This window comes from Phaeovulum sp. (assembly GCF_047638075.1).
Classification (GTDB): Bacteria; Pseudomonadota; Alphaproteobacteria; order Rhodobacterales; family Rhodobacteraceae; genus UBA6197.
Genome location: NZ_JBLJBV010000014.1, coordinates 57,672 through 101,745, shown reverse-complemented (window position 1 = coordinate 101,745; position 44,074 = coordinate 57,672). Strand labels below are relative to the sequence as shown.

The following is a 44,074-nucleotide window of genomic DNA, read 5'->3' as shown; positions in this document are numbered from 1 at the left end:
TCGTCAAAGCTGACCGAAATTGGGTGAAAAAAACGGCTTGATCAAGACGGATACTTGAGAGGTAGCGCCACCCCCGATTCCGCCAAAAGCGCCTTGGCCTTTTCGATGTCCAGCGAATAAGGCGTGTCATCCAGCGCCCCTAGATAGCCCGAGGGCAGGAACGCCTGATGCACCTTTTGCTGGCCCTTCAAAAGCGTGCTGGCCATGCCTTCATAATCAATCGCCCACCGCATCGCATCCAGAACCTTTGGGTTCGTCAGCGCCTCGACCTTCTGGTTCATCGAGATGTAGTAGATCTGGCCGCCAACGCTTTCTTCTACCTTCAGATCGGCATTGCCGGTGATACCTTCGATGTCGACTGTGGACATTTCACGCGCAATGTCGATATCGCCCTTTTCCAGCAGCAGACGCTGGGTTGCCGCCTCGGGGATATGGCGCATGAACACGCGCTTCAGGACAGGCGCGCCGCCCCAATAGTCTTCGCGGGCATCCAGAACATAGCTTTCGTTGGGCTTGTAGGACCGCAGCACATACGGGCCGGTGCCTGCGGAATTCTGCTTCATCCATTCATTGCCCAGATCACCGTTGACCTCATTGGCCATGACGGTTTCCTTGTCGACAATCGCACCAACCTGCGCGGTGAGGCAGTTGTAAAGGAAGGTCGGCGCATAGGGTTTATCGGTGATGAGGGTCAGGGTATCACCCTCTGCCGTGATCATCTGATCCACATTTTCCGGGCTAAACCCGAATTGCGTGATGATGAAGGCGGGGTTCTTGTTCAGCTTGACGATCCGCTGCAAGGACCAGGCTGCATCTTCGGCACGCAGCGGATTGCCCGACGCAAAGGTGATGCCCGGTTTCATCTTGAACGTGTAGGTCACGCCGTCATCCGCGACAGACCAGCTTTCAGCCAGACCGGGAAGCAACTCTCCGGGTTTGGTCGGGTCAAGCTCGATCAGGCCGTTATAGATATTGTTGATGACGTCGGTGCCTGAAAACTCGAACGCTTCGTGTGGGTCCAGCGATACGATGTCGTCAATCGCGTCGGCAATGACCAGCGTGTCAGGCGGGGTTTCGGCCAACAGGGCCGCCGGCGCGGTGCCCAGCATCAGCGCCGTCAGCGCAGCTGCGCCTGCGCGGCGAAAGGTCGGATCAAGAAACATCTTCAACTCCCCGTTATATGATTGTTTCATTTGTTATCCCCAGCATTTATTGCCGGTGGTTTCCTGACCGATTGGGCAATTTCGGCTTGCGCTTGTCAAGCGCGATGCGAGGGCGCAAAACCCATGCAGGCGGACGCTTTGACGAAAGGACAATGGCAGCATGACCAAGTTTTCGATTTTTGATGGCCATAACGATTTGTTGCTGAACCTGTGGCAATCGGGCGACCGCGAGGGTGCCGGCTTTTTCGCTGGGCGCGATGGTAATGTGGATCTCGACAAATGTCGTGCCGGTGGTTTTGCGGGCGGATTTTTTGCGATCTGGGTGCCCGGTGACCGCGCTACCGACCCCGACCCGATGGCGGCCGTGCGCGTCTTTGCACCCCTTGATGTGGCGCGTGCCAAGCAGATCACGCTGGAGCAAAGCGCGATTCTGCTGCGCATGGCGCGCGCCCGACCTGACGCTTTGCGCATCTGCACCACAGCCGCGCAGATCAATGCTGCCCGCGCCGAGGGTGCCATAGCCGCGATCATGCATATTGAGGGGTGCGAAGGTATCGGCCCCGATCTGGATGAACTGCACGTTTACCACGCAGCAGGATTGCGCAGCCTTGGTCCGGTCTGGTCGCGTGATAATATCTTTGGCCATGGCGTGCCGTTCAGGTTTCCGGCCTCGCCCGATACCGGGCCGGGCCTGACCGAGCCGGGCCGCCGCCTGGTGGCAGAATGCGATGCGCTGGGTGTGTTGATTGATCTGAGCCATCTGAATGAGGCCGGGTTTTGGGACGTGGCGCGCCTATCGAACCGGCCCTTGGTGGCGACCCATTCCGGCGCCCATGCCGTCACCCCCGCAACCCGCAACCTGACCGACGCCCAACTGGACGCAATAGCCGAGCGCGGCGGGCTGGTTGGCCTGAATTTTGGTGTGCAATTCGTGCGCGAAGACGGGATCAAGAACCCCAATACCGCCCCGGAAGATCTGATCCGCCATCTTGACCATTTGCTCGCGCGGCTGGGAGAGGGTGGGGTGGCGCTAGGGTCGGATTTTGACGGGGCGATGATGCCGGGGTTCATCGGATCGGCCGCGGGCTTGCCAAAGCTGACCGATGCAATGGAGCGTGCAGGTTATGGCGACGCGCTGATTACGCGGATTTGCTGGGATAACTGGTTGGGGGTGATCGGCCGGGTGATCGGATAGGGCCGGGTAACCGGGGGCGTTGCCCCCACCACGCATTTCATGCGCGGCCCCCCAGAGTATTTTTGCCAAAAAAAAGCCGGTCAGTAGTCTTTTTCATAGTACAGGCCGATGCCGCTGTTGCCGTCAGATCCGAGGCTGCCGCGCGCGGTCAGGCTGGGTGTCACGTCAAGGTTGAGGTTGATTGACGAAGTGCCATCGGCCGCGACAGTGACATCCGAGTAGAGGTTCTCGGACAGGTATTTTCCGGCACGCAGTTGCGCGTTGCCGTTCACATCCGTGCCGACGTCAAGGTCATCCAGCCCGAAACCTTTGCGCAATTTGCTGACGATCCCTTCGCCGCCTTTGCCAGCAAGGGTCGCCACAGCCGAGGCGAGTTGCGCCGCCTGAAGCGGTGACAGCGTGGTCAGGCTGCGGTTGAACAGAAGCCTTGCCAGCACCTCTTCTTCTGGCAATTCGGGCGATGAGGTGAAGCTGAGCTTTGGTTCGGTCGCATCGCCCTCGATCGTGATCATCGTGGTCACATCCGTTTGTTTCGTGGTTGCGACAAAGCGGATCCACGGCAGCAACGCGCCTTGCAGGGCCACCTGCCCCTCGTCCAGCGTGAAGCGCTTGCCCAAAATATCGAGCCGCCCGCGGATCAGGTTGAATTCGCCGGTGGGGACGACGTTTGCCGTGGTGCCGCGTAGCCGCAACTGCCCTCCAAGTTCGGCATCGAGCCCGCGTCCGCGCACGAAGAGGGCGCGGGGGGCGGCGATGGTCACATCCAAGGGGAACGCCTTTGTGGGGCGTTTGTCGGCGTCGCCGTTTGCTGCCAAAAGCCCAGCGCGGGCGCGGGTGGTGTGGACCGCAGCGGGTTCGTTGACGTGGGTCATGTCGGGTATGGCGGCAATGCCACCAAGCCCCGTAGACGGCACGCGCAGTTCGGTGTCCAGCAGCACCAGCGCGCCACTGATGCGGGCGCCGCCTGTGAGCGGGCCATTGACCGCAAGACTACCATCAATCTTTGTATCGTAGAGGTCGGGGTCGCGCAGGTGAAGCTGGTTCAGCGCGACTGTCAAATCGCCCGCGAAGGGCGCGGTCAGTTTGACGGGGCCGGTAACGCGCAGGCTTCCGCCGGTGGAAAGGCGGGCCTCGACGGCCAATTGCGCTGCCCCCCCGCTCAGGTCTGCGGCCACGTCGACATCATCGAGCTTAAGCCCCAGTGTCGGGGCGATTACCCGCGCGTTATTGGCAATGATCTTGCCTGAAAGCGCCGATAGCCCCGGTTTGCCGGCCATCCGCAGATCAAAGGTGAGCGGTCCCTGAACTGAACGCGGTGCGATGAACGCATTGGCAAGCGCGGTTTCTGCACCACCGGAAATGGCCAGATTTACCGCGCCAAAGCCCGCGTCGATGCCACCGGTCACTTTGGCACGCGTGCCGCCGGGGCCTTCGCCCGCCAGGTTGATTTCATAACCGTTGGGGCCATTGTCGTTGAGACTACCTTGCACCGTGACCGGCCCCGGAAAACCGGGCGCCAGAAGTGCTGCGTTGGCCAGCCGGGCAGATACGTCAATCCGGCGGGTATTATCGTCGATGATGCCCTTGGCGCTGGCGTCAAGCTGCGGGTTGGACAGCGCCAGCGATTGCAGCCGGATACGGCCGCCGGTTTGTTCTGCCAGGACCGACAGGCGGGTTTCGCCGGCCAAAACGCTGTCCACCTCGGGTTGGTTGATGCCAAGCCCGCGTCCGGTCCCGTCAAGCGAGAGGGTGCGGGTGCTGCCAGACTCGGTCAGGTGCGCCTTGGCGGTAAGGGCGCCACGAAGACCCCGGCCAAGTGCTGCCAGATCGGGGAACTGGCCGCTTGCGGTGATATCGCTTGCGCCGCTGCGCAATATGCCTTGGGCCTGCCCGGTCAGCGCGGCCGTGGCCAGTGAAAGACTGCGTAGCGTGACGCCGGTTTCGTCGCGTTTAGCAGAAACAGAGATCGTTGATTGCCCGGCAAGGATACGGTCCAGATCAGGCTGACTGGTGGTAATATCTGTTCCGGCAATCTTGGCTTCGCCGTCGAATGCCCCGGTCAGCACCGTGTAATTGCCCTCGATCGTCGCATCTGCCCGGCCCGAAAGCGCGCGCGCCGCGAGGCCAGACAGATAGGAAAGGTCCGAGTGGCGGGCGTTCGCGTGCGCCGTGATGGTCAGCGCCGACGCCAACCCGTCGATCGTCAGCCCGCCGGTCAGGCCATAGCCGCGCCCGGTGGCCTTGATCTGCGGCAATTGTAGCGCGCCGCCCTGCTGCCAGTGAAATAGTGTTCGCCCGGAAAGGAACGGCCCAACGGCGGAATTCAGCGCCGGATCAGCCATATTGATGCCGCTGGCGGTATAGTCGACCGTGCCGCCTACCGATGCCGGTTGCCCTGCACGCTGCCCGATCCGCCCCGAACCCGAGAGCCGCAGCGCAAGTATTTCGACACTATCGCGGCGAAATCCCTCCAGTTTGCCGTCCAGCGTCCAGCCATCACCCTTGGTCTTGTCATAACCCAGCTTAAGCCGGCCAGCCTTGACCCAGGTATCGTTGCCCGCCAGCGGCAACAGCACCTCGGCGCCCGTATCCAACCCGATCTTTACCGACAGATCGGCGCGTTCGGGCAAGCCCGAGGGCAAAACCTCGACCGCGCCGGTCAGGTCCAGCGCCTGTGAGTCGATGCTCAGGACCGGTAGGCTCAGCCGTCCCGAGGGTTGCCGCGCCCCCTCAGCCAGAAGCTGAACCTGATCCCCGAAAAAGCTTTGATATTCGGGTGGTAGCAAGGGCGCGATGTCGCCGCCGAGATCCGCTTTGAACGTCTGTGCCCCGTCAACGGTTTTCAGCGTCACCTTGCCCGAAAGTCGGGGTTTCTTGTCTGATGTCAGCCGGATATCGGCGGCGAAATCGTCTATCGGGCCGGTGCCCGCCACAGCAAGAGATACGGCAGGCTTGCCCGGCAGCCCGATCATGTTTGCGGCAATTCCGTCGGGCCCCTCGGATACCAGCAGGTCCATTGACAGGGTTCGCGTGGCATTGGCGTAGCTGCCGGTCAGCGAAAGATCGCCCTGCTTTCCGTCGACCCGTTTGATTGACAGCGTGGTGCTTCCCTCGCCGCTTTCTAGCTGTAATGACCCGGTCAATGACACCTTGGCCGCTGCACCAAAAAGCGCCTCGCCAAGGTCGACCCGCTTGGCGCTGATAGTGCCGATTGAGACCGAAACAGGAAGTTCGGGTAGCGCGAAAGGCTTGGCCTCGGGGGTGGGGGCGCCGCCGGTATCGGTTCCCGGTAGGCGCGGCACCAGAATTTCTTCGGCGGAGAGTTCGTCAATCTCTAAACGGCCAGCCAACAGGGCGCTGCGTGTCCATGAAATTGCACCCTTGTTGATGGTCAGCCATACGCCTTGGTCATCGGCAATGGTCATCTGATCAAAGGTCGCGCGGGACGACAAGGCCCCGGCAAACCCGTCAATGCGGATCGTGCGCCCCGCACCCGAAAGATTGTCCTCAAGCAGACCTGTCAGATAGCTGCGGTCCCGTTCGGTCTGGTCTTCTTGCGCGGTGGCAACCAGCGGCAAAAGGCACAGGATTATAGCAAGAAAATACCGACGCATCAGAATGCCTGCCCGATTCCAAGGTAGATTTGCACCCCGTCACCGGTATTCCCGCCGACCGGCCCCGCCACATCGAAACGAATTGGCCCGATGCCGGTATTGTAGCGCAGCCCCAAACCGGCGCCCGCGTGCCAGTCGCCGGCGCTGTCAAAGAAATCGGCCGGATCAATCCGGCCCAGGTCATAAAACGCGACAATGCCTATTTTTTCGGTCACATCGGTACGCAGCTCTGCCGAAAGGCCCAAGAATTTTGTCCCGCCGGTGCGCAAAGCGCCGCCTTCCAGCACATTCACCCCCAACGCCTGATAGGGTTGGCCCCGCACCGTGCCGCCGCCGCCCGAATAAAACAGATAGTCGCGTGGCGTTTCGGCCAGCTCAGACCCTATTACTGCACCAATCTGCGCGCGCCCTGCCAGCACGAACCGGTCAGACCCCAGTGTGCGATAAGCGCGGAAATCGCCCTTTAGCTGCGCCCCGGTTCCGGTTGCACCAAAGCCCACGAAGGGCGTGGCATCGGCCATCAGGTAATACCCCGTGGTCGCGTCCAGCGGCACATCGCGGTTGTCCCATGTCAGGTTCATCGGCAGCGCCAACTGCCGGAACCGCGTGGTGGCGAAGGCGTCGGTTACCTCGGCCCAGCTGTAGCTCAGGCCAAATTCGCCGGTCAGGCGAGGGTTGAAAATATGCGTCAGCCCGAAGCCAACCAGAAAACCGTCCGAGGTGTAATCTTCCTCGTCCAGTTTCTCGATCTGTGTCACAATAAAGGCCGATGTGTCGGGTGACAGCGTGGCAGGGCGGTCAATCCGCGCGCCAAGGCGGTAGTCTGGGCCGCCCGAAGAGCCGCCGATGCCGCTGACCGACCCATCAATGCGGAACCGCTCGCCACCGCCGAAAAGGTTACGGTGCAGCCAATAGCCCGACACGGTTGCACCGTCGAGGCTGGCCAATTCGCCGCCAAAACCAATCCGGCGGGGCTTGTTTTCCACCACTTCCAAAAGCGCGTCGATGGTGGGGCCGGGGCTTAGGGTGTCAGCTTCGGTCAGGGTCACGCTGCTGAAAATCTCGGTCCGGCGCAGACGGGTCCGCACTTGGTCCAGCTTTTCGGGGTCAAACACTTTGCCGGTTGGAAACCCGGCAATCTTGGCCAGTCGGCGCGGCTTTATCCGCTGATAACCTTTCATGTCCATCTGCCCAAAGCGCACGCGGGGGCCAGGGGCAAGGGCAATGTCGGCGGCCAGCGTTTGCGTGCGGTGGTTGGCGGTAATGCTTTGGCCCGCAACGGCGGCTTTGGCGTGACCCTGATCGCGCCAACCCTCTACGCCTGCGGTTGCGGCCGCCACAACCTCGCCCGAGCGGGCGACCTGACCGATGGCGTAACCAGTGGGCAGTTCGGTTTCCTTTGCCAGCGGTGCGATGGTTGCACGCGAAAACTGAAAACGTGGACCGGGGGTGATGCGCACCTTTACGTTGCGAACTGTGGTGGGCGCGTCCAGCGGCGCAATGTTGGCCGCCTCACGCCCATCCAGCAGAATGGAAATTGTGCCAGAGTAGTATCCCTCGGAATAAAGCGCGCCCAAAAGCCGGGCGTAGTCTGCCCGCGCGGCGGCAAATACGGCCTGTGGATCATCGGCCTTGGCGCGGCCCGCCTCGCGCGTTAAAGAGGCGGCGGCAAGAACGTCGCGCAGATCCTTACCCGCGCCGGGTGTTTCAAAGGTCAGATCCAGCGCCCCGGCAGATTGCGCCAAAAGCGCCGCTAGGGCCGCCCCCGCCATCAACCTCTTTGTGAGTTGCTGTATTTTGCCCTGCACCATTCGCGCCTTTCTGAACACAAAGGACCAACGTCGCAGCATTTGACGCAGGTTTCCAGAGTCTTGCCACCCCAGGGTTCAAGTTTTACGACAAGTCAGCGGAAAAGTGATCACCATTATGGCTGAATTAGCGCTGCATCCCATTCTTCCAGAAAGTCGCGGCGCTTCAGCGCATCCAGATAGACCAGCAACCCAGGGTCTAGCCGAATGGGCCGCAGATGCGGTTTTGCGGCCAATGCGGCCTCGTCAATCGGTGGCAGCCCGGCTTTTTGCGCGATCAATGTGCGTCCTTCGGGGCCAAGCAGATAGTCCAGAAATGCGCCCCCCAACCGGGGTGAGGTCGCCGTGCGCGGTATCAGCCCGGTCCGCAGCAATGTCAGCGTATGGTCCTCAAGCTCGATCAGCATGGTGGTATCGTCATCGGCCAAAAGCGGCGCGGCATAGCTTCCCAAGACGTTATAGGCCATTACCAGTCGGCGTTCTTTCAGATCGTTGATCATCAAAACCGTGCTGTCATACAATACCGGATCCAGCCCGCCCATCACCTCGGCCAGCCGCCAGAACGTTTCAGACAAGCGCGCGTCCTGGGTGGCGAACAGATAGCCCGCCCCTGAACGCGCCGGGTCATATGTGCCAATCCGGCCCTGAAAACGTTCGGGGTTGTCGCGTAGCAAGGCGGTCAGTTCGCGCCGGGTGCGCGGCGGTGAGAGCCCGTCAAAGGCACTGCGCGCGGCGATCAGCACCACGGGCTCTTGCGCAAAGGCGAACAGCGTGTCTTGCCAGCGCGCCCAGCCGGGCAGGGCGGTGGTTTGTGCGGATTGCCACGGCAGCGCAAAGCCGTCATTGGCAAGCTGCATCTGCAAATCCATCGCGGATGAGATCACCAGATCATAAGCCGCACCCTCCGCCATGATTGCGGCTTGCACCTGTTGGCTGTTGGCCACGGTATAGTGAACCGAAACCCCTGGATTGGCGGCCTGAAACCCCGCAATCACCGGCGCCATTATCTGCGTATCTGTTGTGGATAGCACCCGAAGTTGTTCCACCTCGGTGTCGAACGCGGCAAAACCTGCATCTTCCTCAATCGCAAATCCCTGCGCGGACCCCACCCCGCAAAGTGTCAGCCCAAGGGCAAGTATAAGGTTGCGCATGTGCCGCCTCCGTCGCGCTCATTCAAATCCAGCCGCCCTGAATGGGCGGCCGCGACCTCATCAACGATGGTCAACCCAAGACCTGACCCCACAATATCACCAACATTACCGCCGCGGGCAAAACGCTGCGTCAACGCAGCCTGTGCCACGCCTGAAAGCCCCCGCCCCCGATCCGCCACCGAAACCCATGCCATCGTGTCATCTGTGCGCAGTGAAAGGGTGATTTCCTCGTCGGGCGGCGAGTATTTAACCGCGTTGTCCATCAAATTGCGCAGGGCGCTTTCCAGCAGCAGGCGGTCACCTGGGATGGTTACGGTGGTGTCAGGCATAACGGTGCGGATTGTCAAATCCTTCAACTCGGCGGTCGGGGCAAAGCTGCGCACCACCCCGGCGATCAATGCGCCCAGATCTACGGGTTCGCGCGCCGGCCGGTCAGACCGGTAAACGACCGTCGCGTGATCCAAAAGCTGGCTCGCGGACCGCGCGCTCTCCTCTACCGCCCGGATTACAGCGCGCAGGGTGTCGCGCGCCTCTTCGGTTTCGGCGCGACGCAGGGCGATTTCGGCCTTGGCGCGCACGGTGGCCAGGGGGGTGCGAATGTGGTGCGCCGCCTCGGTGATGAAGGTCTCTGTGCGCGAAAGCGCGGCCCGCAACCGTGCGATGAATCCATTCAAAGCGGTGACCAAGGGCATCAACTCTGTTGGGGAAGGGTGGTCAACGCTGCGCAGATCGCGCGGGCCACGCCGGCCCACGACCTCGGCCAGCCGGTCAATCGGGCGCAGCACCGACCCGGCGGTAAGCATCGACAGCATTGCGGCCAGCGCAAATACCCCCAGCCCCAGTCCCGCCGCGCGGTTTGCCACACGTTCAGCGATGGCATCTTGACCACTGCGGGTTTGCGCCACCATAACCGTCACCGTCACCGCCACCGGCGCGTTCCCTGCCAAGACGACCCGTTCCACTGCGGCAATGCGAACCTGTGTTTCCCGGTAGGGCAGGGTGTAAAACACCGGCGCAGGCAACCCGATTCCCGCCTTGCTTTCAGGGGCGGGCAGATCGTCATAGCCGGTGACCGTGGTCGCGCCCACTGCGATACGGTAAAAAATCCGGTCCTGACTGATAGAGCCAAGAATGGAAAACGCCTCATGCGGCAGGTCGATCGAGACCCCGTCATCGCCGCCGCGCAATTCATCCGCAATGGCCAGCGTGGCAGCCCCTAAAACGCCGTCCAGGGTTTCTTCGGCGGCGTCCCCGGCAATGGTGCGGACGGTGACATACAGTAAAACCGCCAGCGCCGCTGCCAGCGCCAAAAGCTGTAACACCAGCCGCTTGCGCAGTGATATGGCGGCTGCGCGCCTCATGTGGTGCTTAGCCTGTAACCCATGCCTCGCACGGTTTCGATACGCGCGCCTGACCCGTCAAGTTTTTTGCGCAGCCGTGCGACGTAAACCTCAATCGCGTTATCGCTGACACTTTCGGCGTAGGAAAACAGCCGGTCGCACAGTTGCGACTTGGAAAAGATCCGGCCCGGCGCGGCCAGCAGAATTTCCAGCAGACGCAGTTCGCGGTTGCGCAGCTCGCGGGTCTCATCCGCCACGACCAACTGCGCGGTCAGCGGGTCGAAGGTAAAGCCCGCGAATCGCTGCACCGTCTGTGTTGCGCCCCCGCGTCGGCGCAAAACGGCACGGCAACGGGCCTCCAGTTCGGCAAAGTCGAAGGGTTTGGTGACGTAATCATCGGCGCCAAGGTCCAGCACATCCACCCGGTCCGCAACGCCCGCGCGCGCCGTCATTACAATGATCGGCACATCGCGGCGCGCCCGCCGCTGCCGGATCAAAAAGTCGCGGCCATCACCGTCTGGCAGCGAAAGATCCAGTAAAATCAGATCATAAGGCGCGGCTGAAAGGCAATCTTCGGCGTCGGCCAGCGAGCCGGCATGGTCAACTGCGTGGCCGTCCAGCCGCAGCCTCTCGGCCACGGATTGCGCCAGATCGGCACTGTCCTCGATCATCAAAAATCGCATAACCGCCCCTTTTATCGCGCGTGACAGGTTGATGTCAGGTTTCCACCGAATCGTTGGAACCTACAAGAGAGGGTTTGTTGTGGGCCGGCCTGCCGCCCCAACAATCAAATGTCTGGGAGGACACAGATGAAGTTTATCCACCTCAAGGCGCTGGGCGCCAGTGCACTGATCAGCCTTGCGGCGTCGCAGGCCATGTCAACAGAATGTATCGCCCCGGCTGACCCCGGTGGCGGATGGGATTTCACCTGCCGTCAGGTCGGCAAGATACTTTATGATCTGAAACTTGTGCCGAAACCGGTTCAGGTTACCAATATGGCGGGTGCCGGTGGCGGGCTGGCCTATGCCCATGTGGTCAATGCCAGAAACACCGATGAAGACCTGATCGTGGCGGCATCATCGGCAACCACTGCCCGGCTGGCGCAAAACGCCTATGGCGGCGCAACCGCCGATCAGGTGCGCTTTTTGGGGGCGATTGCGGGCGATCCGGGCGTGATCGTAGTGGCTAATGACAGCCCCTACCAGACACTTTCCGATCTGATAGACGCGATCAAGGCGGACCCGGCCTCGGTCACGTTTGCCGGTGGATCTGCTGCGGGCGGTTTTGACCATCTCAAGCCGCTTCAGCTATTGAAGGCGGCCGGATTTGAAGACATGCGGTTGATCAAATACGTCGGCATGAACGGCGGCGCCGAGGCGATTACCCAGACTATCGGCGGCCATACGCAAGCGATGACGGGCGACATCTCGGAAATCACGGGTTTCATCAAATCGGGCGACGTGCGCCCCTTGGCCGTGCTGACCCGCGAACGTGTTCCCGGCTTTGAAGATATCCCCACCGCGAAAGAGCAAGGCTTTGACGTCGAAGTCGTGAACTGGCGCGGGTTCTATGTGCCCAAAGGGATTTCTGACGATGCCTTCACGCTTTGGGCGGGGCGGTTGCAAGAGGTTGCCGACAGCGCGGAGTGGCAAGAAGTGATGGTGAAAAACGGGCTTGCGCCGTTCACGCTTGTTGGGGATGATTTCCAGGATTGGGTGGATGGTGTTGTGGCTGAAACCACCGAACTCTCGAAAGAGATCGGGGTCATCCAGTAATGGCTTCTGACCGGATCTTTGGTCTTGTTGTGATTGCGGTGGCGTTGGCGTTTATCGCCAGCGCCCTCGCGATGCAGGTCAGTTTTTTGACAGACCCGGTCGGCTCAAAGACCTTTCCGTTGATAATTGGCGGTGTGGCGTTGCTGGCAGGGTTTGTCATCGTGCTGAAACCTGATGCTGATCCTGACTGGCCGGGGCCGGCAACGTTCTTGCGGCTTGCATTCGCGCTGCTGGTGTTGATTGGTTACGCTTACACCCTGCGGCCGTTTGGATTTTTAATTCCGACTGCATTGGCCGCGGGTGTGCTTTCCTATCAGATCACACCGCAAAAGACGCCCGCGGTTCTGACCGGTGCTGGTCTTTCCGGTGGGTTGTTCCTTTTATTCAAATATGGCTTGGATCTGGGGCTGGTCGCCCTGCCCAAGTCCATTTTCGGCTGAGGAGGGCCAGAGCGAATGGAACTTCTCTCGAATCTCGCGCTCGGCTTTTCCGTGGCGCTAACGCCGATGACGCTGGTTCTGGCGGTTGTGGGCTGCTTCTTGGGCACGATCATCGGCGCGCTGCCGGGGTTGGGGCCCTCAAACGGGGTGGCGATCCTAATTCCGCTGTCGTTTTCGCTGGGGCTGGATGCAACCTCGGCGCTGGTGCTGCTGACCTCGGTCTATTACGGCGCGATGTACGGCGGGCGGATCAGCTCGATCTTGCTGAACATTCCGGGCGATGAGCCGGCATTGATGACCACGTTGGACGGCTATCCAATGGCAAGGGCCGGCCGGGCGGGCGATGCGCTGGTTCTGTCAGGCGTGGCGAGTTTTGTTGGCGGTTTTTTCGCCACCATCGGGATGATGGTGCTGGCGCCGCTGTTGGCGCGCGCGGCCTATTACTTTGGCCCGTCAGAGTATTTCGCGCTTTACCTGCTGGCCTTTACCACCCTGGGCGGGATCACCTCGAAAAATCAGGCCAAGGCATTGATTGCAGCCTGTATCGGGCTGGGTATTGCGATGATCGGCATGGATAACACCACCGGGATGCCGCGGTTTACCTATGGCAATATGCATCTGATGGATGGGGTAGATTTTCTTGTCGCGATCGTCGGGCTTTTCGCCATTGCCGAGGTGTTCTTTTTTATCGAAAACCACGGGCTGAACTCGGCCATCGGGGTCAAGGTTGATAAGGTGACGATCCCGGTAAAAGATATCGTTCGATCAGGTTGGACGATGATCCGTTCGACGATCATCGGGTTTGTGGCGGGGGTGCTGCCGGGGGCGGGGGCGTCTTTGGGGTCTTTCATGGCCTATGGGGCCGAAAAATCCATCGCCGGGGCTTCGGGCAACTTTGGCAATGGCGATCCGCGCGGCGTTGCGGCCCCCGAGGCGGGCAATAACGCAGCCGCAGCGGGTGCGCTGGTGCCGATGCTGACGTTGGGGGTGCCTGGGTCTGGTACAACAGCCGTTCTTTTGGCCCTGTTGATGACGCTGAACATCACCCCCGGCCCAACGCTGTTTGCCGACCGACCCGAGGTGGTCTGGGGCCTGATTGCATCGCTGTTCATTGCCAACTTTGTGCTGTTGATCATGAACGTGCCGATGGTCAAGATCTTTGTCAAAATCCTGTCGGTGCCGGCGTATGTGCTGCTGCCGGGGGTTACGATGATTTCTTTTGTCGGGATATATTCACTGACTGGCAGCTATTTTGACCTGCTGCTGATGATTGCTTTTGGTGCCTTTGGTTATTTCTTGCGCAAACTGGACGTTCCGACAGTGCCTATCATCATGGGCATCCTGCTGGGCAACCACATGGAAGACAGCCTTCGTCGTGCCATGGTGATTTCTGGTGGCGATTGGACGCATTTGTTCAATTCACCCATATCCATCGTGCTTTGGATTGCCGCGATTGGTGGGTTTGTAGCGCCATTGTTCCTGCGCAGGGTGATCAAGCGGCCGGTGCAGCACGCGATGGATGTGGAGGATTAGGATGACACGGGTTTTGATCCCTACCGGGGCGCTTGGCCTTGGCTATGATCGTGCGGCTTTGGCGCGCGGTGTGGCGAATGGGCCGGACATCATCGCAGTTGACGGAGGGTCTACGGACAGTGGACCCTCTTATCTTGGGCGCGGGGTGTCCAAATATTCGCGCGCCTCGACAAAGGCCGAATGGCGCGACCTGATGTTGGCCCGAGCCGAGGCCGGTGTGCCGCTGGTTATCGGCACGGCGGGTACCTGCGGGGCCGATGCGGCCGTCGACTGGTTGTATGAAATCACCGTGGAACTGGCCGCGGAACTGGGGCAGAGTTTGCGCGTTGCAAGGCTCTATTCCGGGCAGAATGCGCCGGAACTGACCAGGGCGCTGGCAGCGGGGCAAATCACAGCGCTGCCTGCGGCCCCGGATATTTCTGCCGATATTCTGGCGTCTTGCACCAATATCGTCGCCCTTGCGGGGGCCGAGCAGATTCAGGCGGCACTTGCCACCGGCGCGGATATCGTGATTGCCGGGCGCACCACCGACACCGCCATCATCGCCGCCTTGCCGCTGCAAAATGGTGATCACGCCGGCGCCGCGTGGCATGGGGCCAAGGTTGGCGAATGCGGCGCGATTGCCACCACCAACCCGGCTTCTGGCACCATCCAGATTGATTTTGATGCCAGCGGTTTTGTGATGGAGCCGCTGGGCAAGACCGCCCGCGCGACGCCCTACACGGTGTCTGCACACATGCTTTATGAAAACTCGGATCCTTTCATCCTTTATGAACCGGGTGGTCATCTTGATGTGACCGGCGCGCAGTATACCGCGCTGGATGATCGGCGGGTGCGGGTTGGGGGCTCGGTCTGGGTGCCTGGACCCTATACCGTCAAACTGGAGGGGGCGCGTATCGCCGGCTATCAGACCGTGGCGCTTGCCCTGCTGCGCGAACGCCGCTACGTCGCTGCCGCGCGTGAGTGGGCCGATATGGTCATTGCCGAAACACGGGCAAAGGTCGGCGCGCGGCTGGGGTTGGCAGAGACCGACTATGACATTGAGATCCGTCTGATCGGGGTAGATGCCACCCTTGGCGCGCTGGAAAACCGCCGCCCGCTACCTGCCGAGGTGGGCGCGCTGGGCATTGTCACCGCCCCGACCGAGGCCCTTTCCGCCGAGATCGGAAAGTTCCTGAACCCCTACCTTTTGCATCACGCCCTGACCGAGGACGAACCGATGCCGACCTTTGCCTTCCCGTTTTCGCCTGCGGAAATGCAGCGCGGCGCACTTTACGAATTTTGCCTGAACCACGTCTTGCATGTGCAAGACCCGATGCAGGCATTCCGCCTGACCGTGACCGAGGTGAAAAATGGTTGAACTGGGTAGTATCGTCGAGAAGGTCCGCTCAAAGAATGCGGGTCCATTCTGGCTGACAATCGACATTTTCTGCGGCAACAGAGCCGCTTTTGACCGTGTGATCCCGCTGTCTACGGCGCGGGTGGCGGCGCTGTTTGATGTGGCTGAGGCGCAGGTGAAACGCTTTGACATCCCTGATCTGAACGTCGTCAAATTCTCGGTGCCGCGCCCGGTTGTGCAAGGCACCCGTGCGGACCGCGATATGCACGGTGCCGGTTGGGGTGCGCTTTTGGCAGAGATGAAAATCTAGCGCCTAGATGCGCAGCGCACCGCCAAAGATCTGGCCCAGATGTTTAGTCAGGTAAATCTCCAGCCAACGGGTGAATCGCTCGGGGTGGCGTTTTACCTCGGCGGCCAGATCGTATAATCCGACCCAGCGCACCTCGCTGACCTCTTCGGGGTCAAGGGTTATGGTTGTGCTGGGCTTGACGTAGGCCAGATAGACATCGACCACTTCATGTTCGGTCAGCCCGCTACCCACATCGGCGCGATATTCGAGGCGGTCGGCATAAGCGGGGTAAAGACCACAGATCCCCAGTTCTTCGCGCATCCGACGCACCGCGCAATCTTCGGGCGCCTCGCCCCACATCGGGTGAGTGCAGCAGGTATTGGCCCATAGCCCGCCCGAATGGTATTTCCCCGCCGCCCGACGCTGGATCAGCACATTCTGCCCATCCATCACGAAAATCGACACCGCCTTATGGCGAAGCCCTTTTTGGTGCACTTCGAGCTTTTCAACCGGGGTCAGACTGCCGCCAACCCAGGCGGGGATCATTTGTGGCATGGCCTCTCAACGTGTTTCAGGTCTCAAATCAGCTTCGTCGTCGTCAGGATCCCCGACGACGGCGAAATGGTCACTTGGTCAGGTTGCCACAGCGGCAGCTTGCCGCGCCCGATCAGGAAACGCGCGGTTCGGCTGTTTTTTGCGCCTCGGCGCGGCGGGCCAGTTCGGCACGGTAGAGTGCAAGAAAGTCGACCGTTTCCAGGTTAAGCGGCGGGAAGCCACCGTCGCGCGACACATCCGAGACAATCCGCCGCACGAAGGGAAACAGCAGCCGCGGACACTCAATCATCAGGAACGGGTGAAGCTGCTCTTCGGGCACGCCCTCGATGTGGAAAACCCCGCCGTAATCCACCTCAAGCAGGTAAAGCGGCGTTTCTGTCGACTTGTTCGTGGCGGTGATGCGGAACTTGGTGATCACCTCATACTGATGCTCTACCTGGCGTTTACGGGCGTCAAGACTGACCTGCACCTGCATTTCGGGTGTGATGTCAGCGGTTTGCAAACCCTTTTGCGCTACGATATTCTCAAACGACATGTCGCGCACATATTGCGCCAGCACACTCATCTTTACCTGAGGCGCTTGTGTTGCGGCGCCGTTGGATTCGTCAGTCATCAATCTCTCCATTCCTGTGGCTTGCGCAAAGGCTTAGCACTGTGCGCGGCCTGCCTCAATGGCGCGTCCAGCCCGACGGCCCCTGTGACGGATGGTTTTCCGGGTCAATTTCATGAAAATCGCCATCGATCACGTTCCTGTCACGCGGCTGGGCAGGGCCCGGCCCCATGGTAAAGCTGGCGACCTGCACCCGCTTGGCCAGCCAGCGCATGACCCGCGCCCGCACCTGCGGGATCAGCAGCAAAATACCCATCGTGTCGGTGAAAAACCCCGGCGTCAGCAGCAGCGCGCCGGCCAGCAGGATCATCGCCCCATGTGCCAATGGCGCCGTCGGATCGCGCAAGTCGTGCATTGCGCGGCGCAGATCGGCCATGGCGCGTGCGCCCTCAGCCCGGACCAGCGCCGTGCCAATCACCGCGGTCAGCAGCACCAGCGCCAGCGTCGGCCAAAGGCCGATCAGCCCGCCAACTTGAATGAACAGCCCGATCTCGATCAGCGGCACCGCGACGAACGCCGCAAAAATCCACATTTTCGGGTCCTTTCCCGTGGTTCAATTGCATTTGGGCCAGCGGTGGACTTGATCCTGCCCCTGCCCTACATAAGTGGAGATGGCGCAGATACAAATCAAAAGACTTCCCGAGGATTTCAACGAATGTCCAATGCCGTGATTCAGCTGCTGGTCCTTGCCGGGATCGCGATCTTTCTGATCCTGCGCCTGAAAAGCGTATTGGGTACCCGTGAGGGCTTTGAAAAGCCCGATGTTCCGGCGGAAACGCCCGATCCCCGTCTTAGCCGCCGCAGCTTTGAGGTGATCGAGGGTGGGCCGGACCGCGATATCACTGATCACGTTCCCGAAGGATCGGATGCCGCAAAGGCGCTGGCTGCGATGAAGCGGGCCGAACCGGCGTTCAACGTCACAGGCTTTCTACAAGGCGCGCGCGGGGCCTATGAGATGATTCTGATGGCCTTTGAGAAGGGTGAAATTGAAAAGGTCCGCGCCTTTCTTGCACCCGAGGTTTACGAGGCATTTGAAGGTGTCGTGAAAGACCGCGAACAGCAGGGCCTGACCGTTCAGGCAGAGTTTCTGGGCCTGCGCGAACTGACCCTTGCCGAAGCCGAGTTTGACAACAACACCCGCGACGCGGAACTTTCCGTGCGCTTCACTGGCGAACTGATTTCCGCGGTCCGCGATGCGAATGGCACCGTGGTCGAGGGCGATGCGAAAGCGGCGAAAAAGCAGCGCGATGTCTGGACCTTTGCCCGCAAGATGGGCAGCGCAGACCCGAACTGGCAACTTGTCGCCACCGGCGGATGACGCGGTGTATGCGGGCGCTGGGTTTTGCAGACCTTCCCGGTTGGGACGCTGACGATCACGCCGCCGCCTGGGCGGCGTTTTCCGTGACATGCCCGCATTGCCCCGATGCCATATCGGATCCGCGCGCCTGGTTCGAGGCGCACTTCACCCCAGATGAGATCGCCCCCGGTGCGGCCCATTACACCGGCTATTATGAGCCGGAATTGTTGGGCGCGATGACCCCGTCGCCGCGCTATTCCCACCCTCTCTACGCCCCACCACCAAGGTTGGCGGCGCAATTGCCTTGGCATGACCGCGCCCGGATCATGGCGGACAACCTCTTGGCCGGGCATGAGCTAGTCTGGCTGCAAAGCGCGATTGAGGCGTTTCTGGTCCAGGTGCAAGGGTCGGTGCGTGTTCGTCTGGCCGAGGGCGGCATCTTACGCCTTGGTTTTGCAGCCGGGAACGGTCAGCCTTACCGCTCGATCGGGGCCGAATTGGTGAACCGTGGCGCCATTTCCGCAGCGGAAATCAGTTCAAACGCGATCTGCGCTTGGTGCGCTGCTAACCCGGCGCAGGTGCAGGACCTACTGAACCATAATCCGTCATTCGTATTTTTTCACCCGCTTGATCTGCCCGAAGATACCGGACCCTTGGGCGCAATGGGTGCCCCCGTAACCGCACAGCGCAGCCTTGCGGTTGATCCTGCGTATGTTCCGCTTGGCATCCCGGTCTGGGTTGACTGCCCCGGAATCGCGCCGCGGTTGATGGTCGCACAAGATACCGGTAGCGCCATCAAGGGGGCCGGACGCGGCGATATTTTCTGCGGCACCGGCGATGTAGCACGCGCACAGGCTAACGGGCTGAATACCACTGGGCGGATGATCGTGCTGCGCCCGCGCAAGGCACTGCCATGAGGCGCCGCAAACTATCCCCCGAAGAGCGTGACCTATGGTCGCGCGTCGCTGCCACCACGCAGGCCATTCATCCTGTCCGCCCCGCGCCGCCTGATGACTTACCTGCACCCCAAAGCACGCCAAAGCAAAAACCACCCCCCCCCAAACCCGACCTGCGTGATTTTCGTATTGGCCAGTCAGCGCCCGGTTTTGTCCTCCGCCAAGACCTCGCGCCGCCACTGTCTGAAAGGCTGGCGGCGGGGCCGGTTCGTATGGACCGAAAAGCGCACCAAAAGATGACCCGCGGCCGGCTAGAGCCCGAAGGCCGAATCGACCTGCATGGCATGACGCTGGCACAGGCCCACCCGGAACTGATCCGCTTTATCCTGAATGCCCAGTCGGCCGGCAAACGGCTGGTGCTGGTCATCACGGGCAAGGGAAAGCGCGGGCTGGATGAGGGGCCAATTCCACAGCGCCAAGGCGCACTGCGCCATCAGGTGCCCCACTGGCTTCATCTGCCGCCGCTGGCGGCTGCGGTGTTGCAGGTGACACCCGCACACCAGAAACATGGCGGCTCAGGTGCCTATTACGTCTATATGCGTCGCAACCGCTAGGTGCCGCGATAGCGGGCCCGGTCAGTTTGCCAAATCACTGGCAATCTGTTGGACTGGTGCCAGCACAATCTGTGTCGCCTGATGAACGGTCAAAACCACCCCCGGTAGCAGACCGGCGCGGGTAGACTGATCGCTATCCAGCGCTGCCGCCAGCGCCCCCGTTTGCCCCATCAACGCAATAAGTGCCGGTGAACGGCCAACGGTAAAATGCCCATCCCCTACAGAATAGGCGCCCACCTCAACCATGGTAACTTGCAGATCTGCAAGTCGGTCAACGTTGTCCAAATTACCCAACCGCTCGGTTTCGCCAGACAGACGCGCCGCCAACCGCAAGGCGCGGTCGCGCTGCGAGGTGAATATAACGAAAGGCTGTGGCAAATGCCCAATGGTACGGGCCTGAGCCCGAAACAGGTCTACATCCAGATCGGGCGAGATCAAGACCACCCCACCCAATCGTGCCGGTACGCGGGTATTTCCAGTCAACGCCATTTGCCTAAGCGTTTCCATTGTCAATGACGCACCCATTGAATGGGCCACGATGATAATCCTTTTGGCGCCCGCCGCGGCCACCTCGTCCAGCAGCGCCACAAACCCGTCGCGTGCAAACAGCGCGGAATCGCGATCATAGGCGTAGCCCAGCGGATGCCCCATAGAGGGCCAGGAATAGTGCACCAAAACGCCGGGCAGATGTAGATCGTGCCCCATCTGCGCAAAACGATAAAGCCCCTCGGCCAACGTGTTGTTGTAGCCGTGCACGAACACCACAGCCTCGTTACCGTTCGCCCGTAGTGTCTGTGTCAGATCCGCCCGAAACGCCGGTGCGTCCGCATAGAACTTCTCTCCCGTAGCCAGAAAATCGCGTTCCGGATCCGGGGCCATTCCCTTCGGCGTAAACCGGATATCACCCGGCTGCCGATCAGGCGGCACGGCCACATCAAACTGCGCAAAGGCAATATGCTCCAGCCGTCCCCGCGACAGCGGCGCGCCGGTTTCCGGGTCTGGGCCCCGCGTCGTGCCCACAAATATCGCCCGCCCCGGGGCCACATGCGCCGTGGCAGGTGCAAAGACGATTTCGCCGCGTGGCGAACAGGCCGCTAGAACCGCAACAAAAACCCAGACGAATCTTCCCATGCCGCCCCCCATTTGCGACACAAGTAAAGCCGCTTCATCTGTGGTTTGAAAGGCGTCCCTGACCTTTTCGTTGGCCAAAATACTCCCGCCGGAGGCTTCTTCACTTACAGCACATACCGGCTAAGATCAGTTGAGCGCGACAGATCGCCCAGATGCCGCTCCACGAATTCGGCGTCGACCACCACTTCATCGCCGCCCCGGTCCGGCGCGCTGAACGACAGTTCCTCAAATACCCTTTCCATCACGGTATAAAGGCGCCGCGCCCCGATGTTTTCAACGCTGCGGTTGACCTCTGCGGCAATATGCGCCAGCGCTGAAATGCCTTCGGGCGTGAAACTGACGGTTACCTCTTCGGTTGCCATCAGCGCGGTGTATTGCAGCGTCAGTGCATTGTCCGTTTCGGTCAGGATGCGGACGAAATCGTCTTCGGTCAGCGGCTGCAACTCTACCCGGATTGGCAGACGACCCTGTAGTTCGGGCAGAAGATCCGAAGGTTTGGCAATATGAAATGCGCCCGAGGCGATGAACAGGATGTGGTCGGTTTTTACGGGTCCATGTTTGGTTGAAACCGTCGTCCCCTCAATCAACGGCAACAGATCGCGCTGAACGCCTTCACGGCTGACATCGGCGCCCCGCGTTTCGGCGCGCGCGCAAACCTTGTCTATCTCGTCAATAAAGACGATGCCGCTTTCCTGCACCGCTTCCAGGGCGGCCGCTTTTACCGCCTCGTCATCCAATAGCTTATCCGCCTCTTCCGAAATCAGCAGATCATAGCTTTCCGCCACGGTCAGCCGTTTACGCGTCTTGCGGCCGCCAAAGGCTTTGCCGAAGATGCTGCCCAGATCCATTCCGGCCATGCCGCCGGGTTGACCGGGCAATTCAAACATCGGCATTGCAGGCGCAGGCTCGGCTATATCCAGCTCGATCAGCGTATCGTCCAATTCACCGCGTTTCAGCTTGCCGCGAAACATCTCGCGCGTGGCGTCGCGGGCATCGGTTCCGGCGATAGCCTCGATCACACGTTCTTCGGCGGCGGCGTAGGCGCGGGCCTTCACCTCGTCACGCATCCGGCTGCGGGTTTCGATCATTGCGGCATCGGTCAGGTCACGGATGATCTGTTCGACATCACGGCCAACATAACCGACCTCGGTAAATTTCGTGGCTTCGATTTTCAAGAACGGTGCGCGGGCCAGCTTGGCCAGGCGGCGGCTGATTTCGGTTTTACCCACACCTGTGGGCCCGATCATCAGGATGTTTTTCGGGTAAACCTCTTCGCGCAGATCGTCGGACAGTTGTTTGCGCCGCCAGCGGTTGCGCAGCGCTACCGCCACCGCCCGCTTGGCCGCATTTTGGCCTATGATGAAACGATCAAGTTCTGAAACAATTTCGCGCGGGGTCAGATCGGTCATTTCAGATTACCTCTACCGTCAGGTTTCCGTTGGTATAAACGCAGATATCGGCGGCAATCGCCATGGCCTTGCGCGCTATGGTCTCAGCGTCCAGATCGGTTTCCATAAGTGCGCGTGCAGCGGCCAGCGCGTAATTCCCGCCAGAGCCGATTGCCGCAACGTCATGTTCAGGTTCCAGCACGTCACCCGCGCCGGTTATCACGAACAGCGCCTTGCCATCGGTCACAATCAACATTGCCTCAAGGTTGCGCAGGTATTTGTCCGTGCGCCAGTCCTTGGCCAGTTCCACGCAGGCGCGCGCCAGTTGACCGGGGGCTGTCTCCAGCTTTTTCTCAAGCCGGTCCAGAAGGGTGAATGCGTCGGCGGTAGAGCCGGCAAAGCCTGCCACTACTTCATGCCCGCCGGGGTTCAGGCGGCGCACCTTTCTGGCGCTGCCCTTGATCACGGTCTGGCCAAGACTGACCTGCCCGTCGCCCGCCACCACCACCCGGCCCCCTTTACGCACCCCGATGATTGTGGTGCCGTGCCAGCCGGGAAATTTGTCATCCGCCATGATCGCCCTCCGTTTGACCCCAGATATGAGGCTGGCTGCCGCGCCATGCAACCCTTGCCCTTCCATAGCCCCTACAGGTAGCGTTGCGCCATGTCATCAAAGCAGACCCTGCACCTTTATCTTGATATCGATGCCCTTTGCCGGATCAGGGCGGGGCAGCACAATTTTTTCAAGCGGCTGATCAGGGCGGTCCGCGCCAAGGGTTGGCGGGTCGCACTACACGAAACTTCGCCGGTGGAACGGTTGCGCGCGCCCTCGCGCAACGGTCGCGCGCTTTTTCGCATGGAGGAGCCCACGCATGATGGTGCCTTGATCTGCCGACGCACCTATATTGGCCCGTTCTGGCATATCGAATCTTCAAATACGCGATGGGAATGGCCCGTCGCCAAAGCCACCTTTCCAGCGGCCGAGGTTGACCGCACGCAGGCAGACACCTTTGTGACTCAGTGGCGAAAAAGGCTCTACCCCGCCGTAAATGGGGTGCCTATGGGCGAAGGGTTCGTGTTTGTGCCGCTGCAAGGGCGCCTGACCGAGCAGCGCAGCTTTCAATCCCTTAGCCCGGTCCGGATGCTGGAGGAAACCCTGGCGCGGATGCCCGCGCGCCAGATCATGGCCACTTTGCACCCAAACGAAACCTACACCCCAGACGAATTGGCCGCGCTTGAAGCGCTGAAAGCTCGTCACACAAACCTGACCCTTCAGCGTGGCGGGTCCGAGGCGCTATTGCAGGCCTGCGACCTCGTGGTCACACAAAATTCGTCTTTGGCATTCTTGGGTTATTTCTTTGCCAAACCCGCACTGCTGTTTGCACAGATTGATTTTCACCACATTGCCGCCTCGGTTCCACATCTGGGGTTGGATGAGGCGTTCTACCGGGTCACACGGCTGCGCGCCGATTATAACGGTTACCTGTATTGGTTCTTGCAGGATCAGGCGATCAATGCCGGTCGCCCCGAATGCGAAGAAAAAATCATCACCAGCATGCGGCGCGGCGGTTGGCCGATATGAAAAAGGCGCCCGAAGGCGCCCTTTCCAGAAACGTGGGCAGCCTTAAACTGCCGAGTCGATCCAGGTTTTCAATGCGGCTTTGGGCGCGGCACCTACCTTGTTCGACACGACCTGACCGTCTTTGAACATGAACAGCGCGGGAATACCGCGCACACCCAAACCTGCCGGGCTGTCGGGGTTTTCGTCCACGTTTACCTTTACGATCTTTACTTTGCCTGCGTATTCAGACGCCAGTTCTTCCAGCGCGGGGCCGATCTGCTTGCAGGGGCCACACCATTCGGCCCAAAAATCGACCACGACGGGAATACTGGATTTGCGCACTTCTGCATCGAAAGTGGCGTCGGTGACGGCGATGGTGGCCATAAGGGTTCTCCTGCTATGTGGTTGGGGCGAACGTAGGTCCGCCCCTACGGTTCGTCAAGATACGGGGGCGGTACGAAGCGCCGCATCCAGACGTGTTGATGAAAGGGGCATCATCACCCCCGTTGCAGTCCAAAATACCGCCACCTCAATCGGGCGGTCCGGGTAAATTTGCACCATAGCCGCATGATAGGCCGCCATTTGCCGCAAGATGCCCGTCGGCACATCCTCGGGGCGGGCGGGCACGACGGCGTTGGATTTATAATCCAGCACGCGCACCAGATCCGGCCGCACCAACAGGCGGTCAATGGTGCCATGGATCAATTGCCCGCCTAGTGCCTCCAACCGCGCAACTACCTCGACCTCGGCCAGCGCGTCGGGGGCCAGAAAAGATTTCATTTCGGGTGCGGTCAGGACGCGGTGCGCTTCGGCCAAAACAGGCTCTATTTCGGTAGATAGCGCCGCGTCTTCGCCAGTCAACAGAAGGCTTTCGGCTATCATGGTCCACTGGTCCTCGGGCCAGCCGGGTAGATGTTCTAGCAATAGGTGCAGCTGCCGTCCGCGCCGCTTGGCGGCGTCTTCGTCAAGCCCGGCCTCGCCCGGCAGCGCCTTTGCCCCGCCGAGGTCTGAGGGCGACAATGCCTTTTCCGGCACTACTGGCATGGGCGGGCGCTGGCCTGCCCAGATGGGTAATTGCGCGGTGCCTTCTGTCGCGCTTTCGGCCGCGACGCCATTCGAGGGCCAATCACCATGCCCAAGCCGCTGCACGGTACCAAATGCGGCGATGGCGGCGGGTGCATTGTCCAGCGCTACCGCCCCCGCTTTTTCCATTCCGGCAGCAATCAGCGTATACCAGCTATCGGGGCCTTCACCCACGTCACCCGCGGCACAGACGATCAGCCATTTTTCGGCCCGCGTCATCGCCACATACAAAAGGCGCATCCGCTCTTGCAGGGCGCGGTCCACCTCATCGGCGCGTAGGGTGGACATGACCTCGGGCATCTCGGCGGCGACTGTGCGCCACAGGGCGGTATCGCCCGCCAGTATGATTTCGTCCCCACTTGGCGCTTTGCGCTTGGCGGTGTCGGGCAAGATGACAATCGGCGCTTCCAGCCCTTTTGCACCATGCACCGTCATCACCCGGATAGCGCGGCCCGCCCCCTCAAGCTGGCGTTTGACCTCTACATCATCCGCGGCCAGCCAGCCGAGAAAGCCGGTAAGGCTGGGCACTTCGGCCCGCTCAAACGCCAGCGCCTGCGACAAAAGTTCATCAATTCCGTCCTCGGCCTCGGGCCCAAGCCGCGCAATCAGGCGCGCCCTGCCACCGTGCCGGGTCAGCAGGCGTTCGATCAGCTCATAGGGGCGCAGAAAATCGGCGCGGTCGCGCAGGTCGTTCAGAATAGCCATCGTATCGGCGGGCGCGGCATCGCGCAGCGCTTCCCACAGATAGCCCTTGCGGGGTTGGGCCAGCGCGTAAAGCTGGGCTTCGGTCCACCCGAGCAACGGCGACCGCAGCGCCCCGGCCAACGCCAGATCATCCTCTGGCGTTGCCAAAAACGCCAGAACAGAGCCGATATCCTTCACCGCCAGCTCTGCCCCCAGCTTCAGCCTGTCCGCCCCCGCAATTGCAAGGCGCGCGGCCTTGCAGGCGCGGATCACCTCGGCGAACAGGTCTGACCGGCGCTGCACGAGGATAAGAAAGTCACCCTCATGCACCGGTCGCGCCCCCCCGTTAACGGGAATTTGCACGCCGCTATCAATCATCCGCCGGATTTCTGCGGCGATGGCGCGGGCCAATACGACAACCTCGTGGCTTTCGCCGCGTTGATCCAGCGCCTGATCCCACGGCGCATCATCCGATTTTTCGGCCTTCGGGATGACTGGCCACAGGTCTACCCGCCCGGGCATATCGGCGTTGAACGCAATGTGCTGCGGTTCGCCGCCCAGCCCCCGGTTCACCCGTTCATCAAACGTCAGGTCCACCAACCGCAAGATCGCATCGGACGAGCGGAACGAATGTGCCAGATCAAGGCTTTGAAGGGGCCGCCCGGCATCATGAAACTTCGCGGCAAAATGGGCCTGCATTTCGCTGAATTTATGCAGGTCCGCCCCTTGGAATGAATAGATTGACTGTTTTCTGTCACCCACCACAAAGATCGTGCGGGTGATGCCGCGCGCGCCCTCGCCGGCGGTAAACTCATCTGCCAGCCGTTCGATCACAGCCCATTGGCCGGGGCTGGTGTCTTGCGCCTCGTCAACCAGAATGTGGTCAATACCGCCGTCCAGCCGGAACAAAACCCATTGCGCAACGGATGGATCGGAAAGCAACGCCCCGGCGCGTTCGATCAGATCATCAAAATCAAGCCAGCCGCGGGCAGCCTTGCGCGCCGCATATCGCGGCAGATAGGCACCGGCGAATTGGTGCAACGCCAGTGTTTTTTCGGTGGCGGCAAGGGCAAGGCGGCGGGGGCGGGCAGCGGCCACGCGGGCCATCAGGTCCTCCAGTTCCGGCATCAATGACGCGGCCTTGCCCTCGCGCAGTGCTTTGGTTGGAAATGACCCTATCTTCGCTGAATATGGATCTTTTGCGCTACTTCCATTCAGCAAGACATCTTCAAGGATCGCCAGTGCAGCGGTATTGGTGCCGTCGATCCGCCCAAGTTTTACGCCTGCCTTTTGGTCATTCGTGCCACTTGTCAAAAGCTGTGGAACCAGATCCGACAGCACCCCCCCCTCGCCGCCCTCAAACACCTCGGCCGTCAGTGTACCTTCGTCAAACCCGGGGGGCAGATCAAACATCGCCAGAGCGGTATCGCGTGTAATCGGTATGGCAAATGCCCCGCTATTCCGGCTAAGGGCGGCCAATAACCGGTCCAGATCCTCGCCCGAGAAATACCGCGCCAACGCGTCCATCGCGCCTACATCCGCACCGCCCGCCAGATCTTCGACCACATCTGAACGCAGCAGCGTGCCCGCGCGTTCGTCCATTTCAGTGAAATCATGCGGCACCCCGGCTTCCAGCGGAAACCGGCGCAAAAGCGAGGCGCAGAATGAATGGATCGTTTGAATCTTAAATCCGCCCGGCGTCTCGATGGCTTTGGCAAACAGGCGCCGCGCCTCGGCCAAGCGGTCGGGTGTGATCGTGCCATCGTCGCCCAAATCTTGCAGTTCCATGCGCAGACGGTCATCAGGCAGCATCGCCCACGACCCCAGCCGCCGCAGCAACCGGTTTTGCATTTCGGTCGCGGCGGCCTTCGTATAGGTCAGGCACAGCACTTTTTGCGGCTCTGTTCCGCCCAAAAGTAACCGTGCGACCCGATCAGTCAGAACCCTGGTCTTACCCGATCCGGCATTGGCTGAAAGCCAGGTGGAGTGGTCGGGCCGGGCGGCCTGCACCTGCCGTTCAGAGGCATCATTGCGCTGCATCAGCCCAAATCCTCCGCCATTGGTTCATCAGTCAGCTCCCATTCGCCATAGCGCGACAGGTGATCATAGTCGCTTTTGTCGCGCGTTTCCCGCATGGCGCGGCGGGCGGTATAGCCCTTTTCAGGGCGCATATAGGCCGCGATCAGCCGCGCCAGTCCGGCCCAGCTTTCATTCACCATTTCAGGTGTGATTTTTGGGCTGCGCACGGCACCATCGCCGCCCAGCTGAACGTAGCTTACGCCCGCCACCGCGCGCGCGCCGATAGGTTCAAACGCGCCACGCTCGGCCATGGCGGCTTCCAGCAATAGCTGTTTGTCGAAATGCGCCATCTCTTTATCGCTCGGTGGCTTGCCGGACTTATAGTCATAGATATGCACTTGCCGGTCGGCCAGAAGGTCAATTCGGTCGGGCGTTGCGCTAAGCGTGAAAGCCGGGTTTTGCAGTGTTATAGAGCCTTTTTTCTCTATCACCACGGGCGTTCCGAGGGCGGCTCGTTCTGCCTCAGCCGCAACAAATGCGCCTGCAATCCGGGCGATGCGCGCCCGCCAAAGCCGTTGTGCGGTGGGCCATGGCACATTCTGTTGCAGCACTTCGGTAGCGTTGGCGATCAGCCGGGCCTCGGCCTCGGGCAGGTTTTCGGTGGCGGGGCGGCCTTTGATGAAACCTTCGATGATCCGGTGCAGCACTTGCCCGCGCAACCTTGGGTCGGGTTCGGGGCGCAGCGGGTCAAGCGGGCGCAGACGCAAGATCCGCTGGGCATAGACCGCGTAGGGGTTGCGGATCAGCGTCTTGATTGCGGTGACCGGAAGCGCGCGCGGGCGGGCGTCGACCGGTGGCCGGGGCGAGGGGCGCGGTGCCGATGCGACTTTATCCACAGGCTCATCCAGCGCACGCGCCCAGTTCAGCCAGACATTCCCGCGCGCAATCATCTGATCAACGGCATCCGGCCCCTCGGCATGGGGCAGGCCGCGCATCAGGTTCAACAGCCGGTTCAGCCAGCGCGAGGGCACCGTTTCGGCATCGCTGTCCCGCCGTGCCCGGCTAAGGACGACGTGCGGGGCGGCGATGGCCTGCTGAAAATCATGCGCCGAAAGCCCGATTTGGCGTTCCGGTAACAACAGGCCAGCATCCAGGCGCATACGCCGGCTAAGCCAGGGGTCTGGCGCTGGGGCGGCGGGCCAACTGCCCTCATTCAACCCCGCAAGCACGACCAGATCGGCGCCTTGCACGCGGGCCTCCAGCGTGCCCCAGATGGCGATCAGCGGATGCGCCTCGTCCGTGCGGCGCACGCTGCCTGCTTGCAGCAGGCTCATCAACAGGTCGGCGTAGTCGGGCGGCGTAAACTCTCCGCCGTGGGGGGCTTCGCGGCGCAACTCCTCAAGAATTCGCAGCGCCTCATGGCCGCCGTCCTTGCGCCACAACTCGCTTGCCTCGGCATCGCCATCCGGGCCACTGGCAAGCAGCCCCGCGAAGGTCAGATGCGTCTCTATCATTGCCGAAAGAGGCTGGCGGTGGACAGATTCGAGCCCCCCGGTGGCATGCCCAAGCCAGTCAACCCAAAGCAGCCGTTCAGGTTCGCCCTTCGCCACCGCCCACGCGCGCAGCGCGGCCATATCGGGAAAGGCGGGGCCATGGCGGCGCAGGTGCAATTCCAGTTCGCGGGTAAAGCGCAGATGCGGGCCGCGCATCTTGCCGCCGGTTGCTGTCAGCGGGTGTTTCAGCACAATCAACAGCGTCTCGACCGTCAGCTTTCGCCCCAACAGCGCCGCGACGTGGCGCAGAAAACGGCCCGGTGGGGTTAGGGGTAGCGGTTGGCCCGCGCTGTCATCGGGCACGATACCCCAGCGGTCCAATGCGGCTGCGACGCGCCGGGTGATCATTCGATCGGGGGTAATCAGTGCGGCGCGGGTGCCATTTTCGGCGGCTTCGCGCAGTACGAGCGCCACGGCCAGCGCCTCGGCGCGGGGGTCGGGTGCCTCGATCAAGGTGATGTCACGCGTGGTTTCGGGCATGTCGCGCAGGGCGGCACCTTCGTGCATCCACTGGTCCGTCACCGGGGCGGGACGCAGTGCCAACGCCACCAGCGTATTGCGGGCGGGGTCGGGGGGCGGCGTGGGCCGCCAAGCGGCCACATCCGCGGGGCCTACCCCCAACCCCCGAAGCACGGCATGAAAGCGGTATTGCGGGTGGTCCTCGGCCGGGGTGGCCCCCGATGCCAGACTGTCCCACACCGGTTGCGGCATGGAAAAATCAAACCCCGGCAAGATGATAGTGCCTTGCGGCAGGTTTGCCACCGCCTGCATGAAGGCCATCGTTGCGCCCCGTGACCCGGTCGAGCCCGCGACGATTACCGGACCTTGGGGTGGGGCCTTGGCCCAATCTTTTGCCAAGACCTCGATCACGCGGCGTTGGCGGGCGTCTGGATCCGGGGGGCTGTCGGGCGCAAAATACCGCGCCACGATGCGGATGAAAGCCAGGCTTCTGCGCCAATGTTCGGCATGGGTTTCGTCAATATTCAGCCGCTCAAGCGTGTCGGGTGTGACCCCTTCGCCCTGCATCTCGGCCATCAGAGTCGCCAGACTGTCGGCCAGATCATAAAGCCCGGTGCCGGGGGCGAAATCGGGCAGGCTGTCGGTCAGGCTGGCGACCAGCCGGGACAGTTCAAGCCGTCGGCGCAGGGGTGATACGGCGGGTGGTAGCCCGGCCAGCGGGCTGCGCCCAAGATCGGTGATCAGCGGCATACGCGGCAAAATGCGCGCGCCGTGCTGATCAAACACGTCACGCACACGGCGCTGCATCCGCGCGGTGTTGAGGTAAAGCTGCACCTGGGCCATGGCCTCGGGCGGTTGCCCATGCATTTTGTCAATCAACCCTTCGACCAGGGCTTTGGGAAAATCCACCCCCGGCGGCAATGCAAATACCTTTGGGTCAGCCATCGGCGCGCTCCAACATGGACGCGGCCAAAGCGATGCTTTCGGGGCGACCGACATCACACCAGCCGCCCTGGTGAACCACGCCAAAGGCGCGTCCCTCGGCTATCAACCGATCCCATTGCAGGTTCAGCGAAAATGCCCGGTCGGGAATATCGTCAAGCCCCACCGGATTGATGATCTGCGCACCGGAATAAACCAGCCCGGGCGCGCGCGCGATCCGCCCGTCTGCATCCAGCGCAAAGTCGCCAGCGCCCGTGTGCCCCAGCGCCCGCCCCGCCGGGACCAGTGCCAGCAGCGCGCTCATCCGGCAGCCATCCCACGCCGCGCGCAGGGTTGAAAGAACATTTGGCCCGGTCCAGACAGCATCGGTATTAAGCGTGAATACCGGTCCTGCCCCCAGCAGCGGCAGAGCCGCGCGTAACCCGCCACCGGTTTCCAGAATAGGGCCCTGTTCCGCAGAAATAAGAATGTTTCTGCCGTTTAGGTGGGCTGCGATTTGCCCCCCTAGATAATGCGTATTGACGACGATCCGCGCAACATCTGCCCCCTCAGCCAATGCCAGCGCGTGGTCGATCAACGCGCGCCCCCCGACGGGGATCAGCGGTTTTGGCTGGGTCGCGGTCAACGCCCCCATCCGTGTGCCGAAGCCGGCGGCAAACAGCATCAGCGCATTGGGTATTGGCCGCATTGGTCCTTGATCCTTTCGAGGCGTTCAGGGGTTGGGGCGGGCAGGGCCGCGTAGACGGCGGCGGCCAGACCGGCCAATTCAGGGTGCGCCAGGTTACGCCCGATATAGGCCCATGTGCGGGGTATCAGGTCAACATAATGCGGCTTTCCCGCCGCCATGCACAGCCGTGCAAAGACGCCCAAAATCCGCAAGCTGCGCTGTGCCCCCAAAAGGGCGTAGATCGCTGAAAAACGACCCTGATCCAGCCCTTTTGCGGCTGCGTAATGGGCCCGCTCGGCGGCCTCGACAGTGGGGGAAACATCGCGCCGTGCGTCTTGCAACGCTGAGACGAGGTCGTAGGCCGGATGTGCTGCCACGGCATCCTGAAAATCGAGCAACCCCAACCGTGCAACCCCCGCCCGCCCCGGCAGCCACAGCAGGTTTTCGGCGTGAAAATCCCGCAGGCTCAGCACCGGGTCTTCGCGGTTCAGCCTTGCGTAGGCTTCCTTAATCAATGCCGGTATTTCAGCCGATGCAGCACTTGCGCGGGCGCCAATACCCGGCAGATACCATTCGGGGGTCAATCGGGTCAGATCGGCCAGCGCGGGGCCATCCAGCGGCAAGACAAAATCGGGCGCAGGGTGCCGGTGCAGCGCCAAAAGAAACTGGGTGACCTCATTGTAAAGCGCGGGTTCTCGTGAAGGATCGGTGGCGATCAGCCGCGCCAAAAGATCGTCGCCCAGATCTTCCAGCAGCAAAAGCCCGTTTGGCACATTTTCAGCCAGAATTTCGGGGGCCGAAAAGCCCCGCTCGTGCAGCCAACGTGCCATTCGGGTGAAACGGGTAACATCCTCGCCACTGGCGGGGGGCGCGTCCATCAGGACTGCGGACCCATGCGTTGCCGTTAACCGTTCATAGCGGCGCGCGGACGCATCGCCTGCCAATGGGCGGCGCGTTGCCTGACCCCAGCCAGCGGCATTCAGGAAAAAAACTATCTCTGCGTCGCGCGCCGGCTCAAGCATCGTTTGTCCCTAACATGGCGAGAATGCCGGCCCAACGGGCACTACCAGATAGCGCAACCTGACGCGCCTCACCGCCGTTGGTTACGGAAAACACCAGGCGCAGGGCGTCAGATGGCTGAAGGTCCCCCAATCGTTCAGGCCATTCGACAAGGCAGATTGCGGTGTCGAATGCCTCTTCCAGACCCAGTTCGGTCACCTCATCGGGATGGCCAAGGCGGTAAAGATCCGCGTGCCAAATCTCGGCCAAGGCTATTTCATAGACCTGCACCAGCGTGAATGTGGGCGAGGGAACGTCCTCCATCCGCCCCGCTTCGGCCAGTCTGGCCTGAATCAACGCGCGCGCAAAATGTGTCTTTCCCGCCCCGATTGGCCCCTCAAGCAAAAGCACATCGCCAATTTGGAGATGTGACGCAAACCATGCCCCAAGGCGGGTGGTTGCATCAGCATCGGGCAGGGTCAGGCGAAGCGGGGGCGGATGTGTCATGCGAGGCAGTCTTACCGTGTGGCCCGCCCGCTGCAAGCCGGATTGCGGCCCAATGGGGTAGGCCGCTGCGTGACGGGTGATCGGGTAGGCAGACCCGCAGCCTTCTGCCGGCTGATTTTCGCGTTGTGGGTAGAAAAGCCGAGGGTGTCAGCCGGATAAATCTTGACAGATCAAGTCGTGTTTGTGGCCTCGGATGCAGGGGCAGGTACAAATTGCCGCGGCGTTTCAGCTTGCTTTTTTACCCCAAAATGGGACAACCTGTGGCAGAAGGTCAGGGCAAAAACCTGCTCAAAAGTTTGATGTTTTTTGGTTCAAGGCTTGGCGGGTGACGTCTAAGCCAAACCTAACCAGCGGGGGCACATGATGATGACCGATAAATTCCTTCGGGCACTGGCCGCATTTTTCATGCTGATAACCATGGCCGTTGCAGCCCCCGTGCAGGCGCAGGAATTGGGACGTTTTTTGCCGGGGCTGGAGCCTTCGGAACTTGTCGAGGGGGCTACCGGCTTTGGCCCCGTTGGTGCCGAGATTCCGGTGGCCCCGGTTCTGAAAGGGTCCGATACCGTTGGTTACGCATTTCTTACATCGGATTTTGTGGGAACAACCGGTTACTCAGGCAAGCCCATCCATGTGGTTGCGGCGGTGTCACCTGATGCGGTGATAACCGGCGCCAAGTTGGTGGAACACTCAGAGCCGATCGTGTTGATCGGGATTCCCGTGGCCAAGGTCAATGCGATGATTTCGGGCTATATCGGGATGGATCTGAAAGCCGAGGCTGAAAGCGGCGGATCTTCGCATGACATTGATATTATCTCCGGGGCGACGGTTACGGTGATGGTCATCGACGATTCACTGGTCCGGTCGGGGCTTAAGGTGGCGCGGTCGCTTGGGCTGGGCGGCTTGGCGTCGGCAGATACGGGCGCGGCGCGGCGCGAGGTGGACATGACCACCCAAGAGGCGCGCAGCTGGGAAGAGTTGTTGGGCGACGGCTCTGTTCGCCGCTTGTCGCTGAGTGTTGGGCACATCAACGAGGCATTCGCCGCCACTGGCGATAAAAAAGCCATTGCCCGCCCTGAAAAGGGTGATCCGGAAGATGACTTTATCGACATGAACATGGCGCTGGTCAGTGTGCCGACAATAGGTAAAAGCCTGTTGGGAGAATTGGAATATGCCAACCTGACGAAATGGCTGGGCGAAGGCGAACAGGCAATTCTGGTTACCGGCCGTGGGCCTTATTCGTTCAAAGGGTCGGGCTATGTGCGGGGCGGCATTTTTGACCGGATCCATCTGTTGCAGGGGGATCATTCCGTCCGCTTCAATGACAAGATGCACCGCCGGCTGAATTTGCTGGCACCGGCTGACGCCCCCACGTTCACCGAGGTGGATCTGTTCAAGATTCCGGCGGATAGCGGTTTTGACCCGGCGCAACCCTTTCGGTTGCAACTGCTGGTGCAGCGGGCAATCGGGGCGGTGGACAAGGCATTTCTGACTTTTGACCTGGATTACAAGCTGCCTGAAACCTATCTGATGCCGCTGTCGGTGGCTCAGGCGGTGCCCGCTGCTGCTACGGCAGATACAGACGATGCCGAAGCGGCCGCCAAACGCGCCCTGTGGCAGCGGATCTGGCATGATCGCACCCCCGAGATCATCGTGCTGGCTGGAATGCTGGGCGTGCTGACGCTGACCTTCTTCTTTCAGTTTCAGGCCACCGCGAACGAGCGGCGCTTCTATTGGTTCCGCATCGCCTTTCTGACAATGAGCCTGTTTTTCATCGGCTGGTATGCGAACGCACAGCTTTCGGTTGTCAATCTGATGGCCTTGGCGGGGGCGTTAAGAAGTGGCTTTACTTGGGACGCGTTCTTGCTGGATCCGCTAGTGTTTATTCAGTGGTTTGCGGTGGCGGCGGCGCTGTTGTTCTGGGGGCGTGGGGCCTATTGTGGGTGGCTGTGCCCCTTTGGTGCGCTGCAAGAGTTGACCAATCAGATAGCGCGCGCGCTGCATATCCCGCAGTGGGAATTGCCCTGGGGCCTGCATGAGCGGCTTTGGCCAATCAAATATATCATATTCCTTGGGCTGTTTGGTATGTCACTCGCGTCGATTTCGATGGCTGAACACTATGCCGAAGTGGAGCCGTTCAAGACCGCAATCATTCTTAAGTTTGTGCGTGACTGGCCATTTGTCGTCTTTGCGGTCACCTTGCTGATTATCGGATTGTTCGTTGAGCGGTTCTATTGCCGTTACATGTGTCCCTTGGGGGCGGCGCTGGCCATTCCGGCGCGGATACGCATGTTTGACTGGCTGCGCCGGTATCGGGAATGCGGCAACCCATGTCAGACCTGCGCGATCGAGTGCCCCGTGCAGGCAATTCACCCCACAGGTGAAATCAACCCGAATGAGTGTATCAACTGTCTGCATTGTCAGATGCTGTATCAGTCGCACGACCGTTGTCCGGTGGTGATAAGAAAAGACAAACGCCGTGCCGGCGATAAGATGTCGGCAGCGGCCAATGAGAAAGCGTTGGGGCAGATCCTGTCCCGCAAAAACTAAACCCAAGGAGAGAAAGATGACCGAAAAACAAGGGAAATCCGGGCTGACCCGCCGGGGAGTGTTGGGCGCTACCGCAACCGGTGCCGTTCTTGGAACCACAGGAATGGCTGCAAGCCTGTTTGCCGCCAAGGCCGCCAAGGCGCAGGGCACTACCCCAAAGTTTGAACTCGCGCCGGGCGAACTGGACGAATATTACGGCTTCTGGTCCTCGGGCCAGTGCGGCGAAATGCGGATTCTGGGCTTTCCGTCAATGCGCGAATTGATGCGTGTGCCGGTGTTCAACCGTTGTTCAGCCACCGGCTGGGGCCAGACGAACGAGAGCCTGAAGATCCTGACCGAGGGCCTGTTGCCGGAAACCAAAGAGTTTTTGGCAAAGAAAGGCATGAAAACCTACGATAACGGCGACCTGCACCACCCGCATATGTCGTTCACCGATGGCACCTATGATGGCCGTTATCTGTTCATGAATGACAAGGCCAACACCCGCGTTGCCCGTGTGCGTTGTGATGTGATGAAATGCGACAAGATCATCGAAATCCCGAACGCCAAGGCAATTCACGGTCTGCGTCCGCAGCGTTTCCCGCGCACAGGCTATGTCTTTGCCAATGGTGAGGATGAAACGCCGATCGTGAACGATGGCACCGTTCTGGATGATCCCAGCCAATATGTGAACTTCTTTACGGCGATTGATGGCGATGAAATGACCGTTTCCTGGCAGGTCATGGTCTCGGGCAATCTGGACAACACCGATTGTGACTATCAGGGCAAATATGTCTTTTCGACCTCCTACAACTCGGAAATGGGTATGAACCTGGCCGAGATGACAGAAAGCGAAATGGACCATGTCGTGGTCTTCAACATCAAAGAGATCGAGAAGGGTGTTGCATCGGGCGATGTTCAGATGCTCAAGGGTGTGCCGGTCATTGACGGGCGCAAAGAGAAGAACAAGAAATACACGCGCTACATCCCGATCCCCAACAGCCCGCATGGCTGTAATGCCTCACCTGACGGCAATTACATCGTGATCAACGGCAAACTGTCACCGACCTGCTCGGTAATTGATGTGCGCAAACTGGACGCCATCTTTGAAGAAGACGCCGACCCGCGCAGCTGTATCGTTGCGGAACCGCAACTGGGTCTTGGCCCGCTTCATACCGCGTTCGATGGTAAGGGGATGGCCTATACCACGCTGTTCATCGACAGCCAGATCGTGAAATGGGATATCGAAAAGGCAATCAGGGCCTACGCTGGCGAAGAGGTTGACCCGATCATCAGCAAGGTGGACGTGCATTATCAGCCCGGTCACAACCACACCACCATGGGCGAAACGAAAGAGGCCGATGGCAAGTGGCTGCTTTCGCTTAACAAGTTCTCCAAAGACCGCTTCTTGAATGTCGGCCCGCTGAAGCCCGAGAATGAACAGCTGATTGATATTTCAACCGATGACATGAAAGTGGTGCATGACGGCCCGACCTTTGCCGAACCGCATGACGTGGTATTGGTGCGTGCAGATATCGTGAACCCGGTCAATGTGTGGGACCGCAATGACCCGATGTTCGAGGAGGCGCGTAAACAAGCCGAGGCAGACGGTGTCGTGCTTGAGGATGGCCACGACGAGGTTATCCGCGATGGTAACAAGGTCAGGGTTTACATGTATTCCATTGCGCCGACCTTCAGCCTTGAAAAGTTCACCGTGAAACAGGGCGACGAGGTAACGATCTATATTACCAATATCGACGACGTCGACGACCTGACCCATGGTTTCACGCTAGGAAACCACGGCATTGCGATGGAAATTGCGCCCCAGGCCACGGCCTCGGTGACGTTCACCGCCGACCGACCGGGGGTCTATTGGTACTACTGCCAGTGGTTCTGCCATGCGCTGCATATGGAAATGCGTGGCCGGATGCTGGTGGAACCGGCAGGCGTCTGATCCTTGCGCAGGTTTTTAACCCTGATCTGTGTGTTGCTGCTGCCGTCCCTCGGGGCGGCAGCAGATATTGCGGTGTCGCCCGGCAAGGGCGGCATCACTTCGGCATTGGCCTTGGCCGAAGCGGGGGACCGGCTGATCCTGACCCCTGGCACCTATGAAGAAAACCTCGTGCTGGACCGTCCGGTCACGCTGATCGGCAATGGTGCCGTTCTGCAAGGCACCGGTGTGGGCAGCGTTATTACCGTGACCGGGCCGGATGTTGTGGTAGAGGGGCTGATCATTCAGGGCTCTGGCTCATCGCATGAATCTATCGACTCGGGCGTGCAGCTGACCAAAACCGCCAAGCGTCCCATTGTCCGGGGAAATACCCTGCTGGGCAATCTGTACGGCGTCGACATTCACGGCGCGCATGACGCGCTGGTGGTTGGCAATATGATCCGCGGCCGACAAGATCATCGGATGAACAGCCGGGGCAATGGTGTCTATGTCTGGAACGCGCCCGGTGCAGTGGTTGCGGACAATGACATCATGTGGGGCCGCGACGGCATTTTTGTGAACACGTCAAAGAACAACATCTTCCGCGACAACACTTTCCGCGATCTGCGGTTTGCGGTGCATTACATGTATGCCAACCGCTCGGAAGTGACGGGCAATGTGTCACTGGGCAATGATCTTGGCTATGCGATCATGTTCTCTGACCGGGTCAAGCTGAACGGCAATGTGTCGGTGAACGATAAAGAGCATGGCTTGATGCTGAACTACGCCACCAATTCCCAGGTCGTCGGAAATCTGGTGCGAGACGGCAAGAACCTTTGCCTGTTCATGTACAACGCGCAGAAAAATCTGGTGCAGGGCAATCGGTTCGAGGGCTGCCAGATCGGCATTCACTTTACCGCCGGGTCTGAACGCAATCAGGTCACCGAAAACGCCTTTATCGGCAACCGCACACAGGTAAAATATGTGTCGACGCAGTGGGTGGAATGGTCTGCCAACGGCATTGGCAATTATTGGAGCGATTTTGCCGCCTATGACCTGAACGGTGACGGGCTGGCCGATATGCCCTATCGCCCCAATGACAGTATGGACCATATCCTGTGGTCGCAACCGGCGGCGAAATTGCTTTTGGGTTCGCCCGCCGTGCAGTTGGTGAAATGGTCGCAATCGGCTTTTCCGGCACTATTGCCCGGTGGGGTGATTGATAGCCACCCGATGATGCGCCCGGTGGAAATTGCGGTGCCTGAAGTAGCGCCGCCAGAAAAGAGTGCAGACCTTGGATAATATCTTGCGGATTGACGGTTTGGGAAAGCGTCGGGGGGGGCGCCTTGTTCTGGATGACGTCTCGTTGGCCCTGCGGCCCGGTGAGCGGGTGGCGCTGTTGGGCCACAACGGTGCCGGCAAATCGACGCTGATGAAGCTTGTTCTGGGGCTGATACGGCCGGGCACCGGTAGTATTACAGTGGCTGGGGCCGCACCGGGCAGTCTGGTTGCCCGCCGTGCCACCGCCTACCTGCCCGAGAATGTGGCGTTTCACCCGGCGCTGACCGGGTGCGAACAGCTGTCGCTATTTGCGCGGCTTGCGGGTGAACCGCTGGCCGGTGTCGCGCCGCTGCTCAAACGCGTTGGTCTGGCCGAGGCCGCTGACCGCCGCCTTGGCACCTATTCCAAGGGTATGCGCCAGCGTCTGGGCATGGCGCAGGTGCTGTTGGGCCGCCCCGGCGTCGCACTGCTGGACGAGCCCACTAGCGGGCTGGACCCGGCCTCGCGCCACGAGCTTTACACGATCATTGATGAAATGGCCGCCCAGGGCACAGCCCTGCTGATTGCGAGCCATGCCCTGACCGAGGTCGAGGCCCGCACCGACCGTATTGCCATCATGAAGCAGGGTCGGCTTCTGGCCGACGATACGCTGGCCAAGCTGTCGGCGCGCGCGGGCCTGCCGACGCGCATCCGCGTTACCGCAGCGCCGGGGATGTCGGCGCAACTGGTTACCGCGCTGGGTGGCACGCCGGTGAATGGCACCGCTGTCGATTTGGCGGTGGCTGCGGGTGACAAGATCGATCAGATGCGCCGGATCATCGCATTGGGTGACGCGGTCGCGGATTTTGAGATTACCCCCCCCGGCCTGGAAGACCTTTACCGCCATTATTCCGCACAGGTGTCGCAATGATCGCTCGGATATTTGCCATTGCCGGAACCGAATTCCGCATCGCACTGCGCAACCGCTGGGTTCTGGTGGCCACGGTCATCATGGTGCTGTTTGCGCTGGCGCTGACATTCGCGGGCAGCGCGCCGACGGGGGTTCTGGGGGTCGATATGCTGACCATCTCGGTCGCCTCGATGACCACGCTGGCGGTATACCTTGCGCCGCTTCTGGCGCTGATGATCGCCTTTGACGCTATCGCTGGCGAAGCCGAACGCGGCACGCTTGCGTTGACGCTGACCTATCCGGTGACCCGAGCCGAGATCCTCGCCGGCAAGTTTGCGGCACATCTGCTGGCGTTGTTACTGGCGATGGCGCTGGGGTTTGGCACGGCGGGGCTGGTCAGCGCGCTTTCCGGTGGGGCAAGCGTGCAAAGCCTGATCTCGCTGGGGCGGCTGATTGCGACGGCGGCGTTGTTGGGTGCGGTCTTTTTGGCGTTCGGCTATGCGCTGTCGGCGCTGGCGGGCAGTGCGGCGGCGGCGGCAGGGTTGGCCGCAGGTGTCTGGCTGGTGCTGGTGGTGCTGTTCGATTTGGGGCTTTTGGGCGCCTTGGTCGTGGATAATGGCGGAGTTTTCACCCAGCATGTGTTTCCGTGGCTGATGACGGCCAACCCCGCCGATGCCTTCAGGCTGTGGAACATTGGCGCCTCTGACGGAATCGCGATGGCGTCTGGCCTTGGCGGCGTCGCGGGTGGCTTGCCGGGCTGGGCCGCGCCATTGTCGCTGATCTTGTGGTTGCCGGTGGCGTTTTTGCTGGCGCGGCTTGCTTTTGGAAGGGTCGAACCATGAGAATGATCGCGCTTCTTGCGGCTGTGGCTGCCTGCCAGCCCGATACGGCGCCGCCGCCTGAACCGGTGACGATGACCGAAGATGCATTGGGCTATTTCTGCCAGATGAACATTGCCGATCACGGCGGGCCAAAGGGGCAGATTCACCTGAAAGGATTACCGCAACCGCTGTTCTTTCCGCAGGTGCGTGATTTGGTCGCCTACCTGAAGGGGCCCGAACGCGAGGCGGATATTACCGCAGTTTACGTTACCGACATGGGCGTTGCCCCTAGCTGGGCGTTTCCCGGAAACGATAACTGGACCTTAGCCGAAACTGCGGTATTTGTGGTGGATGCGGGGGTGCGCGGTGGTATGGGCGCCCCTGAAATCGTGCCTTTTGCAGATCGACAGGCCGCACAGGAATTTATCGCACGCTATGGCGGCACCCCGATGAGCCTGAATGAAATACCTGATGACGCGGCGCTTGGCCCCGTTGATCTGGATGCAGAATTGGAGGACCCGAAATGATCCCGATGCTCAACCGTCGCCGGTTTTTAACGATCAGCGCCGCTGCGCTTTGCTTGCCCTATGCCGCCCACGCTGCGGTGCCGGTGGCAGAATGGCACGGCACCGCACTAGGCGCGGGTGCTAGTTTGCGGCTGGTAGGTCAAACCCCTGCTGCTGCCGCGCCGGTTTTTGCGGCGATAGAGACAGAGCTGAAGCGGCTTGAGAATATCTTCAGCCTGCATCGTGCCGGTTCTGAGCTATCGAAACTGAACCGTACCGGGCAACTGGCGGACCCTTCTGCTGAGATGCTGGAATTGCTGACCCTGGCAGGGGCCGTGCATCAGGCGACGAATGGCGCGTTTGATCCGACGGTGCAGCCGTTGTGGCAGCTATGGGCCGAAGGGCTGGGACAGTCGCCAGAGCTTGCCGAACTGACGCAAGCACGCGCACTGATCGGTTGGGATGATGTGCGGATTTCCTCGGACGCGATCCGCTTTGCGCGCCCCGGCATGGCGATGACGCTGAATGGTATCGCACAGGGCTATATTACCGACCGTGTGGCGGGCCTTTTACGCGCGAAAGGCTTTACCGATGTGCTGGTGGATATGGGCGAGATAGCGGCTTTGGGTCAGCGCCCGGATGGCGGCAATTGGGAGGCTGGCATTGCCACCCCAGAAGGGCAAATCGTGCATCGCGTTCAATTGCGTGACCGGGCTTTGGCAACCTCTGCACCGCTTGGTACGGTTTTGGATGTTGCGGGCAATGTGGGCCATATTCTGAATCCAAAAAACGGCCAGCCTGCTACTTTGCGGACACTGGTTTCTGTCTCGGCGGAACGTGCGGCACTGGCTGACGCGCTTTCGACCGCGTTTTGTTTGATGGACGATACCGCCATCGCCCAGGCGATGAGTATCTATCCCGAGGTGCGGCTGGAAGTTTCCTGAAAGCCTGACCCTAACACAAAAGGGCGCACCCAACACCTGTCGGGTGCGCCCTCGATTTCGGCATGAAGGTGAGAGACTTTACCGCTGAAACCTTCCTTTGAACCGCATGAAGCTGGCTATGGCTCCAAGGATCGCTGACCCAGCCTTATTTCGCCGTTGCGCGCAGCATCCACGCGGCGGTTTCGTGAAAACTTGATCGTGCGGTGATCAGATCGGCGGTAACCGGGTCGTTGCCCTCATCGGCTGTCTTGATCAGCCCGTGCAGGCGCTTGGCAACTGCGGCGTGATCCTGCGCCAGATCATCAACCATATGCTGCGCCGAGGGTGCGTCGGTTGGATCCTTGACGCATGACGCGGCGATGATGTCGTCAAGCCGCATCGGGGTCAATTGCCCCAACGCGCGAATACGTTCAGCAATAACATCGGCGGCCTCGAACATGTCTTGATACTGTTCTTCGGTCAGGTGATGGATTGAAAAGAACATCGGCCCTTCGACATTCCAATGATAGGCGTGAGTTTTGAATACCAGCCGATAGGTATCTGCCAGAGCAACCGACAGGCCCTTGGTAATCTCTGAAATGTTTTTGACACCCGTCTTTACGTCGTTGGCTTCGGGAATGACGTTCATGGCTTTGGTCGTCGTGTTCATCTCTTGACCCTTTCCTGCGTCGTTTGTGGCGCATTGAATTACGTCCGGCCGGGATGGCCTTGCATCCTCAACGCGCCCACCGGGGGGTTGGTTCCCATGTGAATTGCGCCCGGTTTCGGCCGGAACCGCAAGGCTGATGGCGCGTTGGTCTGTCAGTGCGCCAAGACTTGCGGCGCCCCTGAAGTAGGAGAAACACGATGAAAAATCTACTGATCACGACTGCCCTGATCGGGGCGTTTGCCACTTCGGCGAGTGCTCAAACCGCCGATGGTGTGACGATATTCCGCGATATGGCCGACCCGATGGAGCTGCATGCCTCTAGCTTCATTGGAACCCGCGTCTATGCCTCGGAGGCGGCCTATGAAGATACCGAGGCAAACGGTATGCAGGATGGTTGGGAAGACATCGGTGAAATCAATGATGTCATTTTAACCCGTGACGGTCAGGTTGCGGCTGTCTTGGTAGATATCGGCGGCTTCCTGGGGATCGGTGAACGTCAGGTGGCGGTCGATATGGGTGCGCTGCGCTTTGTGACGGATAGCGCAACGCCCGATGACCCGGATGATTATTTTCTGGTGATGACCGCGGCGCGTGCAAACTTGGAAGACGCCCCTGAATATCATTGGGATAGCGCTGCAACCAGTGTCGCCCCGCCTGATCCGGCGGCCGCTATCATAGACCCTGCCGCACCTGGGGAGGCCGCACCCGCAGTTGGTGCCACAGCGCCAGCACACGAAGTAACCGTGCGTGATGGCTATGTTGTGGCCGCACCCGAAATGCTGACGGTCGACAAGCTGACCGGGGCTGAGGTTTATGACAGCACAGATGCCCATATCGGAGAGGTTTCGACACTGGTCGTCAATACCGAAGGCGGGATGGACCACGCGGTTATCGACGTTGGTGGTTTTCTGGGGATTGGTGCCAAACCTGTGGCGCTCCCGCTCGATCAGATTGATATTTTGATGGAGGAAGACGGCTCTGATCTGCGCGTGTATGTGCCAATGACAAAAGAACAGCTAAAGGGCCTGCCAAAGTTTGAAGGCTAACCCCTTTTGGCCAGACCCTGCAGCGGGCGGCTCTGTTTCGCTGCGGGGTGTTGAGTCCGTAAATCTGCAAAAGGAGAAATCCGATGACACGCTTTCTACTGCTTTTTCCATTTGTGGCTGCGCTGGCAGCCTGCGAAACACCGGGGCAGAATGCCTTGGCGGGTGCGGCCATCGGTGCTGCCGTTGCCGATGATGATGATCGCCTTGCTGGTGCGGCGCTGGGCGGTGCGGCAGGGCTTGTCGCGGGTGAACTGGTTCGTCAGTCCAACACCGCGGGCAAATGTGTTTACCGCGACGCCAGAGGACGTGAATTCATCGCGGCTTGCTAAACCCCATGGGCCGCCGCCCCTTCTTAGGGTGCGGCGGCCTCTGTCTCGATTTCAGATGTGATCGGAAAGTCGACAGTGATCGCGACATGGCCGTGAGTGTCGGCGGATACTGTACCACCAAGTTGCTCTGTAAAAGCAGATATCAGTTTGGTGCCCATATTCATTGGCGTGGTTTCACTATCATAACCCGGCCCGTCATCTGTAATGGTCAAACGCAACATTCCATCGGCTATGGCGCCAAAAGATACCGCCAAATGCCCCCCATCGCGCCCGGTGAAGGCGTGTTTATACGCGTTCGAGACGATTTCATTGGTCAGTAACCCAAGCTGCATCGCCCGGTCGCCGTCCAGATCAACAGCCGCAATCTTTAGCATTACCTGTGCCTTGTTCCCATAGGAATGGCTGATCGTTTCAATCAGCCGCGTCAGATAGGGCTGCACATTTACCTTGTCAAACTGGTCCGACCCATACATCTGCTGATGCACGTCCGTCATGGCATTTATCCGGCCCATCAGCGCGGTTTTGTTGGCCGGCGGGATAT

39 protein-coding genes (1 of these 39 running past the window's edge) are annotated in these 44,074 nt (G+C 60.6%); 19 read left to right on the top strand and 20 right to left on the bottom strand.

The features are described from left to right. Positions 1–41 precede the first annotated feature (41 nt). Positions 42–1,163, bottom strand: coding sequence for an ABC transporter substrate-binding protein (locus ACM62R_RS01960; protein ID WP_415182391.1), 1,122 nt, complete (start codon positions 1,161–1,163; stop codon positions 42–44). A gap of 160 nt (positions 1,164–1,323) precedes the next feature. Here ACM62R_RS01960 and ACM62R_RS01955 point away from each other — a divergent pair, with 160 nt between their 5' ends. Next, on the top strand, positions 1,324–2,358 hold the full coding sequence (locus ACM62R_RS01955) for a dipeptidase (protein ID WP_415182390.1): 1,035 nt from the start codon (positions 1,324–1,326) through the stop codon (positions 2,356–2,358). An 80-nt stretch (positions 2,359–2,438) separates the two neighbouring features. Here the strand turns inward: ACM62R_RS01955 and ACM62R_RS01950 are convergent, their stop codons facing one another. The 5 genes from ACM62R_RS01950 to ACM62R_RS01930 form a co-directional block, all read right to left on the bottom strand. Beyond that, on the bottom strand, positions 2,439–5,972 hold the full coding sequence (locus ACM62R_RS01950) for a translocation/assembly module TamB domain-containing protein (RefSeq protein ID WP_415182389.1): 3,534 nt from the start codon (positions 5,970–5,972) through the stop codon (positions 2,439–2,441). Beyond that, positions 5,972–7,744 carry an autotransporter assembly complex protein TamA gene (locus tag ACM62R_RS01945; RefSeq protein WP_415182388.1) on the bottom strand — a complete coding sequence of 591 codons (1,773 nt, stop codon included), beginning with the start codon at positions 7,742–7,744 and terminating at the stop codon, positions 5,972–5,974. Before ACM62R_RS01945 ends, ACM62R_RS01950 begins: the two co-directional genes overlap by 1 nt. Before the next feature lie 152 nt (positions 7,745–7,896). Beyond that, a complete protein-coding gene (locus tag ACM62R_RS01940) occupies positions 7,897–8,931 on the bottom strand; it encodes an ABC transporter substrate-binding protein (protein ID WP_415182387.1) in 1,035 nt (344 codons plus the stop codon). Beyond that, a complete protein-coding gene (locus ACM62R_RS01935; RefSeq protein ID WP_415182386.1) occupies positions 8,901–10,292 on the bottom strand; it encodes a sensor histidine kinase in 1,392 nt (463 codons plus the stop codon). The genes ACM62R_RS01940 and ACM62R_RS01935 overlap by 31 nt, the downstream gene beginning before the upstream one ends. Then, positions 10,289–10,954, bottom strand: a complete 666-nt coding sequence (locus tag ACM62R_RS01930; RefSeq protein ID WP_415182385.1) for a response regulator transcription factor — start codon at positions 10,952–10,954, stop codon at positions 10,289–10,291. Before ACM62R_RS01930 ends, ACM62R_RS01935 begins: the two co-directional genes overlap by 4 nt. A 126-nt stretch (positions 10,955–11,080) precedes the next feature. Between ACM62R_RS01930 and ACM62R_RS01925 the strand changes: the two genes are divergently transcribed. From ACM62R_RS01925 to ACM62R_RS01905, 5 genes are read left to right on the top strand one after another with little or no spacing between them, the layout of a single operon-like run. Next, positions 11,081–12,046: a Bug family tripartite tricarboxylate transporter substrate binding protein gene (locus tag ACM62R_RS01925; protein ID WP_415182384.1), complete on the top strand. Its 966-nt coding sequence runs from the start codon at positions 11,081–11,083 to the stop codon at positions 12,044–12,046. Further along, on the top strand, positions 12,046–12,486 hold the full coding sequence (locus ACM62R_RS01920; protein ID WP_415182383.1) for a tripartite tricarboxylate transporter TctB family protein: 441 nt from the start codon (positions 12,046–12,048) through the stop codon (positions 12,484–12,486). Before ACM62R_RS01925 ends, ACM62R_RS01920 begins: the two co-directional genes overlap by 1 nt. 15 nt (positions 12,487–12,501) lie before the next feature. Continuing rightward, positions 12,502–14,019, top strand: a complete 1,518-nt coding sequence (locus ACM62R_RS01915) for a tripartite tricarboxylate transporter permease (protein ID WP_415182382.1) — start codon at positions 12,502–12,504, stop codon at positions 14,017–14,019. Between the two features lies 1 nt (position 14,020). After that, positions 14,021–15,379, top strand: coding sequence for an acyclic terpene utilization AtuA family protein (locus ACM62R_RS01910; protein ID WP_415182381.1), 1,359 nt, complete (start codon positions 14,021–14,023; stop codon positions 15,377–15,379). Next, positions 15,372–15,668: a DUF4387 family protein gene (locus ACM62R_RS01905; RefSeq protein ID WP_415182380.1), complete on the top strand. Its 297-nt coding sequence runs from the start codon at positions 15,372–15,374 to the stop codon at positions 15,666–15,668. The genes ACM62R_RS01910 and ACM62R_RS01905 overlap by 8 nt, the downstream gene beginning before the upstream one ends. 3 nt (positions 15,669–15,671) lie before the next feature. Here ACM62R_RS01905 and ACM62R_RS01900 read toward each other — a convergent pair whose 3' ends face one another. The 3 genes from ACM62R_RS01900 to ACM62R_RS01890 form a co-directional block, all read right to left on the bottom strand. Then, positions 15,672–16,202, bottom strand: coding sequence for an isopentenyl-diphosphate Delta-isomerase (locus tag ACM62R_RS01900; protein WP_415182379.1), 531 nt, complete (start codon positions 16,200–16,202; stop codon positions 15,672–15,674). A gap of 112 nt (positions 16,203–16,314) precedes the next feature. Then, positions 16,315–16,815 (bottom strand): protein-export chaperone SecB, encoded by a 501-nt coding sequence (secB, locus tag ACM62R_RS01895; RefSeq protein ID WP_415182378.1) that lies wholly within the window; start codon positions 16,813–16,815, stop codon positions 16,315–16,317. Between the two features lie 55 nt (positions 16,816–16,870). Beyond that, entirely contained in the window at positions 16,871–17,344 is a 474-nt protein-coding gene (locus tag ACM62R_RS01890; RefSeq protein ID WP_415182377.1) for an FxsA family protein, read from the bottom strand. A 123-nt stretch (positions 17,345–17,467) separates the two neighbouring features. Here ACM62R_RS01890 and ACM62R_RS01885 point away from each other — a divergent pair, with 123 nt between their 5' ends. Genes ACM62R_RS01885 through ACM62R_RS01875 form a run of 3 tightly spaced genes read left to right on the top strand, consistent with a single transcriptional unit; the run spans position 17,468 to position 19,619 of the window. Beyond that, positions 17,468–18,130 (top strand): Tim44/TimA family putative adaptor protein, encoded by a 663-nt coding sequence (locus ACM62R_RS01885; RefSeq protein WP_415182376.1) that lies wholly within the window; start codon positions 17,468–17,470, stop codon positions 18,128–18,130. Then, positions 18,127–19,026, top strand: a complete 900-nt coding sequence (locus ACM62R_RS01880; RefSeq protein WP_415182375.1) for a murein transglycosylase A — start codon at positions 18,127–18,129, stop codon at positions 19,024–19,026. Before ACM62R_RS01885 ends, ACM62R_RS01880 begins: the two co-directional genes overlap by 4 nt. After that, complete coding sequence (locus ACM62R_RS01875) at positions 19,023–19,619, top strand: Smr/MutS family protein (protein WP_415182374.1); 597 nt, start codon at positions 19,023–19,025, stop codon at positions 19,617–19,619. The genes ACM62R_RS01880 and ACM62R_RS01875 overlap by 4 nt, the downstream gene beginning before the upstream one ends. A gap of 21 nt (positions 19,620–19,640) precedes the next feature. Here ACM62R_RS01875 and ACM62R_RS01870 read toward each other — a convergent pair whose 3' ends face one another. The 3 genes from ACM62R_RS01870 to hslV form a co-directional block, all read right to left on the bottom strand. Beyond that, entirely contained in the window at positions 19,641–20,750 is a 1,110-nt protein-coding gene (locus ACM62R_RS01870; RefSeq protein WP_415182373.1) for an alpha/beta hydrolase, read from the bottom strand. A gap of 104 nt (positions 20,751–20,854) precedes the next feature. Beyond that, positions 20,855–22,159, bottom strand: coding sequence for an ATP-dependent protease ATPase subunit HslU (gene hslU / locus ACM62R_RS01865; protein ID WP_415182372.1), 1,305 nt, complete (start codon positions 22,157–22,159; stop codon positions 20,855–20,857). A 1-nt stretch (position 22,160) separates the two neighbouring features. After that, entirely contained in the window at positions 22,161–22,712 is a 552-nt protein-coding gene (gene hslV, locus ACM62R_RS01860) for an ATP-dependent protease subunit HslV (RefSeq protein ID WP_415182371.1), read from the bottom strand. A 90-nt stretch (positions 22,713–22,802) separates the two neighbouring features. Here hslV and ACM62R_RS01855 point away from each other — a divergent pair, with 90 nt between their 5' ends. After that, positions 22,803–23,720 carry a hypothetical protein gene (locus ACM62R_RS01855; protein WP_415182370.1) on the top strand — a complete coding sequence of 306 codons (918 nt, stop codon included), beginning with the start codon at positions 22,803–22,805 and terminating at the stop codon, positions 23,718–23,720. A gap of 42 nt (positions 23,721–23,762) precedes the next feature. Here ACM62R_RS01855 and trxA read toward each other — a convergent pair whose 3' ends face one another. Genes trxA through tsaE form a run of 6 tightly spaced genes read right to left on the bottom strand, consistent with a single transcriptional unit; the run spans position 23,763 to position 32,612 of the window. After that, entirely contained in the window at positions 23,763–24,083 is a 321-nt protein-coding gene (trxA, locus tag ACM62R_RS01850) for a thioredoxin (RefSeq protein ID WP_415182369.1), read from the bottom strand. A gap of 54 nt (positions 24,084–24,137) precedes the next feature. After that, a complete protein-coding gene (gene addA / locus ACM62R_RS01845; RefSeq protein ID WP_415182368.1) occupies positions 24,138–27,506 on the bottom strand; it encodes a double-strand break repair helicase AddA in 3,369 nt (1,122 codons plus the stop codon). Next, the gene (gene addB, locus ACM62R_RS01840) at positions 27,506–30,442 is read right to left on the bottom strand and encodes a double-strand break repair protein AddB (protein ID WP_415182367.1); all 2,937 of its coding nucleotides are present in this window, start codon (positions 30,440–30,442) and stop codon (positions 27,506–27,508) included. The genes addA and addB overlap by 1 nt, the downstream gene beginning before the upstream one ends. Further along, positions 30,435–31,127 carry a nucleotidyltransferase family protein gene (locus tag ACM62R_RS01835; protein ID WP_415182366.1) on the bottom strand — a complete coding sequence of 231 codons (693 nt, stop codon included), beginning with the start codon at positions 31,125–31,127 and terminating at the stop codon, positions 30,435–30,437. Before ACM62R_RS01835 ends, addB begins: the two co-directional genes overlap by 8 nt. After that, positions 31,103–32,128 carry an aminoglycoside phosphotransferase family protein gene (locus ACM62R_RS01830; RefSeq protein ID WP_415182365.1) on the bottom strand — a complete coding sequence of 342 codons (1,026 nt, stop codon included), beginning with the start codon at positions 32,126–32,128 and terminating at the stop codon, positions 31,103–31,105. Before ACM62R_RS01830 ends, ACM62R_RS01835 begins: the two co-directional genes overlap by 25 nt. Then, the gene (tsaE, locus tag ACM62R_RS01825; protein ID WP_415182364.1) at positions 32,121–32,612 is read right to left on the bottom strand and encodes a tRNA (adenosine(37)-N6)-threonylcarbamoyltransferase complex ATPase subunit type 1 TsaE; all 492 of its coding nucleotides are present in this window, start codon (positions 32,610–32,612) and stop codon (positions 32,121–32,123) included. Before tsaE ends, ACM62R_RS01830 begins: the two co-directional genes overlap by 8 nt. A 360-nt stretch (positions 32,613–32,972) precedes the next feature. On the opposite strand from tsaE, the gene ACM62R_RS01820 reads away from it, so the two are divergent. From ACM62R_RS01820 to ACM62R_RS01790, 7 genes are read left to right on the top strand one after another with little or no spacing between them, the layout of a single operon-like run. Next, positions 32,973–35,159, top strand: a complete 2,187-nt coding sequence (locus ACM62R_RS01820; protein WP_415182363.1) for a 4Fe-4S binding protein — start codon at positions 32,973–32,975, stop codon at positions 35,157–35,159. Between the two features lie 16 nt (positions 35,160–35,175). Beyond that, entirely contained in the window at positions 35,176–37,092 is a 1,917-nt protein-coding gene (gene nosZ / locus ACM62R_RS01815) for a TAT-dependent nitrous-oxide reductase (RefSeq protein WP_415182362.1), read from the top strand. Between the two features lie 3 nt (positions 37,093–37,095). Further along, positions 37,096–38,370 carry a nitrous oxide reductase family maturation protein NosD gene (locus ACM62R_RS01810; RefSeq protein ID WP_415182361.1) on the top strand — a complete coding sequence of 425 codons (1,275 nt, stop codon included), beginning with the start codon at positions 37,096–37,098 and terminating at the stop codon, positions 38,368–38,370. Next, positions 38,363–39,259, top strand: a complete 897-nt coding sequence (locus ACM62R_RS01805) for an ABC transporter ATP-binding protein (RefSeq protein WP_415182360.1) — start codon at positions 38,363–38,365, stop codon at positions 39,257–39,259. The genes ACM62R_RS01810 and ACM62R_RS01805 overlap by 8 nt, the downstream gene beginning before the upstream one ends. Beyond that, a complete protein-coding gene (locus tag ACM62R_RS01800; protein WP_415182359.1) occupies positions 39,256–40,080 on the top strand; it encodes an ABC transporter permease in 825 nt (274 codons plus the stop codon). Before ACM62R_RS01805 ends, ACM62R_RS01800 begins: the two co-directional genes overlap by 4 nt. Next, positions 40,077–40,586 carry a nitrous oxide reductase accessory protein NosL gene (locus tag ACM62R_RS01795; RefSeq protein WP_415182358.1) on the top strand — a complete coding sequence of 170 codons (510 nt, stop codon included), beginning with the start codon at positions 40,077–40,079 and terminating at the stop codon, positions 40,584–40,586. Before ACM62R_RS01800 ends, ACM62R_RS01795 begins: the two co-directional genes overlap by 4 nt. Continuing rightward, positions 40,583–41,509: an FAD:protein FMN transferase gene (locus ACM62R_RS01790; protein ID WP_415182357.1), complete on the top strand. Its 927-nt coding sequence runs from the start codon at positions 40,583–40,585 to the stop codon at positions 41,507–41,509. Before ACM62R_RS01795 ends, ACM62R_RS01790 begins: the two co-directional genes overlap by 4 nt. A 145-nt stretch (positions 41,510–41,654) precedes the next feature. Here ACM62R_RS01790 and ACM62R_RS01785 read toward each other — a convergent pair whose 3' ends face one another. Beyond that, positions 41,655–42,158, bottom strand: coding sequence for a Dps family protein (locus ACM62R_RS01785; protein ID WP_415182356.1), 504 nt, complete (start codon positions 42,156–42,158; stop codon positions 41,655–41,657). A gap of 197 nt (positions 42,159–42,355) precedes the next feature. Between ACM62R_RS01785 and ACM62R_RS01780 the strand changes: the two genes are divergently transcribed. Next, complete coding sequence (locus tag ACM62R_RS01780) at positions 42,356–43,204, top strand: PRC-barrel domain-containing protein (protein WP_415182355.1); 849 nt, start codon at positions 42,356–42,358, stop codon at positions 43,202–43,204. Between the two features lie 83 nt (positions 43,205–43,287). Beyond that, positions 43,288–43,533, top strand: a complete 246-nt coding sequence (locus tag ACM62R_RS01775) for a hypothetical protein (RefSeq protein ID WP_415182354.1) — start codon at positions 43,288–43,290, stop codon at positions 43,531–43,533. Between the two features lie 23 nt (positions 43,534–43,556). Here the strand turns inward: ACM62R_RS01775 and ACM62R_RS01770 are convergent, their stop codons facing one another. Continuing rightward, a protein-coding gene (locus tag ACM62R_RS01770) for a sensor histidine kinase (RefSeq protein ID WP_415182353.1) crosses the window boundary here: on the bottom strand, positions 43,557–44,074 show its 3' end. Its footprint extends 1,027 nt past the window's final position; only the last 518 of its 1,545 coding nucleotides appear in the window; its start codon lies beyond the right edge, outside the window; the stop codon is at positions 43,557–43,559.

What these genes read in the sequence shown, in the direction of transcription:
- ACM62R_RS01960 (WP_415182391.1), bottom strand. Translation starts at nt 1,163, where the DNA reads ATGTTTCTTGATCCGACCTTTCGCCGCGCAGGCGCAGCTGCGCTGACG.
- ACM62R_RS01955 (WP_415182390.1), top strand. Translation starts at nt 1,324, where the DNA reads ATGACCAAGTTTTCGATTTTTGATGGCCATAACGATTTGTTGCTGAAC.
- ACM62R_RS01950 (WP_415182389.1), bottom strand. Translation starts at nt 5,972, where the DNA reads ATGCGTCGGTATTTTCTTGCTATAATCCTGTGCCTTTTGCCGCTGGTT.
- ACM62R_RS01945 (WP_415182388.1), bottom strand. Translation starts at nt 7,744, where the DNA reads ATGGCGGGGGCGGCCCTAGCGGCGCTTTTGGCGCAATCTGCCGGGGCG.
- ACM62R_RS01940 (WP_415182387.1), bottom strand. Translation starts at nt 8,931, where the DNA reads ATGCGCAACCTTATACTTGCCCTTGGGCTGACACTTTGCGGGGTGGGG.
- ACM62R_RS01935 (WP_415182386.1), bottom strand. Translation starts at nt 10,292, where the DNA reads ATGAGGCGCGCAGCCGCCATATCACTGCGCAAGCGGCTGGTGTTACAG.
- ACM62R_RS01930 (WP_415182385.1), bottom strand. Translation starts at nt 10,954, where the DNA reads ATGCGATTTTTGATGATCGAGGACAGTGCCGATCTGGCGCAATCCGTG.
- ACM62R_RS01925 (WP_415182384.1), top strand. Translation starts at nt 11,081, where the DNA reads ATGAAGTTTATCCACCTCAAGGCGCTGGGCGCCAGTGCACTGATCAGC.
- ACM62R_RS01920 (WP_415182383.1), top strand. Translation starts at nt 12,046, where the DNA reads ATGGCTTCTGACCGGATCTTTGGTCTTGTTGTGATTGCGGTGGCGTTG.
- ACM62R_RS01915 (WP_415182382.1), top strand. Translation starts at nt 12,502, where the DNA reads ATGGAACTTCTCTCGAATCTCGCGCTCGGCTTTTCCGTGGCGCTAACG.
- ACM62R_RS01910 (WP_415182381.1), top strand. Translation starts at nt 14,021, where the DNA reads ATGACACGGGTTTTGATCCCTACCGGGGCGCTTGGCCTTGGCTATGAT.
- ACM62R_RS01905 (WP_415182380.1), top strand. Translation starts at nt 15,372, where the DNA reads ATGGTTGAACTGGGTAGTATCGTCGAGAAGGTCCGCTCAAAGAATGCG.
- ACM62R_RS01900 (WP_415182379.1), bottom strand. Translation starts at nt 16,202, where the DNA reads ATGCCACAAATGATCCCCGCCTGGGTTGGCGGCAGTCTGACCCCGGTT.
- secB (WP_415182378.1), bottom strand. Translation starts at nt 16,815, where the DNA reads ATGACTGACGAATCCAACGGCGCCGCAACACAAGCGCCTCAGGTAAAG.
- ACM62R_RS01890 (WP_415182377.1), bottom strand. Translation starts at nt 17,344, where the DNA reads ATGTGGATTTTTGCGGCGTTCGTCGCGGTGCCGCTGATCGAGATCGGG.
- ACM62R_RS01885 (WP_415182376.1), top strand. Translation starts at nt 17,468, where the DNA reads ATGTCCAATGCCGTGATTCAGCTGCTGGTCCTTGCCGGGATCGCGATC.
- ACM62R_RS01880 (WP_415182375.1), top strand. Translation starts at nt 18,127, where the DNA reads ATGACGCGGTGTATGCGGGCGCTGGGTTTTGCAGACCTTCCCGGTTGG.
- ACM62R_RS01875 (WP_415182374.1), top strand. Translation starts at nt 19,023, where the DNA reads ATGAGGCGCCGCAAACTATCCCCCGAAGAGCGTGACCTATGGTCGCGC.
- ACM62R_RS01870 (WP_415182373.1), bottom strand. Translation starts at nt 20,750, where the DNA reads ATGGGAAGATTCGTCTGGGTTTTTGTTGCGGTTCTAGCGGCCTGTTCG.
- hslU (WP_415182372.1), bottom strand. Translation starts at nt 22,159, where the DNA reads ATGACCGATCTGACCCCGCGCGAAATTGTTTCAGAACTTGATCGTTTC.
- hslV (WP_415182371.1), bottom strand. Translation starts at nt 22,712, where the DNA reads ATGGCGGATGACAAATTTCCCGGCTGGCACGGCACCACAATCATCGGG.
- ACM62R_RS01855 (WP_415182370.1), top strand. Translation starts at nt 22,803, where the DNA reads ATGTCATCAAAGCAGACCCTGCACCTTTATCTTGATATCGATGCCCTT.
- trxA (WP_415182369.1), bottom strand. Translation starts at nt 24,083, where the DNA reads ATGGCCACCATCGCCGTCACCGACGCCACTTTCGATGCAGAAGTGCGC.
- addA (WP_415182368.1), bottom strand. Translation starts at nt 27,506, where the DNA reads ATGCAGCGCAATGATGCCTCTGAACGGCAGGTGCAGGCCGCCCGGCCC.
- addB (WP_415182367.1), bottom strand. Translation starts at nt 30,442, where the DNA reads ATGGCTGACCCAAAGGTATTTGCATTGCCGCCGGGGGTGGATTTTCCC.
- ACM62R_RS01835 (WP_415182366.1), bottom strand. Translation starts at nt 31,127, where the DNA reads ATGCGGCCAATACCCAATGCGCTGATGCTGTTTGCCGCCGGCTTCGGC.
- ACM62R_RS01830 (WP_415182365.1), bottom strand. Translation starts at nt 32,128, where the DNA reads ATGCTTGAGCCGGCGCGCGACGCAGAGATAGTTTTTTTCCTGAATGCC.
- tsaE (WP_415182364.1), bottom strand. Translation starts at nt 32,612, where the DNA reads ATGACACATCCGCCCCCGCTTCGCCTGACCCTGCCCGATGCTGATGCA.
- ACM62R_RS01820 (WP_415182363.1), top strand. Translation starts at nt 32,973, where the DNA reads ATGATGATGACCGATAAATTCCTTCGGGCACTGGCCGCATTTTTCATG.
- nosZ (WP_415182362.1), top strand. Translation starts at nt 35,176, where the DNA reads ATGACCGAAAAACAAGGGAAATCCGGGCTGACCCGCCGGGGAGTGTTG.
- ACM62R_RS01800 (WP_415182359.1), top strand. Translation starts at nt 39,256, where the DNA reads ATGATCGCTCGGATATTTGCCATTGCCGGAACCGAATTCCGCATCGCA.
- ACM62R_RS01795 (WP_415182358.1), top strand. Translation starts at nt 40,077, where the DNA reads ATGAGAATGATCGCGCTTCTTGCGGCTGTGGCTGCCTGCCAGCCCGAT.
- ACM62R_RS01790 (WP_415182357.1), top strand. Translation starts at nt 40,583, where the DNA reads ATGATCCCGATGCTCAACCGTCGCCGGTTTTTAACGATCAGCGCCGCT.
- ACM62R_RS01785 (WP_415182356.1), bottom strand. Translation starts at nt 42,158, where the DNA reads ATGAACACGACGACCAAAGCCATGAACGTCATTCCCGAAGCCAACGAC.
- ACM62R_RS01780 (WP_415182355.1), top strand. Translation starts at nt 42,356, where the DNA reads ATGAAAAATCTACTGATCACGACTGCCCTGATCGGGGCGTTTGCCACT.
- ACM62R_RS01775 (WP_415182354.1), top strand. Translation starts at nt 43,288, where the DNA reads ATGACACGCTTTCTACTGCTTTTTCCATTTGTGGCTGCGCTGGCAGCC.